The sequence below is a fragment of the Acinetobacter terrae genome, from assembly GCF_002135195.1.
In the GTDB taxonomy this organism is placed as follows: Bacteria; Pseudomonadota; Gammaproteobacteria; order Pseudomonadales; family Moraxellaceae; genus Acinetobacter; species Acinetobacter terrae.
Genome location: NZ_NEGF01000008.1, coordinates 1 through 57,671, shown reverse-complemented (window position 1 = coordinate 57,671; position 57,671 = coordinate 1). Strand labels below are relative to the sequence as shown.

Genomic DNA, 57,671 nt, shown 5'->3' with positions numbered 1-57,671 from the left:
ATCAACGCTTGCGCATCGCACACTGGCGCAACAGTTAACCGATGCCTTAATTTCAAAACGTGGTGTACAGCCAAATATTGAAATTAAAGTGATTACTGACCCGATTAATTCTGTTTATGGTGGTGTTGCACCAGAGCATTATCGTCAGTTACGTTCTGCCGGTATTGATGTGATTGAAACGGATTTAAGACCGTTACGTGCACCCAATCCATTGTGGTCGGGCTTTTGGTATATCTGTTGTCAGGATGCGGGTAATAATCTTGAAAAAGGCTGGTTAAACAATCCATTTGGTCCTGAAAAAATCACCTTACGCAGTTACTTCAATTTATTTAATTTTAGAGCCAATCACCGCAAAACCGTGGTTGTAGATACAGCACAGGGCTGGAAAGCCTTGGTGACTTCAGCCAATCCGCATGATGGCAGTTCACGTCATTCCAACGTGGCTTTGGTCGTTTCAGGCAATACTGCAATTGATGTGTTAAAGACCGAACAGGCTGTGGGCCGAATGTCTAAAGGCGATATTCCGATGGTGATTGTCGGTGAGTTTGAAGGCGAAAAATCTTGGCCGCAAGTTCAGGTACTAACTGAAAAAGCCATTTTTGATGAAACGATAAAACTGATTGAAATAGCCAAGCCACAAGAGCAGATTGATCTGGCGATGTTCTATCTTTCTGAACGTCATATTGTGAAAGCTTTAATAGCAGCTCATGAACGTGGTGTTAAAGTTCGTGTGTTACTCGATCCAAATAAAGATGCTTTTGGTCGCCAAAAGAATGGTATTCCCAATCGCCAAGTGGCCTCTGAATTGAATGATGCGGGTGTGCCTGTGCGCTGGTGTAATACGCAAGGGGAGCAGTGTCATAGCAAGATGATTGTGAAACGTAATGTACAAAATTCAGAGTTGATTTTAGGTTCTGCGAATTTCACCGCACGTAATATTAAAAATTATAATCTGGAAACCAATTTACGTGTCGTGGGTGCATCTCAAGCGCAAGTTTTTACCGATGCCAAGCAATATTTTGATACAGCCTGGTCAAATCTGGATGGCAAAAATATGAGTGTCGATTACAGTCAATATGCAGATGAATCAAAACTCAAATATGGCATTTACCGCTTTATGGAATGGAGTGGATTGTCGACGTTTTAATAATCTCCCTAAGTCCCTCTTTTTCAAAGAGGGACTTTTCTCCCTTTTTTAAAGGGAGACTAAGAGGGATTTACGCTCTCCTTTGCTGAGTAGTGCTCCTTCTCTCTTTGGGAGAAGGCTGGGATGAGGGCTTTATAGATAAAAAAGAGCGCTTATGCGCTCTTTTTTATATCAATATTTTATAAAGGATTCGGTGGAATTAACGCATCCAAATCAGCATCTTTCATTTTGTCGAGTTCTTTTAAATCCGTTTTAATTTTCCACTGACTTTCGTCTTCAACCGGTTGCGGTAAACGCGCTTCTAACCAGTCGCACACCACATCGGGTGGAAAGTCAGGATGATTACATTGAATTACCCATGCCAAAAAATCTTTCGCTTCACCATTCATATAAGGCGGTGGTGAAACAGGCAAGAACTGGGTTGGAAGACGTTCATTCTTGGAAATGTAATTCAGCACATGACCCAATTCCTGAACGGTTTGCCATGCAAGCGGGTGATCGACATTGATCTGAAATTTAAACCACCATGCATGTTGACCATCTGAACCATAAGCATCAATCAATGCTTCTTGTACGCTCGGCACTTTGCAAAAGAATTGATGTAGGCGGTCAAAACTTAAATCAGCCACTCTGTTTGATCCAGTAACAAAAATAATATCCTAGCATAAACATATTCAGTGCCTAGATGCACGAAAGCATGAAATTACAGCAAAATTTAATTTACAAAACGTTGCATTAGATGCTTTTTTATCCATTTTTTATCCTAAACTAGGGATTAAAATGAGTTTATAAACTATATGATGCGATCAATATCGTTCGGAGGCTCTGATGAAAGTAGCGGTGGTTTGTGCTCTTAGTGGCATCGTGCTCTTGGGGGCTTCTGCGACGACGCAAGCGGAAAATAAGTGGTCCAATTATCGTGGTGTAGATACTAGCAAGTATCAGCATCGGCCTGCTTATCCTCAAACTAGCTATCCCCAAAATAGCTATCCAAAAAATAACTATCCACAGCAGCGTCCTGGCTATCCACGAAATAGCCATCCATATAATCACTATCCGCAAAATCACCCCAATGACCAACATTATCCATCACGTCCACCACCACATGGCGGTTATTATCCACCGATACAAAATGGTATCAGTATTCAATACAGCGCTCCCACGACTATCACCCATAACTCACAAAGCTATAGCTGGGTGAATGGTGATCCCAATACGGCACGGATTGAAAGTTCAAGCCATGCCTTAATTACGGATTGGCAACGTTTAGGTTTGCCTGCACCGCCCAATGGAACGTACTGGATCTTTGAAAATGGGCGCTATATGTTGGTGCCGAATCGTTAAGAATCCCCCTAAATCCCCCTTTCAAAAGGGGGACTTTTTTATAAGGAACTTCTAAGCCAACTCATCATCTTGCGGACGTGGCGTTTTACCTTCGGGTAATGACTTTTCACTATGCTTGTCACGAATCACAGATGGGTAAGTCCAGGACGCATAGCGCACCACCAAGATTGCAAAAGCCAGAATCAGAATCGAACCGGTAATAATTACCAAGTCCATATCCGCTTTATGATCGTGCTGGATATCTGAAATGAGGAGGCGAGTGAGTGCCGTAATCGCGATATAAATCAGAAAACGCACCGGCATGTGATTGGTCTTGAAATAGATACCGACCATGGCGCCCAGTTCAAGATAGATAAATAACAGCAGAATATCGTCAATGGTAGCGAATTGCTTCACTGTAAGTATGTGAAATACGGTATGACCCGCAGACCAGATCACCATACAGCCAATAATAAATAGCGCAATATAATGAAAACTTTCTACAGCGATATTTCCGAAACGGTCGAGGAGGGTTTCAATTTTTTCAACTTTGGCATCAGGTTTTGGCATGTTTTTCCTCCTTTATATTAGATGAGTATTTGTATGAAACTGGTATTAAACAGTATGCAATTTTCATGCACATTAAAAGGTAAAAAAATGAATGTTATAAATAATTCAATGGACTGTATTTTTTTCATACGGAATTGATATATTGTATGAATGGTTATTTCATTGATCAGGGAAAAGAAAATGTTAAAAACAATTCAAACAAAAATTAATAGTTTACAAAATGGTAAAAAACTCATTTTAGGTTCGGGTATTAAGGGAGATGAAATGCAGAAGCTGATTGCCTTATGTGAAAATTTACAATCCGAGGGAGTGATAAAAATTGTGAAAATTCATCAAGAGGCACAAAACAGTAAAAAAATTTCAGATTCCATTATTGTTGAAAAGATCTAATTAATTTTAGATGAAAAAAAGATAAAAAAACGCCTGACAATGCAGGCGTTTTTTTATATCTGATTTAAATTAAGATTGGTTAGTAAAGTAATCTTCACTGAAGTTCATGATCACTTCTGGACCTGCTTTTACTTTGGTGATGCGTAGTGCAAGTTCAGGCAAAATACGTTGTACGAAGTATTGAGCAAGCGCCAATTTGTTTTGATAGAACTCGCCTTCTTTCGCTTTAGCTGCATTCGCAATTTTTGCGAACATGTAAGAGAAGCTTAAAAGACCTACAGCATGTAGGTAATCTACAGCCGCAGAGTTCGGGAATTCAATGTTTTCACGTGCAGCTTCAATCACGTATTGAGTCACTGATTCAACTTCAGTTGCTGCATCTAATGTTGCATCTTTAATGAAGTTAAGATCAGCATCCAGGCTGTTCGCGAAGTCACGAATCTCCTGAATATATTCAGCAATGAATTCACCCTTACATTTAATGGTTTTACGACCAATTAAATCTTGAGACTGAACACCGTTGGTGCCTTCGTAAATTTGAGCAATACGTAAGTCACGTACGCATTGTTCCATACCCCATTCACGAATATAACCATGCCCACCAAACACCATTTGCGCATCAATCACTGCATCAAAAGCAGTATCGGTTAAATATGCTTTTGCGATTGGCGTAAGTAATGCAACACGATTGTTGGCAGCTTTCACTGCTTCAGCATCGGTAGAGAACTTGGTGATATCCAGTTGCTGACCCACATACACTGCAAATGCACGCGATGCTTCGTTATTTGCGCGGGCATTTAACAACATACGACGTACATCACCATGTACCAGAATACTGTCTGCTGCTTTGGCTGGAGATTGAATACCAGAAGCACTACGACCTTGAATACGGTCAGTCGCATATTGCGCTGCATTTTGGTAGGCAAATTCAGATGCACCTAGACCTTGAATACCCATCGACAGGCGTTCGTAGTTCATCATCACGAACATCGCAGCCAGACCTTCGTTTTCTTTACCTACAAGGTAACCTTTGGCGCCGTCGAAGTTCATCACGCAAGTTGCAGAGGCTTTAATCCCCATCTTGTGTTCAATTGAACCCGGACCTGCCGCATTGCGTTCACCGAGTGAACCATCTTCGTTAACCATGAATTTAGGTACGATAAACAATGAAATCCCACGTGAACCTGCAGGTGCATCCGGTGTTTTAGCTAAGACTAAATGGATGATATTTTCCGCTAAGTCGTGGTCACCACCCGTAATAAAGATTTTAGTACCGGTAATGTTGTAAGTACCATCTTCGTTGCGTTCAGCTTTAGTTTTAATAATGCCTAAGTCTGTACCTGCATGCGGTTCAGTCAAGCACATGGTGCCTGACCATTCACCAGAGTAAATTTTAGGTAAATATGTTTCTTTTTGCTCTTGAGATGCGTAACTGTTGAGCGCCATACCTGCACCTACAGATAGAAGCGGGTAGAGCAAGAATGATGGATTGGTTGCGAACAGCATTTCATCCGCAAGTACCGTCAGCATTTTTGGCATGCCTTGACCGCCCCATTCTTCGTCTGCACCCAAGCCAATCCAGCCGCCATCTGCATATTGTTTGAATGCTTGTTTAAAGCCAGCAGGCGTGGTCACATTGCCATTTTCAATTTTAGCGCCTTCTTCATCACCCGTACGGTTAATCGGTAAAGTAACGTTTTGGGCAAATTTCGCCATTTCTTCAAGAATAGCTTCAGCCGTTGCCGCATCCACATGGGCAAGATTTTCATTGGCTTGCCAGAATTGCTCTGCATTAAAAACATCATTCAGGATGAATTTCATATCTGCAAGAGGTGCATTATAAATTGGCATAAGGTATTACCTGTTTATTGTTTGAGTCAGTTCGGTTTTAGTTGAGTCTAAGCGATGAAGAATATTGTTGTTAGACGACTAAAGATTAATTTTGCATCTTTTATAAAGAAAAAGGACTGTCAAATCAATGACCGTCCTTCTCCTGTTCATCAAGTTAAAACTTTATGAAAATTAAAATGCGAAGTGTTCAGCATCTAAAGCAAGTAATGGCTCTACACCACCTGCAATCACGTCTACGTGTGAACGTACGCGTGGAAGGATTTTCTTGAAGTAGAAACGTGCAGTCGTAACTTTCGCGTTGTAGAAGTCAACTTCTGTCGTACCAGCAGCAAGCGTTTCTTGAGCGAGAAGTGCCATACGAGCCCATAAGTAAGCAAGGGTTACGTACCCAGAGAAGTAGAGGTAGTCAACCGCAGCTGCACCGACTTCATCCGGATTTTGCATTGCACGCATACCAATCTGCATGGTTAAATCACCCCACTCTTTATTTAGAGCAGCAAGTGGTTCAACGAATTCTTTCATTGCAGCATTGTCTTTGTTTGCTTCAGCAAATTTGTGGATGATCTTGGTGAAGTCTTTCAACATTGCACCTTGAGTACCCAAAACTTTACGACCTAACAAGTCAAGCGCCTGGATTTCAGTGGTACCTTCGTAAAGACACGCAATACGTGTATCACGAACAATTTGTTCCATGCCATGTTCAGAAATAAAGCCATGACCACCGAATACTTGAACACCGTGTTTCGCAGATTCAGAACCTGTTTCAGTCAAGAATGCTTTTGCGATTGGGGTAAGAAGAGACAACATGTTGTCCGCAGATTTGCGTTCTTCTTCAGTTGTACCGTGTTCAACCACGTCAGCATATTGAGCCAATAAGTAAACCAGCGCACGACCACTTTCTGCATATGCTTTTTGAGTTAAAAGCATATTACGCACAGCAGGGTGAACAATAATAGGATCAGCTTCTTTTTCTGGCGCTTTGACACCTGAAAGTGAACGCATTGCCAAGCGATCTTTCGCATAGGCAAGTGCACCCTGGAAAGACGCTTCAGAAGCTGCAAGACCTTGTACAGCAGTACCAATACGTGCAGTGTTCATGAAGGTGAACATGCAGTTTAGACCACGGTTTTCAGGACCAATCAAGAAGCCTTGAGCTTTATCAAAGTTGATCACACACGTTGCGTTACCATGAATACCCATTTTGTGTTCAATTGAACCACAACGTACTGCATTACGTTCACCCATTGAACCGTCTGCATTTACATTGAATTTAGGTACGATGAATAACGAAATGCCTTTAGTACCTTTCGGTGCGCCAGGAAGGCGAGCAAGAACGATATGGATGATGTTGTCAGCCATGTCATGTTCACCAGCAGAGATAAAGATTTTCTCGCCAGAAATTGCAAAGCTACCATCAGCATTCGGTTCAGCTTTGGTACGGATGATACCCAAGTCAGAACCTGCATGAGATTCTGTTAAGCACATGGTACCTGTCCATTCACCTGAAACAAGTTTAGGCAGGTAAGTGTCTTTTTGTTCTTGAGAACCGTGGTGTTCCAAAGTACGTACCGCACCATGAGAAAGACCCGGATACATGCCCCAAGACCAGTTTGCAGTACCGACCATTTCAGAAATGGTAATACCTAAAGAATTTGGTAAAGCTTGACCGCCATATTGTTCATCCGCAGATAACGATGGGAAGCCAAGTTCGATATATTTTTTGTATGCTTCTTTAAAGCCGGTAGGTGTCGTTACAACACCGTCATTCCAAGTACAACCTTCACGGTCGCCCACTTGGTTAAGAGGAGAAAGTTCATTTTCACAGAAGTCAGCAGCAGCTTCTAAATATTGATCAACCAACTCACGGCTTACGGTTTCTTGAAATGCAGGGAGTTTTGCATAATGTTCTTCAGCATTTAATAGTTCATGTAGAACGAATTGCATCTCACGTAAGGGCGCTTTGTATTGTGGCATATCGTTTTCCTCAATACTGGTTTAACCAGCTTATAATCCTAATCAACATTTGCACGTGCCTTCTATGACACGTATTTCTATGGCTTAATCGTGCAACATCTTCCCACTTGGTACAAGCGTTTGCATGCTTTTTCTTGGTGACTGTAAAGTCAAAGATTTCTAGCTTGAAATTGCTAAGTATATTGAGTGTAAATGCTTTTATGAGTTATTTAGTGGCATAAATAGTCAAATAGCCAATTTTTTGATCAGCAATAAAAAAAGGCGCAGAGTTGCGCCTTTTTAACTTTAGTTAAATTTTTACGATGCAGGTTTTGTTGTTACAGGAGCCATAGAGGCTTTAGGCTGGAAGCGAACTTCACATTTACCATTGATGGTATGTGTTCCCATTTTGACTTGAACAGCCTTGCCATTGGGCTGACCTTGGCAAGCTTTTAACATGGCTTGCTGATGCGCTTGATGTTGAGCCAATCGCTGATCAAATTGCTTGGTCAGTTCTGCACGTTTTGCATCAGTAAGCAGTTCTGCTGATTGCATTGGCATGCCTTGCATTTGCATACCCTTCATTTCACCGCGCAGAGGGTGATGGCCGCCTTTCATTTGCGTATCTTTCATCTCGCCATGCATGCTCATCATCTCTTTATGCATGCGCTTCATATCTTGACGGTCCGCTTTGAAGCGCATACTGCATGTACCATCAATGGTTTTGTCACCGGCTTTAATTTGTACGGATTGACCGACAGCTTTGTTGTCACATGCTTTTTGAATTTGTTCAAATACTTGTTTACGTTCAGCACGTGCTTGCTTGAACTGTTCACGTTGTTCTGGCGTCATTTTATGATCATGCTTTTGATGACGATGGTCGTGCATCATGCGAGCGTGGTCGCCATCTTTATCTTTAACCGAATGGGGGGATTGGCAAGCTGTCAAAGCTCCGATACTGAGAACACTTGCACTAACTAAAGCAATTTTTGTCATGGAATTCATTGTTTTTATCTCCAATGAAAAATAGTATCAATTTATTAGGTTAAGATTAAACAATAATGATGAAGAAACAATGAAGAGTTTTTTCAGACAGTGTTGGTTACAATAATAAATTGAGAAGAAAATATTGAGATTTTGCTTTTGAATATTCGCCGTGTTCCGATTGCCTTACGCCTGTTTTTGACCGTATTACTCACGACTTTAGTGATTACCACTGTCAGTTTGGGTGTATTGCATTGGACCATGCAAAAGAACTTCGCCAGATATGTGGCGGATGTTGAAATGCAAAAGCTGGATCATGTCATCAGCAATTTGGCAGGGGTGTATACGGTTTATCATGACTGGGGTAACGCGATTCAGGCGCAGATTTTGCAGATTGAAGGGACTGCAGCTCCCGACGATTATGACAGGTTGTCACGCTGGTGGTTGCGTCGTCAATATGACATTGCCTTGCAGCAGCGTTATTTTCAGGAAAATACATTGCTTAGTGTTTCCCCCAGTTTGAATCCGGGGGAACAAAGCAAACCGGTGGTTGATGCGGAAGAACTCCGAATGATGGAGTTGAATTTACCTTCTGAATATCAGCCTTTTGAAGGACTTAAATTCCCTTTAAGTTCTAATCAAAATATATTTCGCACGGATAAAAAAGCGGATGGTGCGCAAGCAGATGCAACCCAAAATCAAGGCAAGAAAAAGCAGTTTATTTCGATGCCTGATCGTTTGGGCTTAAGTTCACGATTGTCACTGTATGATGCCAATAAACAGTTTGTAGTCGGTGAGCCATCCGATATTCCTGTTTCCTATCGCCCGATTATGGTGAACGATAAAATTGTCGGCTATTTAGGTTTAAAACCGGTACTGGATAAAGATGATGCTTTAAGTATTAATTTCTTTAGCAATCAAAAACGCTATTTACTGCTGATTTATGGCTTAACTTTTTTAACCAGTTTAATTGCAGCTTTATTGTTGGCGACCTATTTCAAGAAGCCGATTCAACGCTTGTTAAATGCGACCCGTGAATTGACGAAAGGACATTATCAGCATCAGGTGAAAATTAACCGTAACGATGAGTTAGGGGATTTATCAAATGAAATTAATCAACTGGCGGTGATTCTCGATCAACATGAACAATCACGTCGCCAGTGGGTGGCTGATACTTCACATGAATTAAAAACACCGTTGGCAGTGTTGCAAGCGCAAATTGAAGCGATGCAGGATGGTATTCGTAAACCGACACCAGAGCATTTTGAATCGATGCTTCGTCAGGTGACTAGCTTGAAAAAATTGACTCAGGATTTGGCCGATTTAGCCCAAGCGGAAGCCCAACAGTTAACCTGCTATTTGGCCGATGTAAATCCTTGGGATGTGGTACAACAGGAAGTCGAAAATTTCAAACCCAAATTTGCCCAAGCAGATTTATCTATTTCACTACAAGGTGAAGGTGCGAATTTACAACTAGATATAGATCGTTTTAAACAAATTATGGTCAACTTGCTCGGGAACAGTATTCGCTATACTGAAGCGGGTGGTGAAGTACGTGTGCATACAGAGCAATCAGCGACACACTGGAGTGTGATTGTCGATGATAGTCCGCTTGGATTGAGTGATGAACAATTGGCACGTTTAGGCGAGCGTTTCTATCGTGTTGATGATTCACGGACACGTAGTACCGGTGGTACAGGTTTAGGTTTGGCATTATCTGGTAAAATTGCGCAGGCATTGGGTGGAAAATTGAGTTTTGAACACTCTCCATTAGGTGGTTTGCGTTGCAAACTGACTTTTCCAAAACAGTTAAACAAATAAAGGGATGAGATTCATGAAACATGTCATGCTGGTTGAAGATGAAGTGGAACTTGCACAACTGGTGCGAGACTATCTGGAAGCTGCGGGTTTTGAAGTCAGTATGTTTCATGATGGTCAAGAAGCCTATGACAGCTTTATTCAGCGAAAACCAAGTTTGATGATTTTGGACTTGATGGTTCCGCGTATGGATGGTTTAACCATTTGCCGTAAAGTGCGTGAACAGTCTGATTTGCCGATTATTATGGTGACTGCACGTACTGAAGAAATTGACCGTGTCTTGGGCTTGAACATGGGTGCAGATGACTACATTTGTAAACCTTTTAGCCCAAAAGAACTGGTTGCGCGTGTACAAGCGGTTTTACGTCGCCTAGACCGTCATGCAGAACCCGAACAAAATAGCTTATTCCGTATGGATAAAGCACAACAACGAATCTGGTATCAGCAAAAAACCTTAAACTTAACCCCAACTGAATTCCGTTTGCTTGAGTTGTTCTTGGAGCATGTAGGACAGGTTTATTCACGTGCGCAATTACTGGATCATATTAACCCAGATAGTTTTGATGTGGCAGACCGCGTGATTGACAGCCATATTAAAAACCTGCGCCGTAAAATTTCGGATGCTGCGGAAACGGGTAACCGTCATGAATGGATTCAGGCTGTTTATGGTGTTGGTTATCGTTTTGAATATCCTGAGGATTAAGATCTATCTTCTTAATCAAAAAAAGCTCCTAATAAGGAGCTTTTTTATTGCAGAGCTAAAAGTTTAAGAAGAACAACTCACCATCACTTCAGGTACGTCACTTGGCAACGGCGCTAAATCTTCAGGTTTTTCTAAATCCGATTGCTGAATGTAAGGCTGACTGAGCAACTTAAACAAACGCCCTACTTCCGAATAATCATCTCGTTCAGCCAGTTCAATCGCTGTCTGTGCCATGTGGTTACGTAAAATGTATTGCGGATTGGCTTTAAGCATTTCAGCATCAAGTTCAACCGTTTCCTGGTTTGCTCGAATGGCTTGATATTGTGTAAGGAATGCATCGAACTGACGGGTATCTAGGCAATCATCACGAAGGGCGGTGTAGCCTTTGTTTTGTAGACGAATAAAGCTGTCAGTGTAATCCAGTTGTTCAGCTTGCATAATTCGAAGGAAAGCCATTCCACAATCAAAACTGTCTTTATGGAAACTTGGCAGTCCCATTTTCTGACATAAACCCAGGGTGTAATGTTCCAGGAAAGTCGTTTCAAAATGCTCTAAGCACTTCGATAGATCTTCTTTGAACTGTTCTTTCTCAGCAGGATCTTTAACTAATGGAATCAAATTGTTCAGCCAGGTCCATAGATTCCAATGACCAATACTCGGTTGCTGCTGATAGGTATAACGTCCTTGATAATCCGAGTGATTATTAATCCAGTTTGGACGGAAACGCTCCATAAAACCATAAGGGCCGAAGTCGAGCGTTGATCCTGTAATATTGAGATTATCAGTATTCATCACGCCATGCGCAAACCCAACCAGTTGCCATTTGGCAATCATTACTGCGGTACGCTGGATAACTTTAGTGGCAAAAGCCAAAACTGGCTGTTCAGCCTCGAGGCATTCTGGATAATGCCATTCAATACATTTTTCTACGAACTCAGGCAATAATTCAGGCTGATATTGATTGATCCATTCAAAATGACCAAAGCGAATATGGCAGTCTGAAGTACGCAACATCATTGCCCCAGATTCCATTTTTTCGCGCTGTATGCCTTGCGTTGAAGAGGTGAACCCAACGGCATTACTTGATACAATACCCAAAGCATTTAGCGCATGACCTGCTAAATATTCGCGAATGACTGAGCGTAAAACTGCACGGCCATCGCCCATACGGGAGTAAGGCGTTGAACCTGCACCCTTTAAATGCAGGTCGATAGTTTGATTATTTTTATCCAGAATTTGTCCGATCAATAAGCCGCGCCCATCACCCAGTTGTCCAGCCCATTGTCCAAACTGATGCCCCGCATAAACCATCGCTAGCGGTTCAAATTCAGCAAAGGTTTTTTGCCCACTACAGATTTCCACCCATTGGGCTTTGTCTTCATCTGACCACTGTAATTCATTGGTGAGCGCTTCATTAAAATGACCCGCTTTTGCTCCTTTTAAAGGAACTGGCATTTGATGGTGGAAAAGCTTGGAATTGAGTAATGGGTAACGAGGATTAAATTGCATAGGACAATCTAAAAAATGGGGGAGATGCAATCACTATAGCAAATTTAAACGACCAAAATGAATAAAGCCCCAACAATGGGGCTTTATATTGAATCCGGTTTTATTCAGACACAGGATTCTTTTTAATATTACGCATCAAGATATTTAAGGTATTGCGATGATGTGAAAGACGCTGTTCAACCAATTGAAAATCAACTTTAAGTTTGCTGTCGATTTGGTGAATCTTTTCAGCAACAGAGGCTTTCTTCGCTTGAATCTCTTGTTCTTTCAGCTTTGCCCAGTCATTTAAGGTTTGGGTAAACGCTTCATATTCTTGTGCAATACGGAGTTTTGCAGTCGCCATATCTTCATTGACATTGTGACCATAAACCGCCAAATCTTGTTCAGCATATTTAAAGCGCATCGCCAATTCTGCTTTTTTAATATTAAAGCTTGGAATACGACGCAAGTTCTTTGCTAAACCGAGTTTTGAGCATGACCAAATGAGCCATTTCGTTGGATCATACTGCCACCATTTCACACCATTTCGGTAGTCATACTGGAAGATGTGATGATAGTTATGATAACCCTCACCCCAAGTTGCAATCGCTAAAACGAAATTGTCACGTGCAGTGTTTTCGTCAGTATATGGACGTTTGCCCCACATGTGGCAGAGTGAGTTGATGAAGAAGGTGACGTGATGACTCAAGATCAGACGGAGTAAACCACCCAATAACAATACGCCCCACATATCGCCAACAGCCCAACCCACAGTAGTGAGAATAACGGCATGTACAGCAACCACAAGAGGGATGTAATATTTGTCTTGGAACATCACGACTTTGTCATTTAACAAATCGGGTGCATTTTTATAGTTTGCTTCTGCTGCTGGATAGTTGCGAAGCATCCATCCAATATGCGCATACCAAAAACCATTATTAATTGAATATGGGTCTTGTTCAATATCATCAACATGACGGTGATGGGTACGGTGACCTGAAGCCCAGAACAAAATACTATTTTGAACGGCAAAAGTACCCATAAGCATTAAAATAATTTTTAATGGCAAAGTTGCTTCATAAGCACGATGTGCCCATAAGCGGTGATAACCCGCAGTAATTCCCAAACTACTCACACCGAGTAGTACAAATAAGCTGATCCATGCGCCTAAGCTAAAATCATGATGATAAGCATATAAAGGGATAGCGATTACAGCGACAATGGGTAAAAAAACCAATGCGAACACTGCAATCCAGTTAATTGGGGCTTTGGGTAGGGGAGCATTCATCTCCAACAGCACTCCTAGAACCTTCTAAAAGGTAAAGGTAAGGTATAAGTGAATTCTTAATTCAATACAGTTTATAAGGATTAAGACTTATCATATTAACATGAGCGAATAAATCTTCACTAGCATTATTCTACAGTCGTATTGTACTAAACAGTAACAGAATACCAGCGAGTCTTGATTGATTTTATCGAAGGCTTAGACATCTTCTTTATAAATCTACGATAGGGCTTAAAAAAAGATATTTAAACAATAGAATAAGGGCTTGTTCTGCCTAGAATTATTAAATCTCGTTCTTTTTATCTTATCAAAGCATGCCATCTCCCATCTTTTTATATCATGAAGATAAGTGTTCTAGCATCATTTTAGGAAAATCAGTAATCAATCCGTCAATGCCTAAACTTTGCAGATGTTTGGCCCGTTCAACCTCATTCACTGTCCAAACACTTATTTTTAAATGGGCTTGCTGTGTTGCTTGAATAATTTCATCTGTTGCCAGTGGGTTCATCCAGCCAATTTGACAGCAACCTAGTTCTAAAGCCTGTTTAATGGCTTGTTCTTTAATGTCGTGTTCAATCAGTAAACCACGTTTAAAAATGGAGTATTGCTGTTTTAAAGCCTGATGAATTTTTAAATCAAAACTGGTGATCACGGCAGTTTGTTCAAAACCATGTAATTGTTTTTGTAATTCTAAAACCAGTTTTTCAGCTTCAGCCATAGTTGCAACCGCTTTAACTTCAACTTCAATGTGCTCAAAGTCTTGCATGATTTTAAGGGATTGTTGCAGGGTAGGGGTAACTTCAAAGTTTTTCCAGTCTAGCCAAATGGAAGCCTGGTTATAGTGCTGTAATTCAGAACTGGAACATTGGTAAATATTTTTATCGATACCTGTAGTACGAAGAAAATTGTCATCGTGCATGATCACGAGTTCGCCATCTTTGAGTTGGCGAACATCGAATTCAACTGCTCGAATGCCTAAGTCATGAATATATTGAAAGCCACCGAGTGTGTTTTCAGGGGCTTCACCACGTGCACCACGATGACCAATAATTTTCATATCTGACTTTTCCAATGTAGAGTTTTTATTATTACAACGGAGTCTTATGGTTTAAAGTGTTAAATGGCAGGAGTTCATTATGTCACTTTTAAAAAAATGAGCGACAATGTCGCGCAAGAAAAACTTCACCATTCACAAAACCTGTTTAACAATAGCAATCTATTCACTGTTTCACAGAAACTTTATGTATCAAATTTCAGTCAGGTTGTGAATGGTACTTATTGTGGAGCAAAGACCACGATTTTAATTAAAAACTGAATAAATCATTTGCACTGAGCTTAGATCGTCTCATTAATATTCTTTTGCCAAAGCACCTCAGATCCACCCTCAGCACGTTGCAAAGTACGAGATGCTACAAATAACCAGTCTGAAAGGCGGTTTAAGAGTTGTAATGAAGTCGCTTGAATATTTTGATCGCGACTCTGTACAGTCATCAGGCTACGTTCAGCACGGCGACATACTGAACGTGCTTGATGTGCATAGCTACATGAAAGTGTTCCTGCAGGTAAAATGAAGTCTTTCAGCATTGGTAAAGCTTCATTCATACGGTCAATTTCATTTTCCAAAAATTCAACTGAAACAGGTAAGACCATGTTGTAGTTTGGAATGCAGACTTCACCGCCAAGGTCGAATAACCAATGTTGAATCAGGCTAAGCGATTTATCCCAAGAAGCTTTGTCTTCAATTGAACTGACTGCAATTTGCGAACGTAAAATACCGATACAAGAGTTCAGTTCATCAACATCGCCTAAAGCAGCGATACGTAAATCATCTTTGGCTACACGAGAACCGTCGCCTAGTCCAGTTGTGCCTGAATCGCCGGTACGGGTATAAATTTTACTTAAACGGTGGCCCATTTGATTTTCCTGAAGTTTATTAAATTGAGTTGGTTTATTTGTCAGATCATGTCATAAAAACAACATGATCTGATCTGAAGAATATTGCTTAGTATTTAAGAGTCATACCCACAGATGCCAGTCGTCCACCATTTACATAATGCACGCCATAGCCGTTGTAGGAGGTTTTGTATTTCACATCACCAATATTTTCAATGTTGGTAAAAGCTTTTAGATGAGGGTTAATATTCCAATAAGCATTTAAATCAGTTGTGACATAACCAGGCGTTGAATTAAGTTTTGTGTCAGGCCAGTCGGCAAAATCTTTTGATCTGGATTTGGCAGAAACAGAAGTGCTGATCCCAAATTTTTCATCCTGCCAGCCCGCAGTTAGTGTTGCACTTTGGCGCGGACGACGCATTAAATCTAAACCAGTTTCATCATCTTTGGCTCGCACATAAGCATAAGAAAGATTGAGAAATAATGCATCCTGTTGCCAATTGAGATAGAGCTCGCCACCAGTCAAAGAGGCTTTATCTACATTGTTGTTTTCATAGACTGGAAACACGGTAATTAAATCGCCATCACAGTCAGCAATACATATTGAAGTAATCAGATTTTCAATTTCGGTATGAAAAATAGATGCGCCTGTTTTTAGGTTAAATGCTAAATTTTGATCTATACCCAATTCATAGGACATGCTTTTTTCAGGTTGTAAGTTTGGATTTGCTCCCCAACCGATCGCGTATAAGTCATTTGTTGTGGGTGCTCTAAATGCACTCCCTATATTGCTATAAATACTGGTAGATGGTAGAACCTGATAACGTATAGCAGCTTGTCCAACGGTATGTGTTCCGAACTGTTCGTTATCTTCAATACGAAGCCCAAGTTGGGTATTAACTGCATCAGTTTGGTATTGATGCTGAATAAAATAACCTGTGCTATTTATATCTTTCTGGTAACGCATACCGTTAGAAAGAACATCGCCTTCAAGAGTTTTATGCGCAGCGCCTACTAATACATTTTGTTGTGGGGCAAACTGCCATTTTCCATAGAGTTCAGCTTCTTGCGTAGTGTTGTGAACAAAGTTTACTGAATTGATTTGGTCTAAATCATCATTGAACTGTGACAAACGTGTGTTTAGTTCAAGTGAATCATTTAATTTCAATCGACCTTTTAAATTGATGATTTCATTTTCAAAGTTCTGAAATAATAATGTTCCATAATTATCATAAGCAACACCACCTTGATTGGTGCTGTAGTCAATTGATGTTGCAAAGCGTTCTTTATCTATACCGAATTTTGCACTGTAACCTTTTTGATCATAGTCCGCTTTTTTACTATTTGCTGCATTCGTTAGAACAGTACCGTCGGTTTCTAAACGTTGAGCACGAATCTGTGCATAAAAATCATTTTCTTTGGCATCTGCACCTAAAACTGCCTTATAAGTATGATTTTCTCCAACTTCTGTAGTTAGAAAGGCTGCATTCTTTTCAGGTGTTTTTGTTACCAGTTGTACCACGCCTCCAATAGCATCTGTGCCATAAAGTACAGATGCAGGGCCTTTGAGTATTTCGATTTGTTTAATATCAGTGGTATCTAAAAATGATAATGGAGGCATGCCTGCAGATGCGCCATTTAAACGGACCCCATCACGTAAAACTAATGTATGGGTTGAGTTGGTGCCACGAGTAAAAATAGAGGCTAGTTGTCCGAAACCACCACTTTGTACCATGTTGATAGAAGCATCACTCATCAGCAAATGAGGTAATTCACCAATCGGTGATTGTTCTAAAATTTGCGGTTCAATAATCGAAATGCGAGCAGGGACATTTTTAATGTCTTCTTCAGAACGTGTTGCTGTAACAACCAGAGTATTTAAGGTGGTCTTAACAGTTGGTTGAAAATCATTGTTTGGTTGTGCATGAGTGTGTGAAACACCCATAGCAAAGGCAATTGCACCGACTAAAGAGGTACGGTGAAAGCATTGAGACATTGCTTGAACTCCAGGCATTCACCCCACCGTGAATGTTTGAGAGAAAGAACGTAACAGAGAGGTTCCGGACTGTTATACACATCTGGTTAAAAGCATGTATAAACACCGTTGCGGGGGCAGTGTGTTTTTCAACTTCCCTTAACTGTCACAACTATCAAGCAGTATAAAGAGAGCTAAAGCGCTAAACAATAAAGAGCACTTGAATTGGAGAGAAAAGGTTTCGAAAGAATTTATTTTAATACAGGATGTATATTTACCAGCAGTTAAGCGCTCTATTTGTGGATTTGACTGCTAAAAATAGATTTCAGCTTGACTTAAGGATGTTCGGAAACTACTCTGCGTGCGCTTCAGGTGCTTCCATAGAGAAGTGAAACTGGGAAGTTAGTTGAATTTTTGAATTTAAAGCTAACACTGCCCCCGCAACGGTGAATAGTTATCTTGTTATAACTTAAGTCCGGAGACCGGCCTGTTGCAAACCTAATTTAATGCGGTGGGCGTTATAACTGGGATTGCATGGCTTATCTTATTAAAGTTGTGCTTACCCCATATCCGCCTATGCATTCTTCATATATTTAACTCGCACGGGCGGTGCGGTGGGGAAAAGATTCATGCATCTCATCCATAAAACCATTCTTAGTTCTTTCTTTGTTTTATCTCCTCTTTCTTTAGCCATAGCTGCTGAAAGTAATGTCAAATTACCAACCATCAATACTGTTGCCAACCTGACCGAGCAAGAAAATAGTAAAACACTTGCTGCTGTTACAGTAATTGATCGTAAAGAAATTGAGCGTAAACAATTTAATTCTTTAGAAGAATTATTGCGCACGATTCCAAGTGTTACTTACACCAATGCTGGTGGTGCAGGTCAAACCACAGGTATTTCAATCCGTGGTACGGCATCTAATGCCGTTTTAGTTTTGGTGGATGGGCAAAAACTTGGTTCGGCAACTTTAGGTACAACTGCATTTGAACATTTACCAATTGATCAGATAGAACGAGTAGAAGTGGTACGTGGTCCACGTTCGAGTCTTTATGGTTCTGAAGCTGTGGGTGGTGTAATTCAGATTTACACCCGTAAAGGGAGTCAAAATGGTGTAAAACCATTTGCATCATTTAAATATGGTTCACATGAAACCTATAATGCCAATGTTGGTGTGGATATTCGACAAGATAACAGTTGGGCCAATGTCAGTCTTGCCGGTCTGAAGACCCAAGGCATGGATGTTACAACATCGAGCACAGAAACGGATAAGGATAGTTATGCAAACTATTCAGTTTCATTAAAAGCGGGTCATCAAATTAATGACCAAGTTGCTGTAGATGCCAATGTATTACACGTGAATGGCGAAACTGAATACGATGGCGGTGTAAACCCATACAATCAAATCCAGCAAAATGTCTATGGTATTGGTTTGACGTATAGTCCAGTTGAAGCATGGACAGCTAAATTTAAAATTGGTCGTGCAGAAGATCAATATGAAACTTTTGATGGGGATCAATCCACCGGTGAATTTAACACTGCTAAAGATACCTTTACATGGTTGAACACGATTCAACTTCATCCAAATCATACTTTGTTGGTGGGCTTCGATTACTTAAATGACAAAGTGACAGGTTCAACCAATTACGATGAAAAAGAGCGTGATAACTTAGGTTACTACACGCAATATTTGGGAGAATTTGGTCAATTCGATGTACAAGCTGCGTTACGTTTGGATGAGAACGAACAGTTTGGTGATCATACAACCGGTAATGCTGCGTTGGGTTATCGCTTTAATGATCATTACAATGCTTATGTATCTTATGGTACAGCATTCCGTTCACCGACTTTTAACGACTTATATTACCCAGGTTGGGCCAATCCAAACCTTGTTCCTGAAGAATCTGAAAATATTGAACTTGGTTTTAAAGGTTCACAATGGTTAGATTGGGAAATTGCAGGTTTTATCAATGATATTGATAACATGATTGCTAATAGTAACAATGGTCAGGCGAAGATTAAGGGTGTCGAAGTTTCATTGGGCAAAACGCATGATGCCTTAAGTTGGAATATGAACTATACCTATCAAGATCCTGAAAACCGCAATACTGGTTTAAAAGGCAAGCAAATTGCATATCGTGCACAGCAATTGTTTAATGCGAATGTAGATTACACGATGGATAAATGGACAGTGGGGACATCAGTCCATGCGGAAGATCAACGCTATACTGATGCAGCAAATACCAAAGCTTTAGGTGGTTTCGCTATTGCTGATGTACGTGTGGCTTATCAAGCAACACCTGAATTTTCTATTCAAGCAAAATTAGCCAACATGTTTGATAAAGAATATTACACCAACAGTAATTGGGATGGTTCGTTGTATCGTCAAGACGGTCGCACGGCTTGGGTAACGCTTCGTTATGTCATGAAGTAATATTGATTTGATGAAAAAAGCCCTTATTTAAATAAGGGCTTTTTGTTTTATAAGGTTTCTCTGGAAAGCCTGTTGAATTTGCACGCAACTCAGCAAAATTGCATTACAATGATTCGCCCCCCATATTTATAGACTGACTATGAATCGGGTAAAGTTTAAGCCAAAGAATTAGAGCGAAGTGTATGCGAACCCGTGCCAAAATTTGCGGAATAACACGAATAGAAGATATACATTCTGCTGTGAATGCAGGTGCTGATGCAATTGGATTTGTATTCTACGAACCTAGCCCAAGAAGTGTAACTATTGAGCAAGCTCAAAAGTTGGCAAAGCATGTCCCAGCGTATGTACAAATCGTGGGTTTATTCGTGAATGCAACAACTGACGAAATCACTCAGGTTCTAGAAGAAGTACCTTTGGATATCTTGCAGTTTCATGGTGATGAAACCGCAGAGCAATGTCAGCAGATTGCAGCACACACCAAACGCCGTTGGTATAAAGCCATTCAGGTTAAACCTGAGCTAGATGTCATAAAAACTATAAAAAGCTACCAACAAGCAGGCGCAAGCGCAGTATTATTGGATGCTTGGCATCCTGAGCTTAAAGGTGGAACAGGGCACCAGTTTGACTGGTCGCAGTTCCCGAAACTCGATATTCCTTTAATTTTGGCAGGTGGTTTAAAACCTGAAAATATTGAAGACGCTATAAAGACGACTAGGGCTTATGCAGTAGATGTCAGCGGAGGCGTAGAGTCCGCAAAAGGTATAAAAGACCAACAACTCATTGAACACTTTATGCAAGGAGTCCAACGTGGATCAGCAAACTGTTAATCAGAAAGATCAGGTGACTGACTATACCCAATTCCCCGATGAGCGTGGGCATTTCGGTATCCATGGCGGACGTTTTGTGTCAGAAACACTGATGGCAGCATTAGAGGATTTAGAAAAGCTCTATTTCCGTATGAAAAATGATGCCCAGTTTTTGGCAGAATTCGACCGTGATCTAGCCTACTATGTAGGTCGTCCTAGTCCACTTTATCATGCTGAACGATGGTCAAAAGAGTTAGGTGGTGCGCAAATTTACCTAAAACGTGAAGACCTGAATCATACCGGTTCGCACAAGATCAATAACACCATTGGTCAGGCTTTACTTGCTAAACTTTCAGGTAAAAAACGGATTATTGCCGAAACAGGTGCAGGTCAGCACGGTGTTGCAACAGCAACTATCGCTGCACGTTTAGGACTTGAATGTGTAGTATTCATGGGTGCCGACGACGTAAAGCGTCAGGCGATGAATGTGTATCGTATGCGTTTGCTTGGTGCGACCGTTGTACCTGTGGAAAGCGGTTCAAAAACATTGAAAGATGCCATGAACGAAGCGATGCGTGACTGGGTGACTAATGTCGATTCTACTTATTATGTGATTGGTACAGTTGCGGGTCCACATCCATATCCGCAATTGGTTCGTGACTTCCAGTCGATTATTGGTCGTGAAGCGCGCCGTCAAATTCAAGAGCAAGCAGGTCGATTACCTGATGCATTGGTTGCATGTGTCGGTGGTGGTTCAAATGCAATGGGCTTGTTCTATCCATTCCTGAATGATCAAGACGTGAAAATGTACGGCGTTGAAGCAGCAGGTTATGGCATTGAAACGGGTAAACATTCTGCACCGTTAAATGCGGGTCATGTTGGTGTATTGCATGGTAACCGCACTTACTTGATGTCAGATGATCAAGGTCAGATCATTGAAACGCATTCAATTTCAGCTGGTCTGGATTATCCAGGTGTGGGTCCTGAACACAGTTTCTTGAAAGATATGCACCGTGTTGAATATGTGCCCATAAATGACCAAGAAGCGCTTCAAGGTTTCCGTGATTTAACCCAGATTGAAGGCATTATTCCTGCGCTTGAAAGTTCACATGCGATGGCCTATGTGACTAAACTTGCGCCAACGATGTCTAAAGATCAAATTATTATTGCGACAGTTTCGGGTCGTGGTGATAAAGATTTAATGACTGTGGCACGTATTGATGGTGTCGAAATGGTTGAGATGTAAATGAATCCATCACTCTTTTATAGAGAGTGAAAGTCCTCCTTTTACTTTTAGGAGGGGTGGGAGGATAATAAAAAATCGTGTTGAAGCAATTCAGCACGATTTTTTATTATTTAAATCAGTATTAAATTTAGGACAATTGCCTTAATTTACAGTTCGGGAAGGCGATATGGATGTCGCCAGTTGAGCAGCATTACATGGATGTAATGTCTGCTCAACAAGATGGTTTTGTTACTTTTGCCAAAACAAAAGTAAGGAAGTATATAAAAAAGGAGGAAATATCCTTTATAAAAACAGTCAATACTCTGAGTGAAATTGAAATCAACTTTTCATCTATTAGTATTAGCTCTAATTTACTTTTGAAAGATCAAAAGTAACAAAAATCTTTTGTAAGACTGAAGGTATATCCATATACCTCAGTCTTACGGGCGACATCCCTGTCGTCAACACGTATCATATTGTGACTACAAGTTGTAAGTTATTAAAAGCTATTCATTTTCCTGAGTTCTAAGGAGTAAAACCATGCCCAGTCTTTTTATCGTCATGCTCGGTGGTCGTCATGCACGTGCCAATACAGAAGTTCATGATGTCGTACTGGCAGTCGGTGATTCTCTTGAAGAAGTCTATCCTCAACTGAAAAATGCATGGTTTGGTGAGCAAAAAGGCTTACACATTGATGCTTGGGCACAAATGAATGGCGTAGAATTCGAGGGGCAAAAATATCAAATTCAATTCAGTAATGCACAGCCAAACTCATCTGAACAAAAGCTCTTTTTAATTAATTTGGGTGGTTATGATGCTCGGGAGTTTGGTGAATTGCATCGTTATATTTTAGTGGTGGCACAAAATGCCATGCTGGCAAAACAACGGGGTAAAGCTTACTTTGCACAGCATTGGCAAAAACAGCATACAGACCGTGTGTTAGATGTAGATGATTGTATTGCGATCGATCAAGTGCATGGTCGTTATGTACAATTGGTGGAAGGTGAATTCAGCGGAAATAACTGGGAAAATACCTATTTAATGTTATCTGAGAGTTGATTTATATCTATTTGATTAATAACTTATCTTTATTGGATATCAAACCAAATTAAATAATATATATTTTTGTATATTTTCGATGAAAAGATGCTTTTTGATACTTTTAAGTTAAATTTATATGGGCATAATAAGATTAAGGATTTGTGATCTCTTAGCTAGATGGAATTTGATAAATGGATTTGATTCAATCAAATGGACAACCGCATTATGGACGTTTTAGTACTCTCCCAAAGACCATCGATTTAAATAAATACCAATATAAGACGCCTTATGGGGAGGTCTTAACAGGTTGGCGTAAGCGATTAAAATACAAAAAATTTAAATTTTGCTGCATTCAACATGAACATTACACCATTGGTCTGGCCATTGCTGATATTGCATGGGCAGGGCATGGTTTTTTCTATATCTATAATCATCAGCGTTCTGAAGTTTTAGAGTGGAATGCAATTAACTTTTTGTCGCGGCATACCGTTGTTGATGAGCAGCCACTTTATAACCAGAGTTTTTTCTCCAAGTCACCTTTTCAAATTGATATTCAACATGCCAATGGCGTGCGTTATATTCATGTGACTAAACATGGTGAAATTAAGCTGAGTGCGCGAATCTTTTGCGCAGGTACAGATCCACTCAGTATGTGTAGCCCGACGGGGATTAATGGTTGGACCTACACCCAAAAGCTCACGACTTTGGGCTGTGAAGGTTTCTTTATTAATAAGCAGGGGGCAACCATACAGTTTCATGAAAAAACCTTTGCTTCACTCGATGATACCTGTGGTTTTTTACGGCCTGAAACAGCTTGGTTTTGGTTGTCGTGTAATTTTTGGGATTCGCAAAATAATCGTATCGGATTGAATTTGGCATCAGGTGTGAATGAAAGTTTTGGCAATGAAAACTGCTTGTGGATTAATGGGGTTTTGTATCCGTTAAGCGATATTTTATTTCAGCATCAGGGGGATGATCATTGGACTATTCGTTCACTGGATGAAAAACTCAATTTAGATGTGAAGACGGGTTGGCGACGTTATGAAAATCTGAATTTAAGATTGGTCGGTAGCCAGTTCAGTCAATGGCAAGCCAAAATTAGCGGCACCATTCAGCAAGGTGATCAGGAAATTATCTTGTTAAATGAATATGGCTTGTTAGAACAGCATTATGCCAAGTGGTGATGCATTGCAAAATAATAAAAACCTAGTCCGTATTTATACAGACTAGGTGAGTGATAAATACAATAAATATTATTAGTCTTTAGCTGCTTGCCAAAAAGCTTCTCCGGCTTGGATTGGATCACCTGTTTCTTCTAGGGTTTTTACCCAGACATCATATTGGGCAATTACTGGATGCTGGCTAGGATGGAAGTCTTTGTTAAACCAGTCGCGATATTGCTTGCTCATTTTAGTGAGCATACCGTTTTTACCAAAGAACCACGGTAGGCCGCGAATATTCATTTGCAGGCGTTGTACGGGTGTGAAGCCATCATACTTTAACATCACATTGGCGCGGTAAATGGTAAAGCCAAACATCAATACTGTCGTCCATGCCAGTGTGAATTTACGTGTGCTTTCAGGCACATTGCCTACCTGTTTCATCACGTCAAATGCCACATCACGGTGTTCCATTTCTTCAATTGCATGCCATGCCAGCAGGGCACGGACATAAGGATGTGCATCTCGCAATGTATCTTTATGACCATAGAAAGTTTCTGCCATCAGCGCCGTTAAATGTTCAGCGGCAGCCGTCATGGCAATATTGTATTGAGGTGAGCGTTTTTCTAGTTCGAATTTAAAAATTTTATTTAAACGCTGAATAAATTGATCGACCGGCATGCCTTGCTCTTTCATGACCTGATTCATTTTGTCATGTGCTATACCGTGCTGTGCTTCCTGACGAATAAAATCAGCCACACGCCGTTTTAAGTCTGGATCGGTAATCTGGTCGCGGAACAAACGTACCGACTGAATAAAGTAACGTTCACCATCCGGAAAAGTCAGGCTGAGCGCATCAAACATCCGGGTGATAAAGGGATCGCCTCCGAACCAAAAACGGGGCACTTCATTCAGTTTGAAATCAAGATTACTGCGAACTACAGGTTCGACTTGATATTGGGCAATAGCATTCATTTTATTTTACTTAAATCGCCTTGGATAATTGCAGTATGTCGGACTTTTTCAGTTTTGTTTTGACAGTGCTTGCCATTTTTTATACATTTTACGACAGAATGAAAATTTAAAATGTCAAAAAACAAGGATACATTGTGCAAGAATTGCAGATACCCAATGGCTACTTTCAACTGTGGCAAATGTTTTTGTCAGATCGGGATCTGGATGGATTGCAACTTGATTTTCTGCAAGATTACCATGCGCAATTACGTCATGTCTTAAATCTGCGGATCGATACCCAATCACCGTATACATTTTTCTTAGAGGTGGTCCAGCGTACCCAGCAACATCTCAATTGCCCGCAACTGGTTTTTGAAATGGCACATTATATACGACCTGAGCATTTTGGTGTGTTGGGTTATATGGCCTCACGTAGTAATAGCGTGGCTGAAGCTTTGCAAAATATTATTCGTTTTAGCCGGTTGGTGATTGATGGCGCAGAGGTCATTCCTATGCAAATGCTGCATCAAGATAAAGAGATTTATCTCTCCTGGCCGCTACATGATGCACGATATGCGATGATTAATGAGCTGACTTCAGCCTGTATGGCGCATTTGGCCAAGCAAATTTTTCCAGCATCTTTGCAATTGCTGAGTATGCAGTTCGCTCATGCGCCGCTGATGGCACGTTATCATTATGAAAAGTTTTTTGGCTGTGAAGTCAGCTTTGGTCATGCCCAATATTCTTTTGTGATTAGTTCTGACAGTCTGGATTTAAAATCGGAACTGGCTGACCCTTCCTTAATGCAACTTTTACTGCGCCAAGCCGAAGAAGCGATTGCTTCCAAGCCCAGTTATGAAAGTTTAGATCAGCACATTCATATGAGGGTGGCTGAATATTTGCGTGTGCAAAATAGCGTGCCCAAAATTGAGCAGATTGCGAATGAATTGCATATATCTGCGCGGACACTGCAGCGGCAATTGAATGACCTGAATTCATCTTTTAAAAAGATTGTTGAGAGCGAACGTATGAAACGTTGTGATCAATTGTTGCAGCAGGATATGCAATTGACCGATATTGCCATGCAATTGGGTTATTCAGATCAATCTGCTTTGGCTCGTGCTTATAAGGCCTATAGCGGTCAAACCTTATTGCACCGGAAACAGCAGCTGAAAGTAGAACCACGTGAGTCATAAAAAAAGCGACCAACTTGGGTCGCTTTTGACATGGATATTAAAATTAAGCGGGTTTGAATCGAGGGAAACGAAATGCAATGGCCAATATCGCCACGATTGCCAATACCCAGCAATAGTAAATGTTACCGATCAGCTCTACCGGTGACATTTTCGCAATAGAGCAGGCCAACAATAATTGAGCGCCGTAGGGAATAATGCCCTGAACGACACAGGAAAAAATATCCAGCAATGCTGCAGCACGTTTCGGTTCTACGCCATATTCTTTGGCTACTTCACGTGCCATGTCGCCAGACAAAATAATCGCAACGGTATTGTTCGCAACGAATAAATTGGCGAATATCACCAGAAAACTCACCCCCAATTCACCGGCACGTTGGCGTCCAACTTTAAATAAACGGGTAATAGTGTAAATACGTTGGATGAGCCATTGTAGTCCACCTTCTTTTTGCATAATGGCAGATAAGCCACCCAAGAACATCGAAAGTAGCGCAACCTCGAACATCCCTACAAAACCATCATAGATGGCATTATTGAGTTTTAAGACGCCAAAATCAGGGCTGACCATAATGCCAATCAGACCTGAAAGCACAACACCAAGGGTTAAAACCGCCAGTACATGCAAGCGTGAGAAAGCCAGAAAGAACACCGCCACATAAGGCAAAATCAGCCACAGGTCATATGTTTTATATTCAATGGTTTGTGAATCATGGCTAACAAATGCATAAATCAAAATACTCAGGATCGCGGCAGGGACCGCAATCCAGACATTGACTTTGAATTTATCGCGTAGCTGAACTTTTTGGCTGCTGGTTGCGGCAATGGTGGTGTCTGAAATCATCGACAGGTTATCACCAAACATGGCACCGCCAACCACTGCACCGATGGCATAGACTGCTTCAATATTGGTGACTTGGGAGAAACCAAAGGCAATCGGCGCACAGGCAGCAATGGTTCCCATTGAAGTCCCCATCGCTGTGGCGATAAATGCCGAAATAATGAATAGCATCGGAAGGACAAAGGACGGCGGAATAATCGATAGGCCCAATTGCACGGTCGCATCGACACTGCCAATGGCACTGGTGGTACTGGCGAATGCTCCGGCGAGCATAAACACCATAAACATTAGAATTAAATTGGGATGACTGGCACCTTTTAAAAATTCATCAATGGCTGTATTTAATTTTCCACGGTAAATTAGCACGGCAAGAATAATGGCAGGCAGAGCCGCCACAGGCGCTTTAACCTGATAAAAAGCTAACTCAGTACCAATGATGGAATGATAGATACCACTGCCTAAAAAAATGGCTAAAAATACAATAAGAGGTAGCAATGCCAGCGCGCGAGCGTGCACTTCACCTTGGGATTCGGGAGTCATATAAAATAAGAAAAAGGAAAATCGTGCGTAGTATAGAGCAGGTTTTGCTATTAGATAAAACATTAAATGTAAAAGCTAACCCAATTATTTTTATCATTTTTTTACTAATAAAAATAAGTTTATCTTAATGTTGGATATTTTTTAAAATAGCAAAATTAGGCATCTTTGATCATTGAGAAAAAATCGTAAATATCAGTAAATGGGGTTCTCGGATTGTTCTGAAAAAATGAGATTGTCAGTCTAATGTAGCGTGAAATGTTTGCACTCTATTCAATGAGTAAAAAATAGCGTTACAATGCGTTGTCTTGTATTTCTACAAAGCCAACTCCTCAGTTTTTAAATAATTCAAGGAAAGCATAGCCTTATGTCACGTTTAGCCACTCGTTTTGGACAGCTTAAATCTCAGCAGCGTAAAGCGCTAGTTTCTTATGTGATGGCTGGTGATCCTCATCCAGAAGTAACCGTTCCATTGTTACATCAAATGGTTGAGGCAGGTGTAGATGTGATTGAACTTGGTCTTCCATTTTCAGACCCTATGGCAGACGGTCCAGTAATTGCCCTTGCAGCAGAACGTGCCTTGGCAGGTGGAACAAATACCCTAGACGCTTTGAACATGGTGAAAGAGTTCCGCCAGAAAGATACAGAAACACCAGTGGTTTTGATGGGTTACTTAAACCCGGTCGAAGTGATTGGTTATGAAAAGTTTGTGTCGTATGCGAATGAATGCGGTGTAGATGGGGTACTTCTGGTGGATTTACCGCCTGAAGAAGCAAAAGATTTGGATGACGTGTTGAAAAAATTCGACATGGATCAAATTTTCCTGCTTGCGCCTACCTCTACTGATCAACGTATTGAGTATGTGGCGAAACAAGCCAGTGGCTTTATCTACTATGTGTCCTTGAAAGGGGTAACCGGTGCAGCAACTTTAGATGTGTCTGAAGCTGCGGCCCGTATCCAGAAAATTAAAGCTGTGACTGATATTCCTGTTGGTGTGGGTTTTGGTATTAGCGATGCTGCCTCTGCGAAAGCAATGGGTGTAGCGGCTGATGCGGTAATTGTGGGCAGTGCTTTTGTCAAACAATTTGCGAACCTGGCGCCAGAACAAGCTGTTGTTGAAACGGTTAATAAAGTCAAGGAGCTTCGAGCCGCGCTCGATGAGTTAGTATGAATCAAGAAGTGAAAATAGGCCAAATTCTTAGCCCAGCGACGCCGTGGACGGAACGTCATGTTCCGGGTATTCACACACCCGATGAGCAAACCGCACTCAAAGCAACCTTTACAGAGCCAACCATTGAGTGTCCTGAATGTCACGCACTGGTTACACGTACAGCGATGTCATTTAATGCCTATGTTTGTCCGCAGTGCGACGAACATTTGCGTATGAAAGCACGCGACCGTTTAAACTGGTTCTTCGATCAAGTTCAAAATGAACTGGGTCAGGAATTTGTTGCGAAAGATCCACTGAAATTTGTGGACAGCAAGGCATACCCAGAGCGTATGTCTGAAGCACAAAAGAAAACCGGAGAAACTGAAGCATTGGTAGTGATGCAAGGTTTACTGAAAGGTATTCCTTTAATCGCATGTGCATTTGAATTCGACTTTATGGGCGGTTCAATGGGCACTGTGGTCGGTGACCGTTTTGTGCAAGCGGCTGAACGCGCCATTAAAGAGAAACAACCTTTAGTCTGCTTCGCGGCATCTGGTGGTGCGCGTATGCAGGAAGGCATGTTGTCGCTTATGCAAATGGCACGTACTTCAGCAGCCATTCAACGCATGAAAGATGCAGGTTTACCGTATTTGGTGGTATTAACCCATCCCGTCTACGGTGGCGTAACCGCTTCACTTGCAATGTTGGGTGATGTGCATATCGCTGAACCTAAAGCCATGATTGGTTTTGCGGGTAAACGTGTAATTGAGCAAACCGTACGTGAAAAACTGGAAGAACCTTTCCAGCGTGCAGAATATTTGCTTGATCATGGTGTAATCGATCAAATTGTTCATCGTCACGCATTACGTGATACTGTATATCGTATTGTCGCGAAACTGATGAATTTGCCTTGAACACAGCACCACTTGCAACAGACTCTTTAAACACATGGCTCGATTATTGGAGCCATGTTCACGTTACGGGGATTGATTTAGGTCTGGAACGCGTCATTCCAGTGGCTGAAAAGCTGGGTGTGACACGTCCACAGGCAAAAGTTCTGACCGTAGCGGGAACCAATGGTAAAGGCTCAACCACAACCACTTTAGCTGCCATTTTAAATGCGCAGGGCTATAAAGTCGGATTGTATCAATCCCCGCATATTTACCGTTTTAATGAACGGGTAAAGTTGTCGGGCATTGAAGTGGATGACCAGACTTTGGTGGATGCGTTTGTGCAAGTGGATCAAGCCCGCCGTGATTGTGATTTAACCCTTTCTTTCTTTGAAGCCACCACACTGGCAGCCTTTGTTATTTTTAAAACCAAGCAATGTGATGTCTGGGTGCTGGAAGTCGGTCTTGGTGGTCGCTTAGATGTGGTCAACGTGATTGAGCCAGATGTCGCAGTGATTACCAATATTGGTTTAGACCATACCGATTGGCTGGGCGACACGATTGAAAAAATTGCCTTTGAAAAAGCCGGGATTATTCGTCCGAATATTCCGGTGATCTTTGCTGGCCTGCAAACTTTGCCACAAGCCATCCAAAATAAAGTCGATGAATGCAATGCGACATTATATGTGGCTGATCGTGATTACTTCTATCAATATACTGACGATGGTCAGTCGTGGATGTTTGCATCTTCAGGTACGACTTTAAAATTACCGACAGGTACTTTGGCACTGGAAAATATTTCCACGGCGGTTGCTGCAATTTTAGTGAGTGGCTTAACTGTGACTCAAGAAGCCATCGCTCAAGGAATTCGACAAGCACGCCTGCAAGGTCGCTTTGAAATTCGCCAGATTCAGGGCAAGACGGTGATCTTTGATGCCGGACATAATCCCCATGGCGTAGAATTTTTGTTAAATCAGTTGCGAAAATTCCTGGAATACAATAAACAGTACACAGAAGTGATCAGTGTTTTTTCCATGTTGGCGGATAAAGATATCAATTCTGTCGCAGAGTTGTTGAAAGATATTGTTTTAACATGGAAAATTGCGCCATTAACGGTTCCGCGAGCAGCTGCAATCAAACAGCTCGATGAAGCGTTACAGGGTGAAACAGTACAGCACTTCGAAAGTGTTCAATTGGCTTTTAAATCAGCGCTGAATGAAACTAAAAATAATCAGCTGATCTTGGTATGTGGTTCATTTCATACCTTAGAAGCGGTGTGGGAGTATTTGGAAGAATGTCAATGAATAGCAAACAACGCTGGATGGGTGGCGTTGTTTTATTAGGTGGTGGTGTTTTATTGACAGCATTGCTCCTTAAAGGTAAAGAAGAAATATATCAAAACGAACTTAAAACCCCCGAGCTTGCAGCTCAAGTCACGCAGCAAAAGCCGGCTCCAGAAGGTGAAATGGTTCAGCTGCAGGCTTTAACAGTCGATGTTGAAACAGAAAAGCGTTTACTTGAAGAGCAACGTCGTGGGCGTGAAAAAGCGGTTGCAGAACAAGAAGCACGTGCCGCTGAATTTTTAGTGATGCAGCAACAGGCTGAAGCAGATGCTGCACGTAAAGCGGCAGAAGAATATGCGGCTTTAAATGCCCATCGTAGCGGTGCACAGCAAAGTTCGGATAATATTCCACCTGAACTGGTGGAAGATGAAAAAGTGAAACAAAAGCGTTTAGCGGATGAAAAGCTGCTTGCACAAAAAAAGTTAGATCAGCAGAAAGCTCAACAACAGCGAACTGATGCTGATAAAAAAATAGTTGAAGATAAACGTAAAGCTGAAGCAGATAAAAAATTAGCCGATATGAAAGCGGCTGAAAAGAAAGCAGTAGAGAAAAAAGCAGCTGACGATAAAGCCAAACATGAAGCCGAAGTAAAACGTAAAGCTGCTGAAAAGCATGAAGCTGAACAGAAAGCGCTAGAAGCAAAGAAAAAAGAACAAGCTCAGCATGAAGCGGAAGCGAAGAAAAAAGCTGAAGCTGCTAAAAAGGCAGAGGCTGAAAAAGCACGTGATCTGTTGGAAAATGGCGACAAACAATGGATGGTGCAAGTGGCTTTGGCAGCAAATGAAGCCAATGCAGATGCAGTAGCCTCTAAGTTGCGTGCCAAAGGCTACAAAGTGACCAAAAGCCCAACATCGAAAGGTGTTCGAATTATGGTTGGGCCATCGAAAAACCGAGATGCTGCGGATGCTGCGCGCAAGAAAATCAACAATGATGCGAGCTTGGGAATGAAGTCTGCATGGGTGATTGAGTGGGTGCCTTTAGACAAGCGCTAAATTGGGCTTAAGCCAAAAATTAAGATGGATTCGACAGCTGCTGTTGAATCCATTTTACATTTTCAGGGCTGAATATTTTTTCGATATGAATCCAAACCGGATGAAAGCCGTAACCACCGTGTTTCATTTCACTGAGTGCATCTTCAATTTTCCAGTTTTCAAAAATAATTCGATACATGGCTATACTTGCACCGGTCCGGTCTGAGCCATGATAACAATGAATCAGGACCTTTTGATTGAGTGCTTTGGCTTGTTGAATCTGTCGCATGACCTGCAATAAATCTTCACGGGACATGGCCCACGTGTGAATGGGTACATGGACCAATTTAAAATCCGTGGAGGGCAAGACAGCCAGATCCTTATTTCGTGATCTTAGATTAATCACCACATCAATATCATGTGTTTTTAATTGTGGAATTAGTTCAGCTGTGGGTTGCTCGCTACGAAACACATGCTCACTAATTTGATAAAAATTATCTCTTTGATTAAGGACTGTTCCCCAGTGTTGAGGGCGCTGTTGCGATGAAAGTGTGGGGGAGGTTATGCATCCCACCAAACTTGAGCTACTCAGTAAAAGGGCAAGAGCTGATCTTTTAATCATGCTAGATAACGTTCCAATTCAATAGGATCATGTGCACAGATGATTTCAATATTTTTTGTCGTCTGTGCCAACTGTTGAATTTTATGCAAGTTGTCTATGCGCATCTGATTATTTTCGGCAAAAAAACGTTCCAGTTTATCCAAAGTTCGGAGTTTTTTTTGGGGGTCAAGCTGTAGATGTGAATAGTAAGCATCGCCACAGAAGAACAGCCAACCTTCTTTTTGTTTAATGGCAATCCCGCAATGCCCTTTGCTATGACCCAAGAGAGGAATCAATAGAATTTCATCTTGAAATAAGCTGAAGCCTTGCACTTGATGCAGGTTAAACCAGGCTTCACCTTGCTCTGGTTCGATGAAATTCCAGTAACGATGCTGTTTAAATTGTTGGGTTTTATAGCGTGCTTTATTTTTTAAGGAGAAAAAATTTTGCGTTGCATTATATTCGCTGGATAGCACATGCACGGTGGCATGCGGAAAATCTGAAATCCCACCGGCATGATCAAAATCCAGATGTGAAACAAGAATATGTCTGACATCTTGAGGACTAAAGCCTAGGCGCTGGATTTGTGCAATGGCAGTCAATTCTAAATTGTTTTCTATCCGACCCAGTCGTGAAACGAGATTGCCTAAGCGGGCTTTGGTATGCAGATAATCCTGTACGCCTAAGCCGGTATCTACCAAAACTAGTCCTTGATCGGTTTCAAGCAGTAGGCAATGACAAACCACTTTGGCATGCAAGCCTTTTTGCCCAAACAGAGGGCCGCAAACAGGACACATGGTGCCACAGTGCAAATGATGAATATTATAAATCACAATATTTATTCTTAAGATGATTAGGCGTATTTATAAACTGGCTGTGAAATAAACACCAACTTGATTTTGTAATTCAATTGTTTAGCAGAATAAAAAAGCCTGTCATAAGACAGGCTTTAGCAAGATCAGGATCTGGCTCGTCATTTTAGTCCTGATTTTCAGCATTGTTGTTCATACTACTTTTGAAGCGTGCCTCACTCGCTTATTCCCTGACATTTGAAGCATAATTTTTCATCTTCTTGTGGAATATATTCCTCGGAGTGGAGCAGTGTTCCACTCATCCTTTACTACGCACTTCGCTTGTCTTGCAACAAAATAAGATAGTGTTTTAATACTTCTCACTTCGTTTGCCTTGCGCAAAACTAAAAAGCAGTGCTTTTAGTTTTGCTCAGGCTGTGGGGTTAAACGTAGGTAAGGTTTAACCGCTGCATAGCCTTTAGGGAAACGTTGTTTGATTTCGTCCTCATCTTGAAGAGAAGGCACGATTACCACATCTTCCCCTTGTTGCCAGTTGGCAGGGGTAGCAACTTTGTGCTTGTCCGTCAGTTGTAGCGAGTCTACAACACGTAAAATTTCATTGAAGTTACGACCCGTAGATGCAGGGTAAGTAATAATTAAACGAACTTTTTTGTTTGGATCAATAATCACCAAAGAACGAACAGTGAGGGTCTCACTGGCATTCGGGTGAATAAAGTCATAAAGAGTAGAAACTTTACGGTCTTTATCGGCAATGATCGGAAAATTTACCGAAGTGTTTTGAGTTTCGTTAATGTCGTTAATCCAGCCCTTATGCGATTCAACATCATCAACAGACAGTGCAATCGCTTTTACGCCACGTTTCGCAAACTCATCTTTCAGCTTTGCGGTATAGCCAAGTTCAGTGGTGCATACCGGAGTGTAATCAGCAGGATGGGAAAATAAAATTCCCCAGCTGTCACCGAGATAATCGTAGAAATTAATTTTGCCATCACTTGAGTCTTGCTCAAAATTCGGTGCGGTATCGCCTAAACGTAATGTCATTTTTATAGCCTCATATTATTTGTTATAAACTTGGATGAGGTCTAATATGGCGCAATTTTTTTTCCAAGGAAAATAGCGTTTTTGTATTTCTTTATGAGGAAATGGAATATACAAGGCTGGTTTGATTTGTAAAATCTGTATAAATCACGGATTTTATGACTATATTGGCTGTTTAAAATTTGTTACATTGATTTCCCTTAGCTGTCACGTGCTAGAACGAGTGATCAGAATTTTTTTATTGGTTTTGTGCAAAACCCTTGTACTTCAAATTTCTAGCACCATAATAACGACTGAGAAAAAATTTATTCATTCGACAAGCAAGATTTAGAGAGTCTATTCATGTTGGCAAGTCTGATCGGAGGCATCTTCGGTACCAAAAATGAGCGCGAACTCAAACGCATGCGTAAAATCGTAGATAAGATTAATGCGCTCGAGCCGACGATATCTGCACTAAGCGATGCAGACTTATCTGCAAAAACTGAAGAATTCAAACAACGATATAACAAGGGCGACAGCCTGGATAAATTATTGCCTGAAGCATTTGCGGTTTGTCGTGAAGCGGCAAAACGAATCATGGGGATGCGTCATTACGATGTTCAGCTGATTGGTGGTATCACCCTTCACGAAGGTAAAATCGCGGAAATGCGTACCGGTGAAGGTAAAACCCTGATGGGTACTTTGGCTTGTTATCTCAATGCGATTAGTGGTCAAGGGGTGCATGTCATCACCGTGAATGACTATTTGGCACAACGTGACGCCGAGTTAAACCGTCCATTATTCGAATTCTTGGGTTTAAGCATTGGTATTATTTACTCAATGCAAAATCCGACCGAAAAAGCAGAAGCCTATCGTGCCGATATTACTTACGGTACCAACAACGAATTCGGTTTTGACTATCTTCGTGACAACATGGTGTTCTCGCTGGCTGAGAAAAAACAGCGCGGCTTAACGTATGCCATTATCGATGAGGTCGATTCGATCTTGATCGATGAAGCACGTACCCCATTGATCATTTCTGGTCAAAGTGATGACTCTTCACAATTGTATGCTGCAATCAATAGCATTCCACCAAAACTGACCCCACAAAAAGAAGAAAAAGTAGCCGATGGTGGTCACTTCTGGATTGATGAAAAACAACGCTCTGTTGAAATGACAGAAGTGGGTTATGAAACAGTAGAAGATGAATTGATTAAAATGGGCTTGCTCGCAGAAGGTGAGAGCTTGTATTCATCGGCTAACTTGAACCTGGTTCATCATGTTACGGCTGCCATTCGTGCGCATTATCTTTATCAACGTAACGTTCAGTACATCATCAATGATGGCGAAGTGATTATTGTGGATGAAAATACTGGTCGTACCATGCCGGGTCGTCGTTGGTCAGACGGCTTGCACCAAGCGGTTGAAGCAAAAGAAGGTCTGGAAATCCAACCTGAAAACCAAACCCTTGCAACAACCACTTTCCAGAATTATTTCCGTTTATACAAAAAACTTTCAGGTATGACAGGTACTGCTGATACTGAAGCTGCGGAAATGAAAGAAATTTATGGTCTGGATGTGGTGCTGATTCCAACCCATCGTCCAATGATTCGTAATGACCAAAACGATTTAATTTATTTAAACCGTAATGGTAAATACAACGCAATTATTCAAGAGATTCAAAATATTCATGAAGCCGGTGTTGCGCCTATCCTGATTGGTACTGCAACCATTGAAGCCAGTGAAATTCTTTCGGATAAACTGAAAGAAGCCGGTATTGCCCATGAAGTACTGAATGCGAAACAACATGAACGCGAAGCTGACATTATTGCGCAAGCAGGTTCACCCAATGCGGTGACCATTGCCACCAATATGGCAGGTCGTGGTACCGATATTTTGCTCGGTGGTAACTGGAAAGCCAAACTTGCCAAAATTGAAAACTATACCGCTGAAGATGAAGCACGCTTAAAAGCCGAATGGGAACAAAACCATGAAATGGTGATTAATTCTGGCGGTCTACATATTATTGGTTCAGAACGTCACGAATCACGTCGTATCGATAACCAGCTACGTGGTCGTGCCGGTCGTCAAGGTGACCCGGGTGTGTCACGTTTCTACTTGTCGCTTGAAGATGACTTGATGCGTATTTTCGCTGGTGATCGTGTTGTCAGCATGATGCGTGCAATGGGCTTGCAAGAAGATGAAGCCATTGAACACAAAATGGTGTCACGTTCAATCGAAAATGCGCAACGTAAAGTAGAAGCACGTAACTTTGACATTCGTAAGAACTTGTTGAAATACGATGACGTGAATAACGAACAACGTAAGATCATTTATTCACAACGTGATGAAGTGCTTGCTGAAAGCACTTTGCAAGATTACATCGAAGAAATGCATCACGAAGTGATCAAGGGTGTAATTGCCAACTATATTCCACCTGAATCAATTCACGATCAATGGGATATTGATGGTTTAGAACGTGCATTACGTGATGATCTGGGCATTGATTTACCGGTGAATCAATGGTTGGAACAAGACCGCCGTTTAGATGAAGAAGCTTTGGTTGAACGTATTTCTGATGAAATCGTGAACCGCTATCGTGATCGTCGTGAACAAATGGGTGATGAATCTGCAGCAATGCTGGAACGTCACTTCATGTTGAGCGCTTTGGACCGTCATTGGAAAGAACATTTGGCGGCTATGGATTACTTGCGTCAAGGCATCCATTTACGTGGTTATGCGCAAAAAAATCCAGAGCAAGAATATAAGAAAGAAGCATTTAATTTATTCGTAAATATGCTTGCAGTGATTAAGTCGGATGTGATTACTGACCTTTCACGTGTGCATGTGCCTACAGCTGAAGAGTTAGCTGAAATGGAAGCACAGAAACAGGCGCAAGCTGAAGCGATGCATTTAAATCTTTCTCATGCTGAAGTGGATGGTTTAACCGGTGATATGACTGCAGATCTAGATGCACAATATACTCTAGTGGATGAACAAATCATTATTCCACCTGCAAACCGTAATGCGCCTTGTCCATGTGGTTCCGGTCTAAAATACAAACAATGTCACGGTAAAATTTAATTTTACCCAGACTGTAAAGCCACTTTAAATATTCCTCTTGTTCATTGAGAGGGGCTATCTAAAGTGGCTTTTTTAATTCCATCTAAATATATTATTTAGTTTTTCAAGATGTGAATACGTTTGCAGAGAACCAAATTAAGTGCTATTTAGTTGAATATCGAACACTGATGAAAAGCGGAAAGACAATGAAAAAAGTATTACAACCATTGATGATTGCAGCTTTAGCTATTCCTACTTTGACTTTTGCAAATCAGACAACAACCGTAGACAAAGTACAAGCTGCGCGTGGTGCAACCACAGCTCCAGCAGTTGCTCAGGACGGTAACATTACCGTTGCAAGCCCACGCACTGGTATTCGTTATACTTTTGCTAATCCGAATCAGCGCCTGGTGGTATTGAAAACCACAGCGGTGACTGCAGCCAATGCAGCCAATGTGAATCGTATTGTAGCTTCAAATCCTGCTTTATCTACAGCAAGTCAAGAAAAAGCCAAACAGGCATTATTGTCAGAAGCGACTCAATTAGCGTCAAACTAAAGCTATGTTGTTTTTTTAAACCAGTCTGCGGACTGGTTTTTTTGTGCCTGGAAACATCAATCCAATAAAAAATAAATCAAACAAAGTGTTCTGCTCGATTTTTTAGTCAATTTCTACTAAGCTGTCTTTTTATCACGAACTTATTTGGAAGTTTAAAAATGGCGGTGGGCGACGTAACAATGCCACAGATGCATGTGGTTAAAGGTGTAAAAATTGGTTCAGCTGAAGCGTATGTGCGCTATCAGAACCGACGTGACCTTGTCATTTTTGAATTTGCTGAAGGCTCAAATGTTGCTGGTGTATTTACGCAAAATGCATTTTGTGCTGCACCTGTGCATGTCTGTAAAGCGCATCTTCAGGTAGGTAATCCGCGCTATTTAGTAATTAATACCGGCAATGCCAATGCAGGTACCGGCAAAGTCGGAATGGCAAATGCACAAGCGACTTGCGCGAAACTGGCTGAACTTGCTGGTGTGTCAGATAACGAAATTTTGCCCTTTTCAACCGGAGTGATTGGCGAGCAATTGCCTATTGAGCGTTTGATGAATGGTTTGCAACCTGCACTTGATTCATTACGCGATGATGCCTGGTTAGATGCAGCGACCGGCATTATGACCACAGATACTTTGCCTAAAGGTGCATCTGAACAATTTGAGCTAGATGGTGTAACTTACACCATGACCGGTATCTCAAAAGGCGCAGGCATGATTCGCCCGAATATGGCGACCATGCTGAGCTATGTCGCTACCGATGCACCGATCAGCCGTGAATTAGTGCAGCAGCTATTAAAAACAACGGTAAACGTTTCATTCAACCGTATTACGGTGGATGGCGATACCTCAACCAATGACTCATGTATTTTTGTAGCGACAGGTCAAGCCGGTGGTGCAGAAATCACATCGACTGATGATATACGTTATGCTGCGGTTCTCGATGTTTTAACTCATGTGATGAAACGTTTGGCACAACTGATTGTGCGTGATGGCGAAGGTGCAACCAAGTTCATTACGGTTGCAGTTGAAGGCGGTGCAGATACCCAAGAATGTTGCGATATTGCCTATAGCATTGCGCATTCACCCTTGGTGAAAACTGCATTTTTTGCATCCGATCCAAACTGGGGGCGTATCCTTGCAGCGATTGGTTATGCAGGTGTTAAAAATTTAGACGTTGAAAAAATCCAGGTTTGGTTAGATGATGTACAAATCTGCAAAGATGGTGGTGCGGCAGCGGACTATACGGAGGAAGCTGGCGCGCGCGTGATGTCTCAAGCTGAAATGACGATTCGTGTTGATTTAGGACGAGGTCAAGCAAAAGACACGGTCTATACCTGTGATCTGTCTTACGACTATGTCAAGATCAATGCAGATTACCGTTCTTAAGTTTAGTTGAATGAAAAAGCCTCCGTAGTGAGGCTTTTTTATAATGCAAAGTTTTTAATGACTGGTCAAAAAAGCAAGATGCCATTCTGATCAGTAAATTGAGTGTACTGCTTGTGGTCTAACAAGCACTAAGGATAGAGATGATGTTTATGAATGATGCGACCAATTTAATTGCCAATGAGGCTAAATCGATTGTGCAGGCGCATTTAGATCGTTTAGGTGAGCCTAAAGATATTCATTTGAGTGATGAGGTCAAACAGGAAAAGTTTGCGCAAATTCTAGCAGAACTCAAAAAACGCGACGCTGTCCTTGTCGCTCATTACTATTGCGATCCTGAAGTTCAAGAGTTAGCGGAATTGTCAGGTGGTTGTGTTTCAGATTCGTTAGAAATGGCTCGTTTTGGTCGTGACCATCCAGCTTCAACCTTAGTTGTGGCGGGTGTGAAATTCATGGGAGAAACAGCGAAAATCCTTTCTCCTGAAAAAACAGTGTTGATGCCAACCTTGGAAGCCACTTGTTCTTTGGATTTGGGTTGTCCTGTCGATGAGTTTACAGCCTTCTGTGATGCGCATCCAGATCATACCGTTGTGGTGTATGCCAATACTTCTGCAGCAGTTAAAGCCCGAGCTGATTGGGTAGTAACATCGAGTTGTGCAGTCGAAATTATTGAACACTTAGAGAGTCTGGGTGAAAAGATTATCTGGGCGCCAGATCAGCATCTCGGCCGTTACATCCAGAAGAAAACCGGTGCAGACATGTTACTTTGGGACGGTGCTTGTATTGTGCATGAAGAATTTCGTGCACGCGGTATTGCCAATATGAAAGCACTCTATCCAGATGCAGCGGTATTGGTGCATCCAGAGTCACCAGAATCAGTGGTTGATATCGCTGATGCAGTAGGAAGTACCTCGCAACTGATTAAAGCGGCACAAACACTGCCAAATGAGCGTTTGATTGTGGCAACCGACCGTGGCATCTTCTATAAAATGCAACAAGCTGTGCCAAACAAGATTCTGATTGAAGCACCAACAGCAGGTGAGGGGGCAACTTGTCGCTCTTGTGCGCATTGTCCTTGGATGGCGATGAATGAATTGGATGGAATTCTAGCGGTTTTACAAAAAGGTGATCAAGAAATACACGTTGATCCAGCCCTTGCGGAACGGGCTAAATTACCTCTTGATCGCATGTTGAACTTCAGTGCTAATTTAAAACGTTAATAATTGTATATAAAATAGCTAAAGTGCTTGATAAATATACATTCGAAGCGTTTTTTTAATTTTTTTTGACTATAGGTGTTGACGTTGCTAAGCGTCGCGCCTAGAATGCACACCGTACCGCATGAAGTGCAGTATGAAGCTAAGATGAATCGGAGCATGGCGCAGCTTGGTAGCGCACCTGGTTTGGGACCAGGGGGTCGTAGGTTCGAATCCTACTGCTCCGACCAATTCTTCAAGGCAAAGGTTTCATGGTATTTAATATCATAGGTCATGCGCCTGTAGCTCAGTAGGATAGAGCATCCGCCTTCTAAGCGGATGGTCACAGGTTCGAATCCTGTCAGGCGCACCATTTATGGTAGCTTGATATTTTAGAATCTGAAAATGTTGTAACGGTGGATGTAGCTCAGTTGGTAGAGCCCCGGATTGTGATTCCGGTTGTCGTGGGTTCGAGCCCCATCATTCACCCCAATTCGGAGCATGGCGCAGCTTGGTAGCGCACCTGGTTTGGGACCAGGGGGTCGTAGGTTCGAATCCTACTGCTCCGACCATCTTTCTAAAAGATGATATAAATAATCCGCTTAAATGCGGTTTTTTTATGCCTGAAATTTAATAATAACATTCAACATTCAACATTCAACATTCAACATTCAACATTCAACATTCAACATTCAACATTCAACATTCAACATTCAACATTCAACATTCAACATTCAACATTCAACATTCAACATTCAACATTCAACATTCAACATTCAACATTCAACATTCAACATTCAACATTCAACATTCAACATTCAACATTCAACATTCAACATTCAACATTCAACATTCAACATTCAACATTCAACATTCAACATGGTTTGAATAATCTTTAGTAATCACGGTTTAAATATCAGAAGCGATTTGATCGCTACCGATGGGGCAATATAAAACCAATTGAGGGTGGGTGGGTTGAACTTATTAAAGATGTGAATAAGTTGCTTTGAGTAAAAATAAAACCAAAAAAATTTAAATTGCTCTTTTGTGTTGATTTATTTGATAGGTGTTTTGGTTTAAATCCAGCGACTCTTTTTTATTCTGTGTATTTTTGATTGTTTGTACATATTGTATTTAATGGGGATTTGGGAATTAGAGGGAGTGATGCAGAATATAGAGAATAGGAGGTGGTAAAAATAATTAAAATAGTATGGGTGTGGAGTCTATTTGATCTATTTGTAAGTTTTAAACTGAAAAACTTTGTGAATTTAAGCTTAAAAATAAGAACAGTGCTCCATTCTGTAGAATAAATAAACAGTTGAAGCATTATTTCTAAAATAAAGCGGAAAAGGGGTTGCGCCTGGCCTGAAATGCTGTAGAATGCACATCCATCGGCGGTGATGTTGATTAAAACTTGTTGAGAAACAAGGATTTAGCCTAAAAGGTTTGAATCTGAAAGTCTTGAGGAAGTTGAAAATTAATCAATAAAACCTGTTGACTTTCTTTCAATAGAGAGTAATATAGCCGACCTAGCTTGCTGCTGACGAAGTAGCAAGAAGATCATTAAGAGATTATGAAGAACAACTTGTGTGGATTTTTACCGGTTGATCGATCGAAATTATTTTCATTGATTGATGGTAGAAATTACTCGAAGTTTATTTGAGAAATTAAAGTCAGAAAATTGATGAGCCAAGATTTGTAGCCATAAGCTACTAATGATTTTTAACTGAAGAGTTTGATCATGGCTCAGATTGAACGCTGGCGGCAGGCTTAACACATGCAAGTCGAGCGGGGAAAGGTAGCTTGCTACCTTACCTAGCGGCGGACGGGTGAGTAATGCTTAGGAATCTGCCTATTAGTGGGGGACAACATTTCGAAAGGAATGCTAATACCGCATACGCCCTACGGGGGAAAGCAGGGGACCTTCGGGCCTTGCGCTAATAGATGAGCCTAAGTCGGATTAGCTAGTTGGTGGGGTAAAGGCCTACCAAGGCGACGATCTGTAGCGGGTCTGAGAGGATGATCCGCCACACTGGGACTGAGACACGGCCCAGACTCCTACGGGAGGCAGCAGTGGGGAATATTGGACAATGGGGGGAACCCTGATCCAGCCATGCCGCGTGTGTGAAGAAGGCCTTTTGGTTGTAAAGCACTTTAAGCGAGGAGGAGGCTACTTAGATTAATACTCTGAGATAGTGGACGTTACTCGCAGAATAAGCACCGGCTAACTCTGTGCCAGCAGCCGCGGTAATACAGAGGGTGCAAGCGTTAATCGGATTTACTGGGCGTAAAGCGTGCGTAGGTGGCCAATTAAGTCAAATGTGAAATCCCCGAGCTTAACTTGGGAATTGCATTCGATACTGGTTGGCTAGAGTATGGGAGAGGATGGTAGAATTCCAGGTGTAGCGGTGAAATGCGTAGAGATCTGGAGGAATACCGATGGCGAAGGCAGCCATCTGGCCTAATACTGACACTGAGGTACGAAAGCATGGGGAGCAAACAGGATTAGATACCCTGGTAGTCCATGCCGTAAACGATGTCTACTAGCCGTTGGGGTCTTTGAGACTTTAGTGGCGCAGCTAACGCGATAAGTAGACCGCCTGGGGAGTACGGTCGCAAGACTAAAACTCAAATGAATTGACGGGGGCCCGCACAAGCGGTGGAGCATGTGGTTTAATTCGATGCAACGCGAAGAACCTTACCTGGTCTTGACATAGTAAGAACTTTCCAGAGATGGATTGGTGCCTTCGGGAACTTACATACAGGTGCTGCATGGCTGTCGTCAGCTCGTGTCGTGAGATGTTGGGTTAAGTCCCGCAACGAGCGCAACCCTTTTCCTTATTTGCCAGCGGGTTAAGCCGGGAACTTTAAGGATACTGCCAGTGACAAACTGGAGGAAGGCGGGGACGACGTCAAGTCATCATGGCCCTTACGACCAGGGCTACACACGTGCTACAATGGTCGGTACAAAGGGTTGCTACCTCGCGAGAGGATGCTAATCTCAAAAAGCCGATCGTAGTCCGGATTGGAGTCTGCAACTCGACTCCATGAAGTCGGAATCGCTAGTAATCGCGGATCAGAATGCCGCGGTGAATACGTTCCCGGGCCTTGTACACACCGCCCGTCACACCATGGGAGTTTGTTGCACCAGAAGTAGGTAGTCTAACCGCAAGGAGGACGCTTACCACGGTGTGGCCGATGACTGGGGTGAAGTCGTAACAAGGTAGCCGTAGGGGAACCTGCGGCTGGATCACCTCCTTAACGAAAGATTGACGATCGGTAAGAATCCACAACAAGTTGTTCTTCATAAAGATGTATCTGAGGGTCTGTAGCTCAGTTGGTTAGAGCACACGCTTGATAAGCGTGGGGTCACAAGTTCAAGTCTTGTCAGACCCACCAAGTCTACTAACTGCATATTGAAAGATGGAAATCTGGAAATAAGTTACACACTAAAAGATACATTGACCTAATGATAAGCTGGGGACTTAGCTTAGTTGGTAGAGCGCCTGCTTTGCACGCAGGAGGTCAACGGTTCGACTCCGTTAGTCTCCACCATATATTAAGCTGAGAAATTATAGAATTTAGTGAACTATTTAAGTTTATTAAGTTCTGTGATTTATCACGGTTTCTAGACCTGACGAAGGCTAGAAAAATCATTAACAGATTATATTTGAGTTGAAATAAATTGTTTAAGGCTCAGAACTGAATTGAATTTAGCAGTAACTTGTTACTGTTAGGTGAAATGAAGAACTGAGAACTAGCGATTAACTGAATCAAGCGTTTTGGTATATGAATCTAATAGAAGCTGTACTGTAGTTCAATCTACGGACAACAAACTGTACGATTGTGATGAGTAATCATGATGATCTGTCTTAATCCTGCTTGTAGGGATTAACGACTGTTTGGGGTTGTATAGTCAAGTAATTAAGTGCATGTGGTGGATGCCTTGGCAGTCAGAGGCGATGAAAGACGTAATAGCCTGCGATAAGCTCCGGGGAGGCGGCAAATATCCTGTGATCCGGAGATTTCTGAATGGGGAAACCCACTTACCATAAGGTAGGTATTGCATGATGAATACATAGTCATGCAAGGCGAACGAGGGGAAGTGAAACATCTCAGTACCCTTAGGAAAAGAAATCAATTGAGATTCCCTTAGTAGCGGCGAGCGAACGGGGAAAAGCCCATTAAGTCATATAAGTTCTAGTGGAATGCTCTGGGAAGTGCAACCGTAGTGGGTGATAGTCCTGTACACGAAAGGGCTTATATGATGATGTCGAGTAGGGCGAGGCACGTGAAACCTTGTCTGAATATGGGGGGACCATCCTCCAAGGCTAAATACTCCTGACTGACCGATAGTGAACCAGTACCGTGAGGGAAAGGCGAAAAGAACCCCTGTGAGGGGAGTGAAATAGATCCTGAAACCGCATGCATACAAGCAGTGGGAGCCGGCATTGTGTCCGGTGACTGCGTACCTTTTGTATAATGGGTCAGCGACTTACATTCAGTAGCAAGGTTAACCGTATAGGGGAGCCGTAGGGAAACCGAGTCTTAATAGGGCGTTCAGTTGCTGGGTGTAGACCCGAAACCGGGTGATCTATCCATGAGCAGGTTGAAGGTTGGGTAACACTAACTGGAGGACCGAACCCACTGTCGTTGAAAAGCCAGGGGATGACTTGTGGATAGGGGTGAAAGGCTAATCAAACTCGGTGATAGCTGGTTCTCCCCGAAAGCTATTTAGGTAGCGCCTCGGACGAATACCATTGGGGGTAGAGCACTGTTTCGGCTAGGGGGTCATCCCGACTTACCAAACCGATGCAAACTCCGAATACCAATGAGTACTATCCGGGAGACAGACTGCGGGTGCTAACGTCCGTAGTCAAGAGGAAAACAATCCAGACCGCCAGCTAAGGCCCCAAAATTATAGTTAAGTGGGAAACGATGTGGGAAGGCATAGACAGCTAGGAGGTTGGCTTAGAAGCAGCCACCCTTTAAAGAAAGCGTAATAGCTCACTAGTCGAGTCGGCCTGCGCGGAAGATGTAACGGGGCTAAAACTATATGCCGAAGCTGCGGATGTGCAATTTATTGCACGTGGTAGGGGAGCGTTCTGTAAGCCGATGAAGGTGGATTGAGAAGTCTGCTGGAGGTATCAGAAGTGCGAATGCTGACGTGAGTAACGACAATGCGAGTGAAAAACTCGCACGCTGAAAGACCAAGGGTTCCAGTCCAACGTTAATCGGGGCTGGGTGAGTCGACCCCTAAGGCGAGGCCGAGAGGCGTAGTCGATGGGAAATTGGTTAATATTCCAATACTTCTGTGTAATGCGATGAGAGGACGGAGAAGGTTAAGTCAGCCTGGCGATGGTTGTCCAGGTGAAAGGTAGTAGGCATGCATCTTAGGCAAATCCGGGGTGCTCTATGCTGAGAACTGATAGCAAGCTGTACTTGTACAGCGAAGTGGCTGATACCATACTTCCAGGAAAAGTCTCTAAGCTTCAGTTACACAGGAATCGTACCCGAAACCGACACAGGTGGTCAGGTCGAGTAGACCAAAGCGCTTGAGAGAACTCTGCTGAAGGAACTAGGCAAAATGGTACCGTAACTTCGGGAGAAGGTACGCTGTCGACGGTGATTCCCCTTGCGGGATGAGCGGTTGACAGCCACAGAAACCAGGCCCCTGCAACTGTTTATTAAAAACATAGCACTCTGCAAACACGAAAGTGGACGTATAGGGTGTGATGCCTGCCCGGTGCTGGAAGGTTAATTGATGGGGTTAGCGTAAGCGAAGCTCTTGATCGAAGCCCCAGTAAACGGCGGCCGTAACTATAACGGTCCTAAGGTAGCGAAATTCCTTGTCGGGTAAGTTCCGACCTGCACGAATGGCATAATGATGGGGGCGCTGTCTCCAGCAGAGACTCAGTGAAATCGAATTCGCCGTGAAGATGCGGTGTACCCGCGGCTAGACGGAAAGACCCCGTGAACCTTTACTGCAGCTTGACATTGAACTTTGATCTTACTTGTGTAGGATAGGTGGGAGGCTTTGAAACCAGGACGCTAGTTCTGGTGGAGCCAATCTTGAAATACCACCCTGGTAATATTGAGGTTCTAACTCTGCTCCATAATCTGGAGCGAGGACCATGTCTGGTGGGTAGTTTGACTGGGGCGGTCTCCTCCTAAAGAGTAACGGAGGAGTACGAAGGTGCGCTCAGCGTGGTCGGAAATCACGCGTAGAGTATAAAGGCAAAAGCGCGCTTAACTGCGAGACCCACAAGTCGAGCAGGTACGAAAGTAGGTCTTAGTGATCCGGTGGTTCTGTATGGAAGGGCCATCGCTCAACGGATAAAAGGTACTCTGGGGATAACAGGCTGATACCGCCCAAGAGTTCATATCGACGGCGGTGTTTGGCACCTCGATGTCGGCTCATCTCATCCTGGGGCTGAAGCAGGTCCCAAGGGTATGGCTGTTCGCCATTTAAAGAGGTACGCGAGCTGGGTTTAGAACGTCGTGAGACAGTTCGGTCCCTATCTACCGTGGGCGCTGGAAATTTGAGAGGATCTGCTCCTAGTACGAGAGGACCAGAGTGGACAAACCTCTGGTGTACCGGTTGTCACGCCAGTGGCATCGCCGGGTAGCTATGTTTGGAAGGGATAACCGCTGAAAGCATCTAAGCGGGAAGCCTACCTCAAGATAAGATTTCCCAAGGACTTTATGTCCTCTAAAGAGCCGTTGAAGACTACAACGTTGATAGGTTGGATGTGGAAGTGCAGTGATGCATGAAGCTGACCAATACTAATTACTCGTGAGGCTTGACTATACAACACCCAAACAGTTGTTGTTTCGAAAGATTTCTAAGCAAAACGCTTGATTTGGCTGACGCTAGTCCTTAAACTTTGACTCAAATATATCTGTTAATAACTCTTTTGACCAAAGCTAGGCATACACCCAGTGTAAATAAGACCATAGCGAGTAATCATAAACAGTTGTGCTGGCGACAATAGCAAGAGTGAACCACCTGATCCCTTCCCGAACTCAGAAGTGAAACCTCTTTGCGCTGATGGTAGTGTGGGGTTACCCATGTGAGAGTAAGTCATCGCCAGCTCATTATTCCGAAAAATCCCCCTCCGCTATAAAGCAGAGGGGGATTTTTTTATGTCTATAAAAAGCCAAGGAGTTTTATTTTAATCGGATTTTGGTGAGCATCATATTAGATAAATATCTTTAGAATTTATTACGAGAAATTTCAAATAAATGTGATTAAAAAATAAACTAGAATACTTCAATACGGACTGAACATGGATGGCAATTATTAAAATCTTAAATTTTATTATTGCTTAGAATATATTAATAAAAATAAAACGATTAAAGTCAAAATTAGTCAATTAGTCGAATATCACGGCAGTGAATAGTAAACATTTCCTCATTTATATATAAAATTAGTTATTTCAATACAATAAGATAGAATGCATTTTATAAAGAAATACTTATATTCTTTAGTCTTATTGAGCGTGTATTATGTTGTCAGTATATTAATACATAAATGAAATTTAACTTAATAATCTTTATTAAGTATGGACAAGTACTCATGGGAGATGAGAACGATGACAACGGAAAAAATAGATGTAAATTCTGTAGTCGATAATGCGAAATTCACGCCTTTCCACTTCAATGTAGTTGCTTGGTGTCTACTCATTATCTTATTTGATGGCTATGATTTAGCAATTAATGGCGTGACTTTACCATTACTGATGAATGATTGGGGCTTGAGTGCCGTTCAAGCAGGCATGTTAGCCAGTACGGCGCTTGCGGGCATGATGTTTGGCGCAATGTTCTTTGGATCATTGGCAGACAAAATTGGTCGTAAAAAAGTGATCATGATTTGTATTGTGCTCTTTAGCGGATTAACTTTTGCAGGTGGTTTTGCATCGAATCCGACTGAATTTGGTATTTTACGTTTCTTGGCGGGTTTAGGGATTGGCGGTGTGATGCCAAACCTTGTGGCTTTAACCTCTGAATATGCACCGCAAAAGATGCGTAGTACACTGGTTACAACCATGTTTAGTGGTTATGCCGTGGGTGGCGTAATGGCTGCGCTGTTGGGTTCATGGTTTACTCCAACTTATGGTTGGCAGGTAATGTTCTTTATTGCAGGCATTCCTTTATTTTTACTTCCGCTTATTTGGAAATTCTTACCAGAATCTTTAGCGTTTATGGTGAAGCAAAACAAACAGGAAAATGCACGTGCAATCGTGCGTCGTCTTGAGCCTTCACTTAAAGTTACCGAATCAACAATTTTTACTTTGCCACAAGAAAGTGTGCCTGAAGCTGCAAACGTAGTGAGCTTGTTCCGTCGTGGACGTGCAACCAATACATTGTTGTTCTGGCTTGCATTCTTTACCTGTTTACTGACGATGTATGCGTTAAGCAGCTGGTTGCCTAAGCTGATGATGGCGGCTGGTTATTCGATGGATAACAGTCTAATGTTCATGATGGTGATGAATGTCGGTGCGGTAGTCGGTATTGTCGGCGGTGGTATTTTGGCGGATCGTTTCCACTTGAAACCTGTACTGATGTTCCTTGGGATTATGGGTGCGATTGTGATGAGCTTAATGGGCTTCCAATCGAATCAATTCCTTCTGTACATTTTGGTGTTCTTGGCAGGTGCGGCTTCAATTGGCTCGCAAATGCTTCTCTATAGCTATGTGGCTCAGTTCTACCCACTTGCAGTGCGTTCGACGGGCATTGGTTGGTCTTCTGCAATTGGTCGTATGGGCGCGATTGTAGGTCCAATTTTAATTGGTGGCTTACTCGGTATGAATTTGCCTGCGCACTTTAACTTTATGGCAGTAGGTTTACCTGTGCTAATTACTGCAATTGCGGTTGCTTTGATTATGAGTGAAGATGAATCTGAAAAGATTAAAGCATCAAAATCCATTGCAGCGAAAGCTTAGAAATTAAGATTAAAAGAAGCCTCTGAAAGGGGGCTTTTTATGCTATAACAAATTAATTTTTATAAATAAATTTTAAAAATGAGTCAAGAGCAATTAATAGCTGAAGCAATTTTGCAACTTAAACAAGAATCAAACGTTATTAAAGATTATATTTTTCCTATAACAATAGCGCTCTTTTCTTCATTGATTGGTGCGGTAGTTGGTTATTTTGTATATTTGCGACAAGAAAAATTAGCCGCAGAAAAAAGAAAGCTAGATATTATTAATAAATGGATATTAATTGCGGATGAAATTCATCAGTCATTACTATCTATTAAATGCAATTACCATGGAAATTTAACCTCGCATCCATATCAGAGATTTCTTGCTATACCATCTATTATAGGAACAGAAAAAAATTTCCAGCTCGAGTATCATGAATTGGTTTTTATTACAGATTTTGAACAATTTAAGTGGTTGAATGTAGGATATTTAAGAACTCTTTTTGCTAATTACAATACTTTGCTTTCGATATGGAATATTAGAAATGAGTTTAATGAAAAAATTCGCTTACAGTTCTTTAAATTTGATGATAGAAATACAGCATATATTGATTTAAGTGATGCAGAAATTGAGTCTAATATTAATCAAAATGACTTATCGTGTTTAATAGATCTAACTGAACGTGCTCTCAGACTTACTGATGACTTAATTATAGAGTTTTATAAATTTTTAGATGAGTTTCCTTTAGTCGTTAGAAAAAAAATCGACTTAAAATTAGTGAAAAATTATGGTTTTATATTACATATTGATATGAAAGCAAATAAAGCCATTCAACCTTTACTGCAAGAATGTCCTTTACCTGATTATAAAAAAATATCAAAAATTTCAGGACGGACTGAAGAAGAACTTATGGCAAGATATAAGCCATTATTCAATTAGTAATAAATGGTGGGTATAAATATGGAATTTAATTCGATCTCCCCAATCCCTGAAGATGACGAAGAACTTCATCTTCCTGAACTTGTGTACTGGGCTTCACTTGGCGATCTTGAACAGGTGACTGAAACCTTAAAACAAGGCATTGACCCTAATTCTACCGATGATGAAGGCTATAGTGCTTTACAGGCAGCAGCTGAAAATGATCATTTGGAAGTTGTGAAGTTACTTGTCAGTAAAGGTGCTGATATTGATCATCGTAGTACATATACTGCCTTGGAACTTGCTGAAATGGCGGGAAATCAAGAAGTAGTTGCCTACCTAAAAAGCTTGGAAAGCCTGCATTAATAAATTAATAAAAAAGCCCTACATTGATAGGGCTTTTTTACATCAGTTGTTTCGGTATCACTTCAATTGTACTTCATGATTCTGATACTCAGATTTTATTGCTGTTTTTGCTTTGATAAAAATAGCGCTTCCTGATGTATTTAGAATATGAAATTTATCTGAATGAATATTTATCCCAATATAAGCATTCTCTAATACTACCTAGGATTTAATGGTGCAATTCATAGCATCCGTTCTTGTCATTTTAGGGTTTTTAGTCGACAAACTCTGACAATCTTTCAATCAAATCATCTTTAGTCGGGTACAGAATTTTATATTTTTAAAATATTGTTTTTATTAAATAAAATAAGTGTGAACCATAGTTCACAGCAAAATATGTAACAAAAAACCCTACTCTTAGCTCGTATTGTCCTGACATTTTATTACAGATAGGATTTTCCATACCTTTAAGGTATGGGTTTATGCCTTTCAAGTTGTGGACAAAATTCCACCAGAAACTCATTGTAGATTGAAATTATAAAGTCTCACAATTGGAGGTGAGTACTCATGACAGCAACAATAATGAATGTAAATGCTGTAGTGGATCAGGCCAAGTTCAAGTCATTTCACTTGAAACTTGTGCTTTGGTGCCTGTTTATCGTCTTATTTGACGGTTATGACTTAGCAATTAATGGGGTCGTTTTGCCCTTACTGATGCAAGAGTGGGGCATGAGTGCCGTGCAGGCAGGTATGTTGGCGAGTACGGCTTTGGCTGGCATGATGTTTGGTGCGATGGGCTTTGGCATGCTGGCAGATAAAATTGGCCGCAAAAAAGTTATTTTAATTTGTGTTTCATTATTCAGCCTGTTTACTTTTTTAGGCGGATTTGCCACTAATCCAACAGAATTTGGAATATTACGCTTTGTTGCAGGCTTGGGCATTGGCGGCGTATTGCCAAATTTAGTGGCTTTAACTTCAGAATATGCACCGCAGCGTGTGCGCAGTACTTTAGTCACTACTATGTTCAGCGGTTATGCCATGGGCGGAATTATGGCAGCGTTGTGCGGAACATGGTTTACAGCGGATTATGGCTGGCAGGTCATGTTCCATATTGCGGTTATTCCTTTACTGTTTGTTCCATTATTTTGGAAATTCCTGCCGGAATCTTTAATATTTTTGGTTAAAGCAAAGAAAGAAGATCAGGCGCGTTATTTTTTACAAAAAGTTGAGCCGGCAGCGCAAGTATCAGCAGATACACAATTGGTTTTAGCTTCGACTGATCAAACGGGAAGTACCTCAGTAAAAGAATTGTTCACTGAAAATCGTGCTGTAGGAACATTTTTGTTTTGGCTTGCATTTTTCATGTGCTTATTAATGCTTTATGCATTAGGCAGCTGGTTGCCAAAACTGATGATGGCAGCGGGTTATTCTTTAGGCAGCAGCTTGATGTTTTTACTGGCATTGAATGTTGGAGCAGTGATTGGAACAATAAGTGGAGGGGTTTTAGCTGACCGCTTTGACTTTAAACGCGTTCTGATCAGTATGTTAATTGTAGGAATACTTTCTTTAGTTGGATTAGGCTTCAATTCTCCACAGCCTGTGATTTATTTGCTGGTGAGTCTGGCAGGTGCATCCTCAATTGGCAGCAGCATTTTACTGTACAGTTATGTTGCACAGTATTATCCGGTTGCAGTCCGTTCAACGGGGATTGGCTGGGCATCGGCAGTGGGCCGTATCGGGGCGATTGTAGGTCCAATCGTGATCGGCATGCTTTTGGGCATGGAACTGCCGCATAAATGGAATTTTATCGCTGTGGCTATTCCTGGAATTATTGGCGCACTTGCCATATTCTTTATCCGTCCAGCAAAAACGAGTGAAATTAAAGCTGAACCAACAGTTGAGGCATCTGCACAACCTATCCGTTCTTAAAACAGCTCATCTACACAAGATAGATTTTTGTAAAACTTAAGCCTCCTTCGGGAGGCTTTTTTCTGTATGAGAGGAATTTGAAGCATGAAAAAGCCCCATCATTCTGATAGGGCTTCTTCGTATTGGTGACTTAGGTATAACTCCTGTCGTACCTCACATCCTGATGCTCAAACTGATTATTATTGTTTTTAGTTTGGGAAACTTCCTGTTTCCTGATGAGTTAAATATAGTGTGAATCAAACGGCTTGAACAGCTGGCGTTTTCTGCAGTTCATGTAAGCTAAAGCGTACAACACTGCTTTAGAAATGTGCTTCCAGACCTATATAAGGTCCTTTAAACTTCAATTTGGCTTCCTGGTTTGAACCTTCTTCCAGCTGAATATCCAGAATGCGATAACCGGCTTTAGCACCGACATCCACCAGTACCGTATCCACAAAATTATATTTTAGTTCTAGCTGAGCGTCGGTAACTTGTGTATCCGTTAACTTGGCAAAACTGGCTTCTGCTTTGGCACTCAAACCTGTAAATGGCAGTTTTACACCCGCTTCTGCATAGATCATCGGTAACGTTTCACTGACTTCAGTATTTTGGGTAAAATTCTGCTGGATATCTCCATCCAGTAATTTGGCACCGAAGCCGACATCTGCAGATACAACATTATCGAGTATTTCGTAATACAGAATGAAGTCTGAATAATCGAGATCGAGCTGATGGCTTTTAACCCCTGCCAAACTCTGATCACTTTCCGCCTGTAGATTGCTATGTTTAATTTTTGCATTCGGCAAAAAAGGTACCGGGTGTTCTACAGCAATGGAAAATGACATGCTGTGATCATCTTCAAGTTGTGGCTGGGGAAGTGCTGATGCAGAATTGCTTAAATCTGTACTGTATTTCCAGTAATCAGTACTGGCTTTAACACCAATAAAATCGGCTTGTGCAGAGCTGAAAGCCCCAAGTCCAAGGATGAAGCAAAATAATTTGAGTGATTGCATGGATATCCTAAATATGTGATCTGTTATTTTTAGAAAATAATTTTGTTACTTAAATATAGTGAACTGATGCCCAACTCAGCGCATCATATAGTGAATGAAAAAAAATTGCATTGTTGTTATTTCTAGAAATTAAAGGAAATTTTTACATGGTAGATAAAGCTGTAAAAGTGATTGATTATCCTCTGTATGTTGCAGGTAAAGCGGTTAAAACAGAGCAATGGCTTGAAGTAGAACATAAATATACGCATGAGGTTTATGCACGGGTCGCTTTGGCAAATGAAAAAACTATCGAAAAAGCTATTCAGTCCGCTGTAAAGGCGGAAAAAGAAATGGCAGCTTTAGAACCTTTTCAAAAACAAAAAATTTTACTGCATTGTGTGAAACGCTTTAATGAAATGCGAGCGGAGTTGACAGAAATTCTGATTGCCGAAGGGGGGAAACCACGCAAGGCTGCAGCAGCAGAAGTGGAACGTTTAATCAATACCTTTCAAATTGCAGCCGATGCGGTAACCCAACTGGATGATGGACGCATGATTCCTTTGGCTGTGACAGCCGCTGCATCGGGTTATCAAGGCATGATGAAATATGCACCGGTTGGTGCAGTATCCTTAATTAGTCCGTTTAATTTTCCATTAAATTTAACCGCGCATAAAATTGCGCCTGCAATTGCCGCTGGTTGCCCATTTGTGCTTAAACCGGCGAGTTTAACCCCTATTTCTGCATTGAAAATTGCCGAAGTTCTTGCCGAGACCGATTTACCCAAAGGTGCATTTTCGATTTTACCCTGTCCACGTGAACATGCTGATGTACTGGTCACTGATGACCGTTTCAAACTGCTCAGTTTTACCGGTTCGGATGTAGTCGGTTGGGACATGAAAGCACGTGCCGGGCGTAAGAAAGTCATCTTGGAGCTGGGTGGTAATGCCGCAGTCATGATTGATGCGGATACTGAAATTAGCGATGCTTTGGTGGATCGTTTGATTGGTGGTGCGTATAACCACGCGGGGCAAGTATGTATTAGTGTGCAACGTATTTTGGTACATGCAGATGTTTATGCCGAATTGAAGAAAAAACTGGTCGCCAAACTGAAAAAAATTAAAGCTGCTGATCCGCGACTGGATAGCACGCTGATTGGTCCGATGATTAAAGAATCCGAAGCGATACGCCTGAAAAAATGGGTCGATAAGGCAGTCAAAAAAGGCGCAAAACTGCTGGTCGGTGGTGAGCTGAACGGGGTGATGTTTGAACCCACTTTGCTTGAAAATGTCGATGCCTCTTTAGAGGTTTATAAAGATGAAGTATTTGGACCTGTGGCAATTATTGAGAAATATAAGAGCTTTGAACAAGGCATAGAGCGAATCAATAGCAGCCGGTTTGGTTTACAGGCAGGGGTATATACCCAGAACCTGAATAAAATGCTCTATGCTTGGGATCATTTACATGTTGGTGGCGTGATTATTAATGACATTCCCTCTTTCCGGGTCGATAACATGCCGTATGGTGGTGTAAAAGACTCTGGTCTGGGACGTGAAGGCGTGCAATATGCGATTCGTGACATGCAGGAAGAGCGTATTTTAGCGATTAAAAGATAAAAAATTTTCAGGCAATCAGTGTATTTAAATACGCTGATTGCCATTGAACTAAGCAGATCTAAGCAAAATAAAAAATCAGCTCACGCTTTAAAAAGAGCTGGCTTCGTTAAATAGAGGGTTAAATAAGCTATATTTTGATCAATTCATAATTTATAGATTATAAAATTAAATAATCTCCGCAAAAACTACAGAAAAAGGCCCAGAAAGTGGGTATTGTTCAAGCATTGAAAGGCAAAAAGAAGCAAAAGACTTTAAGCAAGATTTTGTGATGACGGCCTGTTTGCAATTTAGAACAGAATGCTCAAAAGGCGTAGAACTAACTTCAGACATAAAAAGATTAATTTTTTGAATGGTACTTTTTTTGCTTGCGATATAACCCAACAACAAGCAGCAGCTAAAGATGCCTAAGGTTGAGGTATTTTATGACAGATACTCGTGAAAACTGGACGTCACGATCGGGCTTTATTATTGCAGCGGTTGGATCGGCTGTGGGTTTAGGTAATATTTGGCGCTTTCCCTACATTGCTTATGAAAATGGTGGTGGTGCATTCTTAATTCCTTATCTTATTGCTTTAATTACTGCAGGTTTGCCACTTTTATTTCTAGATTATGCGGTAGGGCATAAAAGTAATAGTTCACCTCCCAAGGCCTACCGACAACTGTTCCGTGGTGGTGAAACCCTCGGCTGGTGGCAAGTGTGTGTATGTATCATCATTGGTTTGTATTATGCCAGCGTTTTGACTTGGGCAGGTAGTTATGTCTACTTCTCTATTGGTCAGATGTGGGGCAGTGACCCAGAAGGTTTCTTCTTTAAAACTTATTTGCAGACCTCGGATGCCACAGGTTTTGACCCTCGTTTTGTCAGTCACATTTTCTGGCCGTTGGCCGGTATTTGGGCACTGACCTTAATCATTTTATATGGGGGTGTGAAAAAAGGCGTTGAGCTTTCCAACAAGATTTTCATGCCATTATTGTTTGTTTTATTTACACTTTTAGTAATTCAATCACTTCGTTTACCGGGCGCGGTAGAGGGTTTAAATGCCTTCTTTACCCCGAACTGGTCTGCGATGATGGACTATAAAGTGTGGCTGGCGGCTTATGGTCATACCTTCTTCTCGCTTTCAGTGGGTTTCGGGATCATGGTGACCTATGCCTCTTATTTAAAGCCAAAAACCAATTTAACCGGTTCAGGCTTAATCGTGGGCTTTGCCAATGCTTCAACTGAAATTTTAGCCGGTATTGGTATTTTTGCTGCACTTGGCTTTATGGCTTATAGCGCAAATACCAATGTGCAAGACGTTGTAAGTGGTGGTATTGGACTGGCATTTATTGCATTCCCTAAAATCATTTCTAGCTTGGGTGCAGGTGCGGATTTATTCGGGATCTTGTTCTTTACTTCATTATTTGTCGCCGGTATTTCATCGATGGTAAGTATTTTGGAAGTTCCAATTGCAGCCATGATGGACAAGCTGAAATGGGGCCGTAAAAAAGCAGTCACGATTGTCGGTGGTGGTAGTGCACTGGTTTCTATTGTTCTATTCTCAAGTGTGAACTCGATTAAACTGGTCGATATCATTGACCATTTCATTAATAACATTGGCATTATCGGCGGAGCATTGATTTCAATTATCAGTATTGCGTGGTTCAAGCGTTCGGCTTTGGTTGAGATCAGAAATCATGTCAATGCCATTTCAACCGTGCAATTGGGCAAAGGCTGGGATTTCACTTTAACCGTGATTACCTCTTTGATTTTGCTGGTAACTTTAGGAATGACCATCTTTAACTTGTTATTAAAAGGTTATGGTGATTATAGTGTAAGTCTGCAGTGGTTATTTGGCTGGGGCTGCGTCATTTTCTGTGCTGTAGTGGCGTTTGTTTTAGCCAAAATGAAAGATCGCTAGGAGAGAAAAGATGAATACTTCAGCAATTGTGATGATGATTATCTCGATGGTGTTCTTGTGGGGCGGATTGGCCTTGTCGATTCTACATTTAATGAAAAACCCTGAAGAGCTGGATGAGGTTCTTGAAGAAGTCAAAGATCAACATACCCTCTAAGTCAAAAACATTTAGTCATCACTGATAAAATCTTAAAATGAAAGTCATTATCATTTATGGTAATGGCTTTCTTGTTTCTGAAATGGAGCATGGCATCCTTAGCCTTCAGTTTAGTAATTTTTAAATTTGTCATTTAAAAAAACATATAGTTAAAAAATAGATACAAAAAAGGTGGCTTAAAGCCACTGCTGTCCCATAGTTTGATTTAAATAAAAAAACCTGAGTCCGAACAGTTAAAATATGAGTGCAAACAAACACTTTAACGACCAGGATTCAGGTTTTGTCACATCAGAATACCGTATTTCATCAGTTAATTAAACCAGTCTTACGACAAGATTTTGAACGGCTTGCTAAACAACATCATGTTG

44 protein-coding genes, 6 tRNA genes, 3 rRNA genes and 1 riboswitch (1 of these 54 running past the window's edge) are annotated in these 57,671 nt (G+C 41.5%); of the genes, 37 read left to right on the top strand and 16 right to left on the bottom strand.

Translation table 11 applies throughout. The features are described 5' to 3' along the window. On the top strand, positions 1-1,147 hold the 3' portion of the coding sequence (locus B9T23_RS10160; RefSeq protein ID WP_086194017.1) for a phospholipase D family protein. It extends 317 nt beyond the left edge of the window; only the last 1,147 of its 1,464 coding nucleotides appear in the window; the start codon falls outside the window, past its left edge; it ends in the stop codon at positions 1,145-1,147. 179 nt (positions 1,148-1,326) lie between these two features. Here the strand turns inward: B9T23_RS10160 and B9T23_RS10155 are convergent, their stop codons facing one another. Beyond that, entirely contained in the window at positions 1,327-1,776 is a 450-nt protein-coding gene (locus tag B9T23_RS10155; RefSeq protein WP_086194016.1) for a hypothetical protein, read from the bottom strand. Positions 1,777-1,975: 199 nt separating this feature from the next. On the opposite strand from B9T23_RS10155, the gene B9T23_RS10150 reads away from it, so the two are divergent. Then, positions 1,976-2,491, top strand: coding sequence for an RcnB family protein (locus B9T23_RS10150; RefSeq protein WP_086194015.1), 516 nt, complete (start codon positions 1,976-1,978; stop codon positions 2,489-2,491). Positions 2,492-2,542: 51 nt separating this feature from the next. On the opposite strand, the gene B9T23_RS10145 is transcribed toward B9T23_RS10150, so the two are convergent. Beyond that, positions 2,543-3,040 (bottom strand): phosphate-starvation-inducible protein PsiE, encoded by a 498-nt coding sequence (locus B9T23_RS10145; RefSeq protein WP_067722900.1) that lies wholly within the window; start codon positions 3,038-3,040, stop codon positions 2,543-2,545. A gap of 180 nt (positions 3,041-3,220) precedes the next feature. Here B9T23_RS10145 and B9T23_RS10140 point away from each other — a divergent pair, with 180 nt between their 5' ends. Further along, on the top strand, positions 3,221-3,430 hold the full coding sequence (locus B9T23_RS10140) for a hypothetical protein (RefSeq protein ID WP_086194014.1): 210 nt from the start codon (positions 3,221-3,223) through the stop codon (positions 3,428-3,430). A 69-nt stretch (positions 3,431-3,499) separates the two neighbouring features. Here B9T23_RS10140 and B9T23_RS10135 read toward each other — a convergent pair whose 3' ends face one another. The 3 genes from B9T23_RS10135 to B9T23_RS10125 form a co-directional block, all read right to left on the bottom strand. After that, positions 3,500-5,281: an acyl-CoA dehydrogenase C-terminal domain-containing protein gene (locus B9T23_RS10135; protein WP_086194013.1), complete on the bottom strand. Its 1,782-nt coding sequence runs from the start codon at positions 5,279-5,281 to the stop codon at positions 3,500-3,502. Positions 5,282-5,452: 171 nt separating this feature from the next. Continuing rightward, on the bottom strand, positions 5,453-7,255 hold the full coding sequence (locus B9T23_RS10130; protein WP_086194012.1) for an acyl-CoA dehydrogenase C-terminal domain-containing protein: 1,803 nt from the start codon (positions 7,253-7,255) through the stop codon (positions 5,453-5,455). Between the two features lie 297 nt (positions 7,256-7,552). Next, on the bottom strand, positions 7,553-8,239 hold the full coding sequence (locus B9T23_RS10125; RefSeq protein ID WP_086194011.1) for a hypothetical protein: 687 nt from the start codon (positions 8,237-8,239) through the stop codon (positions 7,553-7,555). A 138-nt stretch (positions 8,240-8,377) separates the two neighbouring features. Here B9T23_RS10125 and baeS point away from each other — a divergent pair, with 138 nt between their 5' ends. Then, the gene (gene baeS, locus B9T23_RS10120) at positions 8,378-10,039 is read left to right on the top strand and encodes a sensor histidine kinase efflux regulator BaeS (RefSeq protein ID WP_086194010.1); all 1,662 of its coding nucleotides are present in this window, start codon (positions 8,378-8,380) and stop codon (positions 10,037-10,039) included. Between the two features lie 13 nt (positions 10,040-10,052). Then, positions 10,053-10,739 (top strand): response regulator, encoded by a 687-nt coding sequence (locus tag B9T23_RS10115; RefSeq protein WP_081406183.1) that lies wholly within the window; start codon positions 10,053-10,055, stop codon positions 10,737-10,739. 63 nt (positions 10,740-10,802) lie between these two features. On the opposite strand, the gene B9T23_RS10110 is transcribed toward B9T23_RS10115, so the two are convergent. From B9T23_RS10110 to B9T23_RS10090, 5 genes are all read right to left on the bottom strand, one after another. After that, positions 10,803-12,248, bottom strand: a complete 1,446-nt coding sequence (locus B9T23_RS10110; RefSeq protein WP_086194009.1) for a protein adenylyltransferase SelO — start codon at positions 12,246-12,248, stop codon at positions 10,803-10,805. A gap of 100 nt (positions 12,249-12,348) precedes the next feature. Continuing rightward, positions 12,349-13,515 (bottom strand): acyl-CoA desaturase, encoded by a 1,167-nt coding sequence (locus B9T23_RS10105; RefSeq protein ID WP_067722883.1) that lies wholly within the window; start codon positions 13,513-13,515, stop codon positions 12,349-12,351. A gap of 334 nt (positions 13,516-13,849) precedes the next feature. Further along, a complete protein-coding gene (locus B9T23_RS10100) occupies positions 13,850-14,569 on the bottom strand; it encodes a glycerophosphodiester phosphodiesterase (protein WP_086194008.1) in 720 nt (239 codons plus the stop codon). Positions 14,570-14,847: 278 nt separating this feature from the next. Beyond that, positions 14,848-15,426 carry a cob(I)yrinic acid a,c-diamide adenosyltransferase gene (locus B9T23_RS10095; RefSeq protein ID WP_086194007.1) on the bottom strand — a complete coding sequence of 193 codons (579 nt, stop codon included), beginning with the start codon at positions 15,424-15,426 and terminating at the stop codon, positions 14,848-14,850. 88 nt (positions 15,427-15,514) lie between these two features. After that, positions 15,515-17,401, bottom strand: a complete 1,887-nt coding sequence (locus B9T23_RS10090) for a TonB-dependent receptor plug domain-containing protein (protein WP_086194006.1) — start codon at positions 17,399-17,401, stop codon at positions 15,515-15,517. Between the two features lie 332 nt (positions 17,402-17,733). Next, positions 17,734-17,885: riboswitch (cobalamin riboswitch) on the top strand. Between the two features lie 124 nt (positions 17,886-18,009). Here B9T23_RS10090 and B9T23_RS10085 point away from each other — a divergent pair. The 6 genes from B9T23_RS10085 (at position 18,010) to B9T23_RS10060 (ending at position 24,071) form a co-directional block, all read left to right on the top strand. Further along, positions 18,010-19,815, top strand: a complete 1,806-nt coding sequence (locus tag B9T23_RS10085; RefSeq protein ID WP_086194005.1) for a TonB-dependent receptor domain-containing protein — start codon at positions 18,010-18,012, stop codon at positions 19,813-19,815. Positions 19,816-19,997: 182 nt separating this feature from the next. Next, complete coding sequence (locus B9T23_RS10080; protein WP_086194004.1) at positions 19,998-20,642, top strand: phosphoribosylanthranilate isomerase; 645 nt, start codon at positions 19,998-20,000, stop codon at positions 20,640-20,642. Beyond that, positions 20,623-21,867 (top strand): tryptophan synthase subunit beta, encoded by a 1,245-nt coding sequence (trpB, locus tag B9T23_RS10075; RefSeq protein ID WP_086194003.1) that lies wholly within the window; start codon positions 20,623-20,625, stop codon positions 21,865-21,867. Before B9T23_RS10080 ends, trpB begins: the two co-directional genes overlap by 20 nt. A gap of 170 nt (positions 21,868-22,037) precedes the next feature. After that, positions 22,038-22,241 (top strand): hypothetical protein, encoded by a 204-nt coding sequence (locus B9T23_RS10070; RefSeq protein WP_067722867.1) that lies wholly within the window; start codon positions 22,038-22,040, stop codon positions 22,239-22,241. Between the two features lie 145 nt (positions 22,242-22,386). After that, entirely contained in the window at positions 22,387-22,905 is a 519-nt protein-coding gene (locus B9T23_RS10065; RefSeq protein ID WP_067722865.1) for a DUF1543 domain-containing protein, read from the top strand. Between the two features lie 173 nt (positions 22,906-23,078). Next, entirely contained in the window at positions 23,079-24,071 is a 993-nt protein-coding gene (locus tag B9T23_RS10060; protein WP_067722863.1) for a DUF2804 domain-containing protein, read from the top strand. Between the two features lie 72 nt (positions 24,072-24,143). Here the strand turns inward: B9T23_RS10060 and B9T23_RS10055 are convergent, their stop codons facing one another. Beyond that, positions 24,144-25,022: a metal-dependent hydrolase gene (locus B9T23_RS10055; protein ID WP_086194002.1), complete on the bottom strand. Its 879-nt coding sequence runs from the start codon at positions 25,020-25,022 to the stop codon at positions 24,144-24,146. A gap of 134 nt (positions 25,023-25,156) precedes the next feature. Between B9T23_RS10055 and B9T23_RS10050 the strand changes: the two genes are divergently transcribed. Then, on the top strand, positions 25,157-26,197 hold the full coding sequence (locus tag B9T23_RS10050; protein ID WP_086194001.1) for an AraC family transcriptional regulator: 1,041 nt from the start codon (positions 25,157-25,159) through the stop codon (positions 26,195-26,197). Positions 26,198-26,240: 43 nt separating this feature from the next. Here the strand turns inward: B9T23_RS10050 and B9T23_RS10045 are convergent, their stop codons facing one another. Further along, the gene (locus B9T23_RS10045) at positions 26,241-27,572 is read right to left on the bottom strand and encodes a Na+/H+ antiporter NhaC family protein (RefSeq protein ID WP_086194000.1); all 1,332 of its coding nucleotides are present in this window, start codon (positions 27,570-27,572) and stop codon (positions 26,241-26,243) included. A 364-nt stretch (positions 27,573-27,936) separates the two neighbouring features. Between B9T23_RS10045 and trpA the strand changes: the two genes are divergently transcribed. From trpA to B9T23_RS10025, 4 genes are read left to right on the top strand one after another with little or no spacing between them, the layout of a single operon-like run. Beyond that, positions 27,937-28,740 carry a tryptophan synthase subunit alpha gene (gene trpA, locus B9T23_RS10040; RefSeq protein ID WP_067722855.1) on the top strand — a complete coding sequence of 268 codons (804 nt, stop codon included), beginning with the start codon at positions 27,937-27,939 and terminating at the stop codon, positions 28,738-28,740. Continuing rightward, positions 28,737-29,633, top strand: coding sequence for an acetyl-CoA carboxylase, carboxyltransferase subunit beta (gene accD / locus B9T23_RS10035; RefSeq protein WP_067722853.1), 897 nt, complete (start codon positions 28,737-28,739; stop codon positions 29,631-29,633). The genes trpA and accD overlap by 4 nt, the downstream gene beginning before the upstream one ends. Continuing rightward, entirely contained in the window at positions 29,630-30,913 is a 1,284-nt protein-coding gene (gene folC, locus B9T23_RS10030; protein ID WP_086193999.1) for a bifunctional tetrahydrofolate synthase/dihydrofolate synthase, read from the top strand. The genes accD and folC overlap by 4 nt, the downstream gene beginning before the upstream one ends. After that, the gene (locus B9T23_RS10025) at positions 30,904-31,944 is read left to right on the top strand and encodes an SPOR domain-containing protein (RefSeq protein WP_407640422.1); all 1,041 of its coding nucleotides are present in this window, start codon (positions 30,904-30,906) and stop codon (positions 31,942-31,944) included. Before folC ends, B9T23_RS10025 begins: the two co-directional genes overlap by 10 nt. A gap of 19 nt (positions 31,945-31,963) precedes the next feature. Here B9T23_RS10025 and B9T23_RS10020 read toward each other — a convergent pair whose 3' ends face one another. The 3 genes from B9T23_RS10020 to B9T23_RS10010 all read right to left on the bottom strand — a co-directional run bounded on the left by B9T23_RS10020 (position 31,964) and on the right by B9T23_RS10010 (position 34,377). Then, positions 31,964-32,545: a dual specificity protein phosphatase family protein gene (locus B9T23_RS10020; RefSeq protein ID WP_086193997.1), complete on the bottom strand. Its 582-nt coding sequence runs from the start codon at positions 32,543-32,545 to the stop codon at positions 31,964-31,966. Beyond that, complete coding sequence (locus tag B9T23_RS10015; protein WP_086193996.1) at positions 32,542-33,357, bottom strand: MBL fold metallo-hydrolase; 816 nt, start codon at positions 33,355-33,357, stop codon at positions 32,542-32,544. The genes B9T23_RS10020 and B9T23_RS10015 overlap by 4 nt, the downstream gene beginning before the upstream one ends. 378 nt (positions 33,358-33,735) lie before the next feature. Further along, positions 33,736-34,377: a peroxiredoxin gene (locus tag B9T23_RS10010; protein WP_086193995.1), complete on the bottom strand. Its 642-nt coding sequence runs from the start codon at positions 34,375-34,377 to the stop codon at positions 33,736-33,738. A 339-nt stretch (positions 34,378-34,716) separates the two neighbouring features. Between B9T23_RS10010 and secA the strand changes: the two genes are divergently transcribed. The 17 genes from secA (at position 34,717) to B9T23_RS09915 (ending at position 52,664) form a co-directional block, all read left to right on the top strand. After that, the gene (secA, locus tag B9T23_RS10005; protein WP_086193994.1) at positions 34,717-37,437 is read left to right on the top strand and encodes a preprotein translocase subunit SecA; all 2,721 of its coding nucleotides are present in this window, start codon (positions 34,717-34,719) and stop codon (positions 37,435-37,437) included. A gap of 185 nt (positions 37,438-37,622) precedes the next feature. Beyond that, positions 37,623-37,973, top strand: coding sequence for a hypothetical protein (locus B9T23_RS10000; RefSeq protein WP_086193993.1), 351 nt, complete (start codon positions 37,623-37,625; stop codon positions 37,971-37,973). A gap of 158 nt (positions 37,974-38,131) precedes the next feature. After that, a complete protein-coding gene (gene argJ / locus B9T23_RS09995) occupies positions 38,132-39,352 on the top strand; it encodes a bifunctional glutamate N-acetyltransferase/amino-acid acetyltransferase ArgJ (RefSeq protein ID WP_086193992.1) in 1,221 nt (406 codons plus the stop codon). Between the two features lie 149 nt (positions 39,353-39,501). Continuing rightward, positions 39,502-40,569, top strand: a complete 1,068-nt coding sequence (nadA, locus tag B9T23_RS09990) for a quinolinate synthase NadA (protein ID WP_086194081.1) — start codon at positions 39,502-39,504, stop codon at positions 40,567-40,569. Positions 40,570-40,719: 150 nt separating this feature from the next. Next, a tRNA-Pro gene (locus tag B9T23_RS09985) sits at positions 40,720-40,796 on the top strand. A gap of 45 nt (positions 40,797-40,841) precedes the next feature. Then, a tRNA-Arg gene (locus B9T23_RS09980) sits at positions 40,842-40,918 on the top strand. Positions 40,919-40,961: 43 nt separating this feature from the next. Further along, a tRNA-His gene (locus B9T23_RS09975) sits at positions 40,962-41,037 on the top strand. 3 nt (positions 41,038-41,040) lie between these two features. Continuing rightward, positions 41,041-41,117, top strand: a tRNA-Pro gene (locus B9T23_RS09970). Between the two features lie 1,151 nt (positions 41,118-42,268). Then, positions 42,269-43,806: ribosomal RNA gene (locus tag B9T23_RS09955) — 16S ribosomal RNA — on the top strand. Between the two features lie 61 nt (positions 43,807-43,867). Further along, positions 43,868-43,944, top strand: a tRNA-Ile gene (locus B9T23_RS09950). A gap of 80 nt (positions 43,945-44,024) precedes the next feature. Further along, positions 44,025-44,100 (top strand) — tRNA-Ala (locus B9T23_RS09945). Positions 44,101-44,459: 359 nt separating this feature from the next. After that, positions 44,460-47,356 (top strand): 23S ribosomal RNA (locus tag B9T23_RS09940). A 170-nt stretch (positions 47,357-47,526) separates the two neighbouring features. Continuing rightward, positions 47,527-47,641: ribosomal RNA gene (gene rrf, locus B9T23_RS09935) — 5S ribosomal RNA — on the top strand. The 16S, 23S and 5S rRNA genes sit together here with 2 tRNA genes alongside, the layout of an rRNA operon. Positions 47,642-48,140: 499 nt before the next feature. After that, the gene (locus tag B9T23_RS09930; protein ID WP_086193991.1) at positions 48,141-49,490 is read left to right on the top strand and encodes an aromatic acid/H+ symport family MFS transporter; all 1,350 of its coding nucleotides are present in this window, start codon (positions 48,141-48,143) and stop codon (positions 49,488-49,490) included. A 78-nt stretch (positions 49,491-49,568) separates the two neighbouring features. After that, the gene (locus B9T23_RS09925) at positions 49,569-50,411 is read left to right on the top strand and encodes a hypothetical protein (RefSeq protein WP_228145917.1); all 843 of its coding nucleotides are present in this window, start codon (positions 49,569-49,571) and stop codon (positions 50,409-50,411) included. A 21-nt stretch (positions 50,412-50,432) separates the two neighbouring features. After that, on the top strand, positions 50,433-50,756 hold the full coding sequence (locus tag B9T23_RS09920; protein WP_086193990.1) for an ankyrin repeat domain-containing protein: 324 nt from the start codon (positions 50,433-50,435) through the stop codon (positions 50,754-50,756). A 546-nt stretch (positions 50,757-51,302) separates the two neighbouring features. Further along, positions 51,303-52,664, top strand: a complete 1,362-nt coding sequence (locus B9T23_RS09915; RefSeq protein ID WP_086193989.1) for an MFS transporter — start codon at positions 51,303-51,305, stop codon at positions 52,662-52,664. Between the two features lie 299 nt (positions 52,665-52,963). Here B9T23_RS09915 and B9T23_RS09910 read toward each other — a convergent pair whose 3' ends face one another. After that, positions 52,964-53,656 carry a TIGR04219 family outer membrane beta-barrel protein gene (locus tag B9T23_RS09910; RefSeq protein ID WP_086193988.1) on the bottom strand — a complete coding sequence of 231 codons (693 nt, stop codon included), beginning with the start codon at positions 53,654-53,656 and terminating at the stop codon, positions 52,964-52,966. A gap of 146 nt (positions 53,657-53,802) precedes the next feature. On the opposite strand from B9T23_RS09910, the gene B9T23_RS09905 reads away from it, so the two are divergent. The 4 genes from B9T23_RS09905 to B9T23_RS16595 all read left to right on the top strand — a co-directional run. Further along, positions 53,803-55,248 carry an aldehyde dehydrogenase family protein gene (locus tag B9T23_RS09905; protein ID WP_086193987.1) on the top strand — a complete coding sequence of 482 codons (1,446 nt, stop codon included), beginning with the start codon at positions 53,803-53,805 and terminating at the stop codon, positions 55,246-55,248. 422 nt (positions 55,249-55,670) lie between these two features. Next, positions 55,671-57,149, top strand: a complete 1,479-nt coding sequence (locus B9T23_RS09900) for a sodium-dependent transporter (RefSeq protein ID WP_086193986.1) — start codon at positions 55,671-55,673, stop codon at positions 57,147-57,149. A 10-nt stretch (positions 57,150-57,159) separates the two neighbouring features. After that, complete coding sequence (locus B9T23_RS09895) at positions 57,160-57,303, top strand: methionine/alanine import family NSS transporter small subunit (RefSeq protein ID WP_067725673.1); 144 nt, start codon at positions 57,160-57,162, stop codon at positions 57,301-57,303. Between the two features lie 280 nt (positions 57,304-57,583). Further along, a partial coding sequence (locus B9T23_RS16595) for a DUF4372 domain-containing protein (protein WP_143222516.1) occupies positions 57,584-57,671 on the top strand: 88 nt, incomplete at its 3' end.

Coding starts and splice junctions, on each gene's coding strand:
- B9T23_RS10150 (WP_086194015.1), top strand. CDS start 1,976: ATGAAAGTAGCGGTGGTTTGTGCTCTTAGTGGCATCGTGCTCTTGGGG.
- B9T23_RS10145 (WP_067722900.1), bottom strand. CDS start 3,040: ATGCCAAAACCTGATGCCAAAGTTGAAAAAATTGAAACCCTCCTCGAC.
- B9T23_RS10140 (WP_086194014.1), top strand. CDS start 3,221: ATGTTAAAAACAATTCAAACAAAAATTAATAGTTTACAAAATGGTAAA.
- B9T23_RS10135 (WP_086194013.1), bottom strand. CDS start 5,281: ATGCCAATTTATAATGCACCTCTTGCAGATATGAAATTCATCCTGAAT.
- B9T23_RS10130 (WP_086194012.1), bottom strand. CDS start 7,255: ATGCCACAATACAAAGCGCCCTTACGTGAGATGCAATTCGTTCTACAT.
- B9T23_RS10125 (WP_086194011.1), bottom strand. CDS start 8,239: ATGAATTCCATGACAAAAATTGCTTTAGTTAGTGCAAGTGTTCTCAGT.
- B9T23_RS10115 (WP_081406183.1), top strand. CDS start 10,053: ATGAAACATGTCATGCTGGTTGAAGATGAAGTGGAACTTGCACAACTG.
- B9T23_RS10110 (WP_086194009.1), bottom strand. CDS start 12,248: ATGCAATTTAATCCTCGTTACCCATTACTCAATTCCAAGCTTTTCCAC.
- B9T23_RS10105 (WP_067722883.1), bottom strand. CDS start 13,515: ATGAATGCTCCCCTACCCAAAGCCCCAATTAACTGGATTGCAGTGTTC.
- B9T23_RS10100 (WP_086194008.1), bottom strand. CDS start 14,569: ATGAAAATTATTGGTCATCGTGGTGCACGTGGTGAAGCCCCTGAAAAC.
- B9T23_RS10095 (WP_086194007.1), bottom strand. CDS start 15,426: ATGGGCCACCGTTTAAGTAAAATTTATACCCGTACCGGCGATTCAGGC.
- B9T23_RS10090 (WP_086194006.1), bottom strand. CDS start 17,401: ATGTCTCAATGCTTTCACCGTACCTCTTTAGTCGGTGCAATTGCCTTT.
- B9T23_RS10085 (WP_086194005.1), top strand. CDS start 18,010: ATGCATCTCATCCATAAAACCATTCTTAGTTCTTTCTTTGTTTTATCT.
- B9T23_RS10080 (WP_086194004.1), top strand. CDS start 19,998: ATGCGAACCCGTGCCAAAATTTGCGGAATAACACGAATAGAAGATATA.
- B9T23_RS10070 (WP_067722867.1), top strand. CDS start 22,038: ATGTCGCCAGTTGAGCAGCATTACATGGATGTAATGTCTGCTCAACAA.
- B9T23_RS10065 (WP_067722865.1), top strand. CDS start 22,387: ATGCCCAGTCTTTTTATCGTCATGCTCGGTGGTCGTCATGCACGTGCC.
- B9T23_RS10060 (WP_067722863.1), top strand. CDS start 23,079: ATGGATTTGATTCAATCAAATGGACAACCGCATTATGGACGTTTTAGT.
- B9T23_RS10055 (WP_086194002.1), bottom strand. CDS start 25,022: ATGAATGCTATTGCCCAATATCAAGTCGAACCTGTAGTTCGCAGTAAT.
- B9T23_RS10045 (WP_086194000.1), bottom strand. CDS start 27,572: ATGACTCCCGAATCCCAAGGTGAAGTGCACGCTCGCGCGCTGGCATTG.
- trpA (WP_067722855.1), top strand. CDS start 27,937: ATGTCACGTTTAGCCACTCGTTTTGGACAGCTTAAATCTCAGCAGCGT.
- accD (WP_067722853.1), top strand. CDS start 28,737: ATGAATCAAGAAGTGAAAATAGGCCAAATTCTTAGCCCAGCGACGCCG.
- B9T23_RS10025 (WP_407640422.1), top strand. CDS start 30,904: ATGTCAATGAATAGCAAACAACGCTGGATGGGTGGCGTTGTTTTATTA.
- B9T23_RS10020 (WP_086193997.1), bottom strand. CDS start 32,545: ATGATTAAAAGATCAGCTCTTGCCCTTTTACTGAGTAGCTCAAGTTTG.
- B9T23_RS10010 (WP_086193995.1), bottom strand. CDS start 34,377: ATGACATTACGTTTAGGCGATACCGCACCGAATTTTGAGCAAGACTCA.
- secA (WP_086193994.1), top strand. CDS start 34,717: ATGTTGGCAAGTCTGATCGGAGGCATCTTCGGTACCAAAAATGAGCGC.
- B9T23_RS10000 (WP_086193993.1), top strand. CDS start 37,623: ATGAAAAAAGTATTACAACCATTGATGATTGCAGCTTTAGCTATTCCT.
- argJ (WP_086193992.1), top strand. CDS start 38,132: ATGGCGGTGGGCGACGTAACAATGCCACAGATGCATGTGGTTAAAGGT.
- nadA (WP_086194081.1), top strand. CDS start 39,502: ATGAATGATGCGACCAATTTAATTGCCAATGAGGCTAAATCGATTGTG.
- B9T23_RS09930 (WP_086193991.1), top strand. CDS start 48,141: ATGACAACGGAAAAAATAGATGTAAATTCTGTAGTCGATAATGCGAAA.
- B9T23_RS09925 (WP_228145917.1), top strand. CDS start 49,569: ATGAGTCAAGAGCAATTAATAGCTGAAGCAATTTTGCAACTTAAACAA.
- B9T23_RS09920 (WP_086193990.1), top strand. CDS start 50,433: ATGGAATTTAATTCGATCTCCCCAATCCCTGAAGATGACGAAGAACTT.
- B9T23_RS09915 (WP_086193989.1), top strand. CDS start 51,303: ATGACAGCAACAATAATGAATGTAAATGCTGTAGTGGATCAGGCCAAG.
- B9T23_RS09910 (WP_086193988.1), bottom strand. CDS start 53,656: ATGCAATCACTCAAATTATTTTGCTTCATCCTTGGACTTGGGGCTTTC.
- B9T23_RS09905 (WP_086193987.1), top strand. CDS start 53,803: ATGGTAGATAAAGCTGTAAAAGTGATTGATTATCCTCTGTATGTTGCA.
- B9T23_RS09900 (WP_086193986.1), top strand. CDS start 55,671: ATGACAGATACTCGTGAAAACTGGACGTCACGATCGGGCTTTATTATT.
- B9T23_RS09895 (WP_067725673.1), top strand. CDS start 57,160: ATGAATACTTCAGCAATTGTGATGATGATTATCTCGATGGTGTTCTTG.